Origin of the sequence: Enterobacter cloacae complex sp. P38RS (assembly GCF_014930775.1) — a bacterium.
Classification (GTDB): Bacteria; Pseudomonadota; Gammaproteobacteria; order Enterobacterales; family Enterobacteriaceae; genus Enterobacter; species Enterobacter bugandensis.
In genome coordinates this window covers 114,134-169,283 of the sequence record NZ_JADBRS010000014.1, presented here as the reverse complement: position 1 = coordinate 169,283, position 55,150 = coordinate 114,134, and the positions used below count along the sequence as shown (strand labels likewise).

Sequence of the window (55,150 nt, the reverse complement as noted above, 5' to 3'; positions counted from 1 at the left end):
AAGGCTTTTATTAATCAATTACATCATATAGTCAAATATTCCATTCGATATAAATACCACAATCGAAGCTTTTTTTATTATATTATACAACAATTCTACCCCAATCATGATCCCATTGAAATCCATATGGGGGATTGTTTATTTTGAGCTTAGGGCTTGAGGTTATTTCAATCTAAACCCATGATATCAAATGCTGCTGCTCATCCGATAAATTACTTAGGCTAGCCCTTTTATCCCAATCCACTAGAGTTTTATAAAAACTTCCCTCCCTCACTAGTAGGGAATATTAATGGAGAAAAAGAAAACACTGAAGACCTCAATTCCAAAATGAAAACTTGATCTTTCCATTTAATATTATCGATAGCAAAATAAAAAGGACCTACTGTAGTCAATGACGAAAAGAACCTGTAAAATGCGGAATTTTTAAAAGTATCAACATCCTTTAATGCGATGGGATAGTTGTTAATTGCTACAAATCCAGTATGAACATCAAGTTTTATTTCTAACATATCTAAACCACCTTGTCTGGAAGTGACTACGTTATATTACGAACTATATATATCCCATAATTTAATAACTTTATCTTATATGAGACTGAAATCTGCCCCCACTTAAAGATCCACCTAATGATGTCTGTTTCTGTGGTATCAGAAGTGTCCAGTTTAGTGATTCTTTCTGCCAATCAGACAAGTTTTTACTGAGTTAGTTTCCGTTTGATACTCGCAACTCTGAACGATTATTAACATAAAGTCTTAGATTATTATAAAAAAATAATTACACTTAAATCTGGTATTTTTAGTCTTTGGAATACCACAAATGTTTGATTATTTTTTTATAGGCGGCTGTCTTTGACATGGGAAATGGCCTCCCATAGGGTCAATTTCAATTCTATTTACCCCATGTGATTTTTTACACCGCATAATTAAATAATTGCGAGTTTTTTTCACCAAGACACACACAATTCATAACTTTATATTATTCCATTTGCAATAATCCCTCCAAGATTTTTCATCTCTAAAACCAGAACGATAATTACAATAAATTGCACCTGAACAATTCCAATGGTCATATGCCGCATTTATATGGCCCCATGCTCCATTTACTGGGAGGTCAACGTTCGTTTTATCTTTAAACCAATCCCTTAATTTTTTTGTAACTTTCCCCTCAGTTTTTTTTTGTTCTCCATCGATTAATTTATAAGGTGCGAAGCTCCAACTACCTATAATAGCATTTTCATCATTAGGTTGAATAAAGTTTATTATCAAATAAATATCACCATGCGCGTTTCCTTTTATGTTAAAAATAGCTCTATAGGAGACTGTATCACATCCTTTATCTGGCCAAGCCTCCCAATTTAAATTATCATTATTCATTATTTCTTTTTTGGTTGTAAGTGGTGTCAGTGCGAGTATTTTTTTGAAGCAAAAAGCGCCTGTATCTATATCAAGATTCATGGTTACATTCCGATATCAAAAGGCTTGCCAATAGGCTCAAGCACAGTTTTATAATTAGAAAGGAAAAACTTTGTTCCTCCTCCCTGACCAAAAACAACAGGATCTTGTGATAATGCTTGTCCCGTTCCAGCTACTGCATCACGTTTTACACGGTACGCCTGAATTTTGCTACGGAATCCAAAGATCCTATGTGGCTGTACCTGCAAACTCTCCCATAGTTTTTGTCTACTACCGCCAGCGGCATCAAGAGTTGCCTTATCAAAATAAAAGCCAGATTGTCCAGGAGCACCACCGTAGATGACGTCACCTTCTTTTAACATTGTGTTAGACCATAAATCGCGTCCTTTGTACTCCCCATGACCTTGCCACTGCCTTCCGAAAGCAGCCTGATTATGGTCATTTGCTTTCGTCGGTGCACATCTTGGTCTCAACCCCCACGGATCCACCCACCCCAGCGCATTCGGCGCATACTGGTAAAGGTTTATCCCCCCCGCCAGCCCTATCGGGTCCTGCTGCGTAAACCGTCCGCAGTCCGGGTCGTAATACCGGAACAGATTGTAGTGCAGCCCTGTCTCACGGTCCAGGTATTGCCCCTGCATCCGCAGGTTCTGAGAATATCCTGATACCTGCGTCTCGCTTTCCCGCAGCAGCTTGCCCCAGGCGCTGTTCACGCCTTCCCAGCGCACCTGCCCTTCGATATCCGTCATCCGCTCCGGCGTGCCGTTGGGCTGGCAGTGGAACCAGAAGATCTCCGGGGCATCAACGCCGTCTATGCGCGCCAGCGGATCGTAGCTGTCCTGATCGCTGTAGACGTAGGTCAGCGGCACGTCCCCGTGCACCTCCTGCAACAGCCGGAACCCTTCCCAGACAAATCGGGTGGTGACCGGCTTGCCGGTTGGCTGTCCGCCCAGCATCTGGCGGCGCGTTTTGCTGATGCGTCGCCCGAGCGGATCGTAGCGGAAGCTGACCTGCGTCTGCGGCCTGTTGCGGTCCCGCGGCTGGCTGATCACCTCCGTCAGGCGGTGCTCACCGTCGTAGCGGTAGTGCCAGCGGGTCTGTCCGTTATCTTTCTCCACGGTGCGGCCGTGGATGTCATAGCGCCAGCGAATACCGTTCAGCTGCGTCAGGCGGTTGTGCGTGACCTTCTCAGCAGTTCCTTCGAGCGGGTTACCCGCCGCATCCCAGCGCCACTGCTCCTGGCCGGGTAGCGTACCGTCCTGAACGAGCAGACGCCCGGCGCTGTCGTACTGCCAGCGGTACCAGCTGAACGGGTTATCGTCCCGCTCTTCCCTCACCAGGTTATTGCGATAGTCGTAATCCCAGCGGCGGGACCAGCGGCGCGGCGACGGGCGCTGGGCATTGCCGGTAAAGACGTCCCGGCGATGCAGTCGGCCAAGACGATCGTATTCGCTGCGGGTGGTCAGCAGCCCCTGCGTGCGGCTGGTTTCACGGTGAAGCTCGTCGCGGGTAAAGTCGGAGACCGACAGCTTATCGAGGGCAATGCTGAGCAGATGCCCGCTGCCGTAGTAGAACTGTTTCAGCTCGCGGCCATCGGGCAGCGTGACGGAGGTGCGGTTGCCCAGCGCGTCATACTCCCACGCCAGTTCGCCGTGCTCGCCCGCTTCGCGCGTGACGCGACCAAGCGCGTCGTACTCAAAGGCAAGCTCCTGCTCTGCCTCGGTGGTCCACGCGTCGACTGAAAGCGCAGGATGCAGCCCAATCCGGCTTAACAGCCCGGACGGCGTGTAGTGGTAGCGGGTCTGCCCTTCTGGCGTGGTGCGGGCGACCAGCTGACCGCTCGCGCTCCAGGCGAAGGCGTGGGTGATAGCCTCCGGATGGCCGGCGGCAAACGTGCGCGCTATCGTGCGTCCGCAGGCATCATAGCGATACTGCGAGGCCACGCCATCAAGCCCTACCTCTTCCAGCAGCAGCGAGTCAGCGCCCCAGCGGAACTGGTACGCTTCGCCGTTCTCGTTTTCCAGGGCAATCAGACGCCCGCGGCTGTCCCAGCGGCGACGGACCTCTTCACCCTGCGTATTACGGGTGGCGGTTAAGCGCCCCGCCTCATCGTATCTGAACTCACTCTCTTTCCCGTCGGCGCCCGCGTGCCTCACCGGCAGGCCACGTTCGTTCCATTTAAGCGACTCCGTCCAGCCTTCCGGACGGTCGAGCTGCACCGGGCGCCCTGCGGCGTCGTAGCGGTAGCGCGTCTCTTCACCGTCGGCGCTAATCTCTGCCACCAGCCAGCCCAGCGGGTGATAGCGATAGCGGGTAATACGCCCGGAACAGTCCGTCGAACGGACAATCTGCCCGGCCTCGTTGTACTCCTGATAGCGGCTGTTGCCGGCGGCATCGACCTCTTCAACGACCTGGCCGAACTCGTCCCGGCGCAGCTGCGTCGTCTGCCCCATCGGATCCAGCACACGCTTCAGTCCGTGGTGTTCGTCGTACCAGAACCGGGTCGCGCTGCCGTCTGCTTCAATGATTGACGAGGGGAGTGCGCGGTGCTCAAGCCAGGTGGTGGTGCGGGTATTGCCGTCGGCATCGATTTCCTGCACCCGGTTGCCCATCTCGTCGTAGACGAAGGTGACGGCGTTGCCGAGCGGATCGATGCGACGCGTCAGAAGCTCGTTATCGTCCCACTCGTAGCGCCAGTTTTCACCGCGCTCGTCGACGTAACACACAATCAGATTCTGCGCGTTCCAGTAGTGGCGTCGCGTCTGGCCGTCGTAGTGCTCGACGGTCGTCAACCCCGCGTCTAAATCGTAGCTAAAGCGGCAGCCATCGCCGGTGCTGGTGCGGTTTTCCACCACGCGCCAGTGATCGAATTGTTTCCAGCGGTATTCGCTCTCCAGCCCCCCCGGCAAGCGGTGCCAGACCATCAGGCCGTGGTCGTTGTAACGGTATTCACGCGTCACCACGCCGGAGGCGTCCGTCGCGCTCGCCAGCTGGCCGCGCGCATCGTAGCCCCACTGCATCAGCGGCCAGGTTTGGTTGCCGTCGAAATGGCTAGCTGCGGTAACCCGCTGCGGGAAACGTTCATCCTCATAGCGCAGGGTGACGTCTATCGCCCGCGGCTCGTCGTGAAGACCAACCAGCCTGCCGTGCTCGTCCCACGCCGTCAGCAGCGCGTTGCCGTATTCATCGCTGAGGGAGGCCAGACGCAGGATAGAAGGATTCGCGCGGGTCGGTTTGTACAGACGCCACACCGCGCCGTCATCGTCGGCAATCGCCACGTCGCCGCTCTCATTGCGGCGGATAATGATGCCTTCGCTGATGCTGTAAAACGCGCGGTCGACAGGCGGCAGCTCGAAGCTCAGCTCGCGCCCGGTTTCATCGAACCAGGTCGCATTGTTATCTTCCAGCGTCAGATAGCTGTCAAAAGTTGTAGCCCAGCCCAGACCGAACAGCCCTTCGCGGGTGGTCAGGCTGTTATAGCTGCGCTGCCAGCGCAGCGGGAAGCGCCCCGGCAGCGAGAAGTCGAGCTCGTCGTCGTCATTCAGCACCTTCACGCCGGTGGCGGCGTGAACCGGGTGCGAGGAGCCAAACACGGCATTCACCGCCATATCCGCCAGCATCCCACCACCTGCCGCCGCCAGCGCACAGGGCATGTTTTTCAGGATCTTGCCCGGACGCCCGCGCAGCAGGGAGAGCGCAATCATCCCCAGCGCCAGACCCGGCGTTTTACCGCTTTTGATATCGCGGACCGTGAGCGTGTCCCCGCCGATGATCACATTCGGGGAGACGTCGTCCGAGACGGTGCCTTCGCAGGTGGTGCGATCTTTCGCGCGCACCGCAGGCTGGCCGTTGATGAAGACGCTTTTGGAGCCTTCCGCCAGATACTGCGGCCCGGAGTGTTTTTCACACGCCACCTTGTCTTCTTCCAGCGGCGAAGTTCCCGCAGCGGCAGAGGCCACGCTCGGCTGCCACATTTCGCTGCCAAACTGTCCGGCGGCGGAAAGCAGCATGCCCGCGTAATCGGCAAAGCTGCCCGGCGACTGCGGCTCAGGGGGCGGGGTATCGGCGGGCGTGAGCGTGCCTGCCGCGCGCGCGGCAGGGATTGCGTTAGTCAGAACGTTGTTCGAACCGGTGGTGATTTTGCCCGCAGGCGACGGCGGGAAAAGCGCATTACCTAACCCTTCCGCGGCATTGCTGATATCGTCTGTGATCCCCGCCACGTTCGCCAGCACACCACCGATAATTCCGCTTAACAGACAGCTGGACCCAATCGCCGCCACGCCCGCTGCGGCGGCTCCGGCACCGAGCAGTGGTGCCGCAGCCGTAGCCGCCAGCCCTACCGCCGCACCGATCACCGCATAGGCGGCACCTTCCGCCACAATGCTGGTGATGTCAGCAAAAATGCTGGAGTGAATAATCTCGTCGCCCTTACGGGCCGCGTTGTTATCGCTCATGCCTTACACATTCCGGTTGTCGTTTAGCGCCAGACTCTGCTTAAGCGCGCTCCAGCGCACCTCGTCCTCTTCAGTGAATGCTCTGAGCGCTGAGAGGGTAAAAATCATCAATACCGGTTTGCCCGGCGTCTGCACGGCCAGCTGTTTTTGCCACAGGCGCTGCCCGTTGCGGTCAAAGGTGGTCTCAACTTCCAGTCCGTTAATGTTTCCGTCTGGCCCGGCTTTTACGCTCCGGAACTCGCTCTGGGCAATCTCACCCATCTGAGGACGCAGCACGTCCCACTGGCGGTGAAACTCTTGTTCGTAGTCGCTGCCATCGGGAATCACGCCGCGGCTGACCACCACGGACAGCCCGCTTTCGTCATCGCGAATGATGTTCATGCTGTTATCCTGCCAGGCAGCAGGAAAAAGGGAAAATGAACCTTCCTGGAGGGTGTATTTCATAAGTGAACTCGGGATGATTAATATTGAGAGAAACAAAAGAGGCCAATCCATGCTGACCTTTTGGCTGGCTGTTTTATTTAAGCCACTGACCTGACTGTTCGACTAAAACATGACTGCCTTTGCTGACAACCAATTTCACAGGTGCATACGTCACGGTATAAGCGATCTCGCCATTCTTGTACGTTGAGCCGATTATTTTACCTGCGTAATCGTGTAACGTTTTACCCCTTAAGGAGATCGTACTGTTATCGCTTTTGCGCACGCCGAGATAAACCATCTCGTCACATTTGCTCTCAAAATGGCCGCATTTGTTTATCAGCGAAATAGTGAATTTATCGGTGTCCAGTTTTCTGGTTTCCGCGTTTTGAACCGAAGCGGCTTTACGTAATGTATACCGCAGCGGGGCATAGTAATTTCCTTTTTGAGGAGGAGTAACTAAACGCCATTCCATTTCACGCCCCTTTATTTCCAGAACAGCCCGTCCACCTACGCCGCCAAATGATGAGTTGAACTTAACGCTGGCACGATTGCCAGCGATCGTACCGCTAAGATTTTGCTCATCATCTTCCGGGCAATCTATGCGGTTTCCTCTCTGGGAGATATAGCAATAAGAGCCGATGATTCGGTTGTCTGATTCAGCTAACCGCAGGGTTAACGTCGAGTCGTTCTTGTATTCGCCAGCCCACTCCCCGTCAAATACGAGTTTTGATTGGCCGAACGTTGCAAAATGCATCGCATTAAATCTGGCTGCCCACTGCTGAATATCGGCATGAATAACCGGGCTATTATCAGATGACTGGTAATGAATAACGTCCGACGTCGGAACCACCCAGGCTGCAAAGATTTTGCCGTCAGGATTGATGACCAGCGCGGATGCATTCTCCTGATAGAGATCTTTTAACCAGCCTTCAACAAACAACCCACCACCTGTGGTGGTATGCGGTTCACCGAAGACATCAAAGTTATCAATAAAGGTCTGGTAATGATTTCCCAGCGTTTTCCTGAGATTGTCTGTCACTTCGCTGTCGTTAACGATGTGACTGACCGTATCGAGCTTATTATATTGCGATAATTCAAGCGCCGTTGTGGTTTCAACGACGCCTGTCAATAACGCCGTGAACAAAACGACTGCCAGATACTTTTTGGTCATAAATCACTCTGAAGTACCATTTTCGTAATTCATTGTTATTTTTACAACCTTACTGTCTTTAAGCTCAAAAGAGAGCAATTTCTTTCCCAATTCATAGGAAACCCACTGCTCCCCGGAATCATTTTCGACCTGACCACTGCCGTAAGCTTTATTAAGTTCATTTATTGTTGAACCAATATGGATCCCGCGAACTGTTTTGCCATCCGGAGCAGTTAACGTAATCTGCGCCACAATATAATCGTCAACACTTCGCTCGGTTTTATCCCACCAGAGATTGGAACTGAATATTCTTAACCCAGTCTTCTGATGCTGGTAGAATTTATAGTTCGTTCCGTCAAAAGGAACTTCACCGACAAAACTACCTTCCACAGAAACTGCAATTTTACGCGCAACCTCAGGAGTCCATCTCTCACCCAGTGCCACAATCTGGTCGTTTAACTGCAGAGAAAAATCATCTTTAGCCAGAATGAGCGGCATAGTCTGAGCCATTACTTCATAACTGCTCAGAAAGGTAGACATGAGGGTAAAAAAAAGAGAGACAGAAAGGCGTTTTTTCACGTTAATCGTCATTTGTTGGATAAATGTTATGCTACTCACTACTTTAAAAAGCAGTGAGTAATGAAATAAACATTTTTAGTCAGCGCTAATAGCGACCCCACCCAAGCAGTCAGGTTTTTTTACCGTGAAACTGAAGCTTATTTTTTGCCCATTCATATCCTTTAGCGCTGTATAACTGGTCACTTCGTTCTCCGAACGGCCTCGTGGATAATCAGTTAACGTCAGTTGCGGATAATGTTTTTTAACAGTGTCGAGAGTGATGCACTGGCCGGACGGTGAAAAATTCAGTAACGGTGCCATCCCGTCACTTTCTTTACTTAAACGTAAATCAATTGCAGTAATGTTCGTTCCATCCGCCAGTTTGATATCGTCGGCATTGTAGAAATTGATATATTCATTTTGTTTCGTTAGCTTGAATGACAACGGAGCGTTATCCAGACTGTTAACGGACAATGTTTTGAGTGATGCGCTCATTTCTTCAATGAACTGCCAAAGATCCTGTTTCTGCATGTTACCTCCTGCCATTCCCGTCGTTAATAAAGCCGCAAGCACCGCACCCGTTTTTAGACTATGGATAATTTTTATCATACCAACCGCCATAATAATCTTCGTAATATTGCCCTGTGGTAGACGTTTGTTCGCCTTTGCCAAAGATACGGCCTATCTGCGTACGCGCTTCACTTTCCTTTATAGCCCCACGTTCGAGAGAATCATAGATACGATTATATTGTGTCTGATTTGCCGGATTGCCTGCAATACCTATATCCCCACCCTTGTTGGCTATGATTTCGCGTTGGACCCGGATATTGTTCAAGGTTGCAGCGCCTTCATCACTGAGTGTGCTGTTGAGATAGGCGTCGCGCGAAGAAAAATCAATGTTGGGTTCATATAAAGCGTGACCACTTTCATGTGACAGAGACTGAACGACTGCATTCGGGTTACCGAGCTCATTTTTATCAACGGTAATAACGCGCTTTTGACGATTGGCAAACGTCCCCTTGCCTGCTTCACCTTCTTCAAATGTCCAGCCTCGTTTCTTTAACGTCGCTATGTCATTTTTCATCGTCGGTGATTTATCGACAAGACTATCTACATCCTTTCCATATCCGCTTGAAGGAACATTGGATGCTGGAGGCGTAGCGTTTTTAGAGGTTTCGGCTGGTGCGCTGGCAGCCACACCAGCCTTACTCTCCTTTCCCGGCGTAAATTTCGCCTGCACCGCCGCATCAATATCCCCTTTATGCCCAGAACCCGGCGCCGTTGTGCCCGGCTTGGTGCCAGAAGTATTCAGATGCAGCTTACCGCCCGTGGTGATATAACCATCCCCTTCCACGAAGAAGTTAAACTCTTTGCCGATCAGGTTAATCTTGCCGTTAGCGTTCAGCTCAATAGCGCTCTCACCTGAGACCAGCCGCAGCTTCGTCCCGGATGCAATAACATACTGCTCGACCGCCGCATCCAGCTTGCCTTTCCCCGTCAGGATCTCGGTTCCACCTTTCACCGCTTGAGTCTGGTTTGCTTCCACACGATGCAGCTCATTTTTCTTCACGTAATGGCTGCGCGCCCCGCCGACGCTGTGCGTTTCATCATTTTTAACGCTGGTATCCATATTGCGCTCGGCCTGGATCCATACCTGTTCTGCGCCCGCTTTATCCTCAAAGCGCAGGGCGTTGGCGTTGTCCACGGAGCCCCCTTTCGTGCGGCTCATAAAGCCCATCTGCGTCGCTGCGGCCGGTAGCGCCCACGGCGGCATGCTCGCGTCGTTATACACGCGGCCGGTAATAATCGGACGGTCCGGGTCGCCGTTGATAAAGTCCACCACCACCTCGTCGCCGACGCGCGGGATCTGCACCCCGCCGTAGCCCTGGCCCGCCCACGCGCTCGACACGCGAACCCAGCAGGAGCTGGTGTCATCGCCCTTCGCCAGCCGGTCCCAGTGGAACTTCACCTTCACCCGGCCATATTTATCCGTCCAGATACTCTCCCCCTTCGGCCCCACCACCTTCGCCGTCTGCGGGCCGTAGGTGCGCGGCCAAGCCGTGCTCTGCGCCGGGCGGTAAACAACCGCCGACGGAATGACCGTGAAATCGGTACGGTGTATGGTCTCCCCCTCGCCGCTCGCGTAGCGGTTCTCCTCGAAGTGGTAGCCCGCTGCCGTCACCAGATACTCCCCGTTGTCGCTGAAGAACGGCGCGTTGGTTAACGTGAAGGTGTGCCCTGGCGCTATCCCCGCCGCCGTGGCGGTGGCCTGAATCTGCTGATGCTCCACCTGCCAGCGCTCCTGACGGATACGGGCATAGAACTCCCCGTGACCTTTGTCCACAAAGCGACCCGGCCAGTCGTACACGTCAATGCTGCCCGGCTTCGGCGACGCCGGGTTCTGCTGGGCCTGGAAAAGCCACGCGTTCGGCTTGCGGAAGTCATAGTCGTCGAGGCTGTAAATCCCCGGCGTCACGCTGTCCTCCAGCGCCCACTGGCTGATGCCCTCTTCATCCGTACTGCCGCCGGACGGCGTCTGGTGGTAAGGAATGACCTCATAGCCGCTGAACGGCTGATGCTGCGTGGCGGCGTCAGTCAGCACCAGGGTGTGCTTGTCCGCATCGTGGCTGAAGTGATACGCAATCCCCTCCAGCTCCATCAGGCGGCTGATGAAGTCCAGGCTCGACTCCTGATACTGCACGCAGTAGTCCCAGACCCGGTAGCTGCCGGTGAGTTTATCCTCAACGTTGACCTGATGCTCACCCAGCAGGGTTTTCACAATCTGCGGCACAGTCTGGCCCTGGAAAATACGCAGGTTACGGTCGCGCTTCATTGGCCACAGGTCCGGCTCCACCGTCAGCTGATACACCGCATAGCGGGTGCCCGTCAGCTCAACGGCGCTGACCGCCACGCGGGTAATTTTTCCGTTAATATAGCGGGACGTCAGCAGATTCTGCGTCGGGATGGTCACCGTGACCGGCTGGCCCAGCAGCTTACTGCGGTCGATGCGTGCGTTCGTGCCGAGCACGGTCAGCGCCAGCGCGAACGACTCGGACATCGCCTCGCGGCCCGTCAGTTTCCAGAAAAGCAGCCCCTCCACCGGGAGCTGAACGGTAATTCGGTTGAGCATAATCATTATTCCACTATGGACTAATCTCAGTGCCAGAAGTTAACTCATTTCAATACGCAAAGCGTAAACGCTGCTGGTTTGATAATGAGTAGCTGTAAGATTGACTTCTCATGCCACAAAAAAACTACTTTTCCTGAATTTTCATCGAGATAAACAGTTACAAGAAAGTATCTTCAGGGGCTCTATCGAACAATTCACCAGCCATTTTGGCGATACGTTCATGTTGTACGAGTTTATTTTTCCACTCCTGCGGAATAGCGGAATAACCATATAATGCTCCCGCTATTTGTCCCGCCGTTGCCGCAACGCTGTCAGCGTCATCGGCAAGATTGGCAGCCAGCAGAATCGCATCCCGGAAATTATCAGTATTCCATACGGACCACATCGCGGCCTCAAGCGTATCGATTACATAACCACTTGAACGAATCTGATCGCGAGTTTTTTTCTTATATTCACCCGCGTTGATAATCATTACACGTGGCTGAAGCGGCATGACATGCGGAGAAAAAATAAAATCTTTATTGCTACCATTAATCATATGCACAAGCAAATAACTTAAATACTGAGTGCTATTTATTGCTTCCGCGGCACCGTGTGTTGCGATACTTTGTTTTTTTGCTTCATAAAACGATTTGTTTAATGATTTTCTAAAAAAAATTGAGACAGGTGCTTGTCTGATAATGGATGCATTACCTGCAGTTTCTGGCGCAGTATTACCGCTCCACCCGGGACCAACAGTTAAATATTGATCTAAAGCAAATCGAGTTGTATTACCTATATCAAAACAGATGCCATTTGAACTGTTATAACCATGCTGATACCAGTCCAGAAGCTTATTCCTGAAGCATATAGTATCAGCATCACCTTTCTCAAGAAGCGTTTCCGCAAGACATAATGCCATGGATGTATCATCCGTCCATTCACCTGCGCGGAGTCGAAATGGCCCACCACCTATCATATCTTTGACATGTGCTTTGTCACGAGGTAAAAATTCAAGCGTTGTACCTACGGCATCTCCAACAGCAAGACCAATAAGCGCACCGACAGCACGATCCCGTGATTCCGCGAGTGAGATGTTACATTGTGGTGTTAAGTCCCATTGTTTTTGTACATCGCAATCAAAAGATGATTCTAATAGTTTATCATTATATTTATACTGCATCTTCTGCTGGACTGAAAGACTGCTAACAGGTAAGTACTTACGATATATATCTACATATTTTAACAATACATTCAAATTAGCATGTAAGTCTATCACCATTCACCCATAATAAAAAATTTTTAATATCAACCCCTAGAATTCATCAGGATATTTCATTTTAAGATTATGTTGTTTCATTCTGTAATTGGCATCAACCTCATGCGGCAGTCTAACCTTTAAGCCTCGGCGGATTTGATCCACAATAAACCAGGCATCCGACAACCTTTCAAAAAACAACTCATCAGAGTTATCGAACTCCTTCACTGCATACATACCGAACGTCATTTCCCATAATTTCGCTTTATCCTTTTCCTTGCCTTCAATTAAATCCCAAAGAAATAATAATTGTTGTACAATAGAGTCGTACATTTGTAAAAGCGGAGAGTGAGGATCCTGATTTTTGACCTCAGCATATCTCTTTTTTGCTAAAATTAATGCTTTTTCAACATAACCAAAGATTGTCATTTTATCCTTTGCATGGGATTTAGTTAAATTAAAGCATCACACCAGATTGAAGTCATTAGATTCCACCGTTTATCATTGGCAATTCTAACTATAAGAAATTATCCTCAGGTGCTCTATCGAATAATTTACCCGCCATTGTAGCTATCCGTTCGTGTTGTACGAGTTTGTTTTTCCAAGCCTGCGGAATACCGGAATAACCATATAATGCTCCCGCTAATTGTCCTGCCGTCGCCGCAACGCTGTCAGCGTCATCGGCAAGATTGGCGGCCAGCAGAATTGCATCCCGGAAGTTGTCAGTATTCCATACGGACCACATCGCGGCCTCAAGCGTATCGATAACATAACCACTTGAACGAATCTGATCGCGAGTTTTTTGCTTATACTCACCCGCATTTATGATCATTACGCGCGCGCACAGTGGGAAAACATGAGGGGAAAAAGCTTCTTCTTTTTGATAACCGTTAATTAAATAGTGCAATACCAATCCGAGAAATTGGCATGCGTTAATTGACTCTACCGCGCCATGCGTTGCTCGACTCTGAGCCTGGGATTCGAAGTAAATCGCACGCAGCGATTTTCGACGAAAGATAGACACCGGTGCTTGACGAATAACCCCAGCATTACCAGCAGTGTGTTTCTCTGTATTACCATACCAGGAAGGTCCGACACGCATATACTGTTCAAGTGCGAATCGCGTCGTATTCCCGATATCGAAGCACCGACCATTACTACTATTCTCTCCGTCAAGATACCATTTCAGGAGATATTTTCTAAGCACATCGGTGTGCATTCTGTTTTCTGAAAGATAAGTCTCTGCCAGACATAATGCCATGGACGTATCATCTGTCCATTCACCAGGTTTTAATTGAAAAGGTCCCCCACCAATCATATCCGCTACATGTTCGCTGTCTCTGCGTTTAAATTCAAGAGTAGTGCCAACTGCATCTCCAACAGCCAAACCCACTAACGCCCCAAGTGCTTTATCGCGTGAAACATCTTCATTTGTGATTAAAGGTAATATTTCATCCCATACATGAGAGGAATTTGAATCATCAATGCTGCTTCTTATTACCTTACGAACATTAACTGGCATGTAGTTACGATAACGATCGGCATAATGATTAATTACTGAGTCTTCGCTGTAAAGATCTATCATCCCGCACCCTTTAATCAAACGTTGTTTACCACTTGCGATATCGTTTTTGCCTTTTCAAATACTCAACGTCTTGCTCATGAGGGAGAATAAACTTCAATCCTTTTCCCATTTGCGAAGCTATATAATTAACATTGGACAAATGCTGAGCAAGTTCTGCATCGGTTGTATCAAACTCTTTTGACGCAAGCACTCCAAGATTTAATTTGTGCAATTTACTTTTATCTTTCTCAGACCCCGTTAGAATAGACTTAATATAGTCCAACTGATTCTTCGCCATAACATATAAAGAAAATGTAGGGTTTTCATATAATCGATGATTAATTGCATCAATAGCATCATTGATATAATCCAGCGCGGTGTAATTTTCTTTACTCATGAGTCACCTCAAATACTGCCCTGGCGATGGCCTGAACCTGCGGATGCTCCACTTCTACCTGTTATACAGCATAGTGCGTGCCCGTTCTCTCAACGGCACCGTTCGCCACATGGATAATCTTGCCGTTAACATAGCGGGATGTCAGTTTTCAGAACAGAATATCCACTCCCGCGAGCTGAACGATAGTTCAGCTGAGCATGATTTTTTATTCCACGATGATCTGTTCTCAGTGCCTGAAGTTAACTAATCCTCAGAACGAGGGCGGTTATGATATTATTTCTGTGAAACAAAAAATAAAACCACATTTCTATGGTTTTATTTAGATGGCCATGAATTAACTTTGTCAGCTCATCGTTTTTCTATGCGAAACGTAGAAAGAATGATTTCCATGCATCGTTTATTGGCTTCGTAATAATAATCCTGATGATTACGATGAGGCCCAACCACCTCAACGTAACACCACAAATCATTCATTTTAAAGATACGCATATCGTAATAAGCCCTGATATTCTCAGCAGCACTGACTACCTCTCCCGTACAGCTATAAAGATCGCCTGTAAACGAGGGATTGATATCATTTGGGATGCTGGCAATGTCCGATGTCGTAAGAGAGACCGCACTATCGTGGCGGTTAAAGCGCGCAGTTGCTTCATCGAAAATAGCCTGCGCAGCGGGATAATCAGCCTGACGGAAAAGACAGAAATTAATCACTCCATGGTTGACGTTACCTATTGTGTGTTCAATTACCAGACGATTATCATCCAGCGTATTCACCAGCCATGAATCCGGAATTTTAAATCCACTGTCATTTTTGTTGCTAAGGCTGACTGTTTTCAACAGTTCTGAAAGCATCAAATTGCTGCGATGCAGTAAATCCCAGTTGATAGCAATCAGGAAAATAGTATCGGCAATAGTGTTGTAATCTTTCGACGCACAAGCCGTTTTCAAAAGGAAGTAATTTCCCCCACCATTTACAGGATTATAATCCTTCTGCACCGTATACCGTGAAACGACCTCATCACCCGATGGCATCGTTTTAATGGACAGGATATCCGCAAACTTCCCGCTTCCTGAAGGATGCGTAATTATTCTTTGGCTCAGTACTTTCTCACCCATTAAATCGAGCTTATTTATAAGCCAGTCTGACGCATTCATCTCCCACTGACAGTGTTCATATGCAGCCCAGACTTCAATATAGGGGCCGGTGTCATCGGCGATGTATCGTCCGATATTCGTCAGCCCAACCTCCTGAAATGTGATCGGCTTTAACTCTGCTGGCTTAACATTCTGGGGTAACAATAGCCAGTAATGAAGCATCTCTTTTTCTGCAGAGGTATAGAGACATTTCCAGAAATTTTCCCGAATCTCTTTTTCCTGATCCTTCATCTCAAGAGGAAAAAAATATTGTTTTTCAGCAACCATAATGCAACCTCACTCGTCGCGCTTACTTAAGCCATAAACCCGAAAACATAAGGAAGCTTCCGAGGGTAATTAAGCTTTTAGCAAAGATAAGTAAGCCAGGCGCCACGGCACGTGTCATAGACGATAATTTTTCATAATTTTCCGCGTTGTATCTTTTGTGCCCCCCCATAATCCCGGAAAATAACGTGCAGAGCAGCACTACTGTTATCTTTAATCCCCAAACACACAAGAAAGACATGGATAAGATGATCGAATAATGCTTGGCCGTTGCGACGGAAAATAATGACATTGACTGAGCAAGCCATTTCAACGTAAAGCCAATGACGACCGTAGCCACTAACACTAGAACGAACATTAACCCCGCAAGGAGCCACTGCTTTTTGTTAAATAAATCTTTTCCATTCCAGATAAGCGCTAGCGTCCAAATCATAAAGACTATAAAGAAAAACCAATGCATCACAACGTTCCCCATTTACACATTTTAATCTCCTATCAGGACTGTAACACAGCCAGTCTTAATCACACCATCGCCACTGCCCGCCGCTGGGGACGGCTTACTTTCATCATCGTCATAAATCCAGTCAAGGATCGGTTTGAGAGCAAATTTGATACTGGCATCCCCTCCCAGACCGAGCGCCGCTGCAAGCTCACCGGACACCTTAAGGTTAAATGAATAATCAGTGCTATCAATCCAGGTTCCCACGCCTGCAGAAGCGCCAGCGCTCCCTGCACTCCCTGAAAGTTTGCCATCGGCAACGACTACGCCATAAAAATCGGCTTTAGCCATCGCCTCTCCTTTGACCGCCGCGGCTTCTGCGCCAAGTTCAACATTAAAACCATAACGCCCTTTATTTCCGTCATATAGTTCACTGACGGCCTTCGCTTCAGCGGTTGCCAGGTATACATCCCCACCGACGCCGCCGTATTGTTGCCCTTCTTTTCCAATGCTTCCCGAGGCGCCATATTGTATTGCGGTGGCGTTTGCATTGAGATTAATCGCCCCGTAATCAGCTCGATCGGTCACTAACGTGCCGCTGGCAGTCGCCACCCCTACTTTAGTACGTACCTCGCCTTTATATTTATCCTGACTTTTTGTATTCCCGACCGTGATATCGGCAAGTGCGAATCCGGCTGAAGCCGTATCGGGTTTTCCAAAGCCGGATTTATCTTCAAGGCTTGCATAGGCGCCAAGCACACGGGCGTCGTAAACATCACCATGTATAGCACCATCTTTACCCGCATCCTTCGCCGCCGTTCCGCCCCAGTATTGCGGAGGTGCGGGTTGAGTGGATGCGACCGCAGGGGTCGCTGAGGTATTGCAACCCGTCTTGTCACCTTCCCTGGCGAGAGGCAAACCATTCACAAATACCGTTGTTGAACCACTGAGAATACTTCCCTGACCATGTTGGGAGCATGAAAGCGGGTCGCCTTTTCGTGCTGCCGGAAATCCGCCAATAATTACGTTGGGACTTCCGCTTTGAATTGGGCCAGTATGTGCGCTGGAATCAATGCGCGCTCTGGCGGCTGGTTTTCCCATAATAGCGTTCTCTGTACGCAGATTAACTGTTAACTTTTACAATCGCGCCCTTAATATCGGTAAGGTTAGTTCCCGTTATACTCACCGTATCATTTGCTTTGAGCTCGGTATTGATCCCATCACCTAGTCTTGTAAGCTCATCACCTTTGAAGATGGCTTGTTCCACAGCCTCTGCTTTGAGGTTGCCTTGGCCTACGTGAATCTCAATGGTATCCGGGGCGATCAGAATATAGTTGTCTTTAACTTTGAGTTTAATCGTGGTCACAGATTCCAGCAGCGCGTTACCTTCTTTATCCATGGTCAAGACGGTTTGATCTTTCCCAACGTTTATAACGTGCTTGTTACCAATATTATGCGTTTCATTATTACCTACATCTGATTTCAGGTTCCGCTTAATCGTAATATTCTCATCCTGTCCGATGGTTTTTCTACGATCGACACCGACATCATGAGTTTCAGAATTTTCAATATCCGTATCCATATTTTTTTCTGCATGGATCCAGATCTGCTCGTGCCCGGCTTTATCTTCAAAACGGAGAATATTGGCATTGTCTTTATGGCCATCTTTGCTGCGGCTATAAAAGCCCATCTGCGTCGCCGCAGCCGGAAGCGCCCACGGCGGCATGCTTGCGTCGTTATACACGCGGCCGGTAATAATCGGACGGTCCGGGTCGCCGTTGATAAAGTCCACCACCACCTCGTCGCCGACGCGCGGGATCTGCACCCCGCCGTAGCCCTGGCCTGCCCACGCGCTCGACACGCGAACCCAGCAGGAGCTGGTGTCATCGCCCTTCGCCAGCCGGTCCCAGTGGAACTTCACCTTCACCCGGCCATATTTATCCGTCCAGATACTCTCCCCCTTCGGCCCCACCACCTTCGCCGTCTGCGGGCCGTAGGTGCGTGGCCACGCCGTGCTCTGCGCCGGGCGGTAAACCACCGCCGACGGAATGACCGTGAAATCGGTACGGTGTATGGTCTCCCCCTCGCCGCTGGCGTAGCGGTTCTCCTCGAAGTGGTAGCCCGCCGCCGTCACCAGATACTCCCCGTTGTCGCTGAAGAACGGCGCGTTGGTTAACGTGAAGGTGTGTCCGGGCGCAATCCCCGCCGCCGTGGCGGTGGCCTGAATCTGCTGATGCTCCACCTGCCAGCGCTCCTGACGGATACGGGCATAAAACTCCCCGTGACCTTTGTCCACAAAGCGACCCGGCCAGTCGTACACGTCAATGCTGCCCGGCTTCGGCGACGCCGGGTTCTGCTGGGCCTGGAACAGCCACGCGTTCGGCTTGCGGAAGTCATAGTCGTCGAGGCTGTAAATCCCCGGCGTCACGCTGTCCTCCAGCGCCCACTGGCTGATGCCCTCTTCGTCCGTGCTGCCGCCTGACGGCGTCTGGTGGTACGGGATGACCTCGTAGCCGCTGAACGGCTGATGCTGCGTCGCGGCGTCGGTCAGCACCAGGGTGTGCTTGTCCGCATCGTGGCTGAAGTGATAGGCGATCCCCTCCAGCTCCATCAGGCGGCTGATGAAGTCCAGGCTCGACTCCTGATACTGTACGCAGTAGTCCCAGACCCGGTAGCTGCCGGTGAGCTTATCCTCAACGTTGACCTGATGCTCGCCCAGTAAGGTTTTCACAATCTGCGGCACCGTCTGCCCCTGGAAGATACGCAGGTTACGGTCGCGCTTCATCGGCCACAGGTCCGGCTCCACCGTCAGCTGGTACACCGCATAGCGGGTGCCCGTCAGCTCAACGGCGCTGACCGCCACGCGGGTAATCTTGCCGTTAATATAGCGGGACGTCAGCAGGCTCTGCGTCGGGATGGTCACCGTGACCGGCTGGCCCAGCAGCTTACTGCGGTCAATGCGCGCGTCCGTGCCGAGTACGGTCAGCGTCAGCGCGAACGACTCGGACATCGCCTCGCGGCCCGTCAGTTTCCAGAACAGAAGCCCCTCCACCGGGAGCTGAACGGTAATTCGGTTGAGCATAATCTTTATTCCATTTAGCTTATGCGATGCAAAAAAGCGGGTCGCATCTCTGATAAAGCATCATTCAAGAAAGGGGCTTTTCCCGCTCGTTCATCCAAAAAACAAGAGAGTAGATTTTCAGTGACTCTGATGTGACAAATAACCCTACATTCAACCAGACGTTTGAAATTCCAAACACGCTTACTAAAAGAGGGAAAAATGAGACTGAACATCTGAATGAAATCAAACGAAATAATTCCTGAGCAAGAGCAAATTTGACTGCGCCGTTCTTTCGTTTGAAGAATAACCAGGCCGAAGCAAACAAAGAGAGTAGTAAAAGTAAGTCAAGCACAAAAAAAAGCATGACCAAAATGCTGAAACCATCACCTGCAAAATAATTCAACGAAGCACTAAATGCTTTTGCGTCAGAAAGAAATGGGATTCTGTTGTGGCGTACTGAATTCGCGCAATAAATTAAAATTGCGAGAAGATCCATACTTCCCCAGAAATACCCTGATTTACTCTTTAAATGAGCGACATTTTGTATATGCACGTAATTAACACTGACAAAAATGGAATTCCGCATCTTCGCTTCAGCTAACTCTCCGGGGTCGGAGACAAAAGGGCCTGTCGTTTTTCACTGACGGTGGTCAATTAAGACCACCGCTACTAAGCCAACTGAGCTTTCAATCCTAAAGCGATTTTGTACATAAAGAGGAGAGACGCTCTTCGAACACCTTTGGAATAAGTCTCTGGCCTTGAAGATCGTGCATTACTAAGGATTCACCAGCCAGGTGCCCGGCTTGCTGATATCCAGCGTCTGGCTGCGCGTTCTCCCGTTGCCCTGCAGTTCAATCTTCGCCTCTCCGGCTGGCAGCTTGAGCGAGGCATAGCCGTTGGTCGCCGGACGCAGCGCTTTTGGTTCGCCGTTCACTTTCAGCATTTCACCGTCCTGGATACGGATATAGACCAGCGCAATCGGGCTCGCGGCAGGCGGTGGCGTCTGCTGTGCCGTCGCCGGCTCGCTCACCGTCGCCGTTTCTGGCTTCACCTCTGGCGCGTTCGCGGCAGTTTCTGTCGGACGCGTCTCTGACGGAGCCTGGGCAGACTGCTCAGGCGCATCATTCCCACCGCTGAACAGCATCGCCCCGGCGACAACGCCCACCAGCACGCCCGCGGCAACCATGCCCGGGATCTTATAGCGACGCCAGTCGAGCACCGAAGCTGGCTTCTCTTCCTCTACCGGAACCAGCATGGTGCCGGTCTTTTTGGCGGTGAGCACGTCGTTGATCCCGGCGACCGGCATCTCAATCAGCGCCGCGAATTCGTCGATAGACTGCGGACGGTCCTCCATGTGCAGCGCCAGCGCGCGGTCGATGGCCTGCAGCAGCGGAATGGAGTAGCCCTGCGGCATGATTTCCACCAGCGGCTTACAGGTATCCTGGATGGAGCGCACCACGCTGACCGGCGGCGGAGAACCCACAATCAGGGTACGCAGCACCGCGCCGAGGGCGTAAATATCCGTCCACGGCCCCTGCTCGCTCTCGTTGTCGTCGGTGTACTGCTCAATCGGCGCAAAGCCGGGGCGCAGCATGGTTTCCGTTTCGTCGGAAAGGTTACCGATGGTGCGGCGCGCGGAGCCGAAATCGAGCAGCACCGGCAGGCCGTTATCCTGGATCTGAATGTTATCCAGAGAGATATCACGGTGCAGATAGCCTTCGTCGTGGATGGTCTTGATCGCGCCGAACAGCATCGGCAGCGTGCGGCGGATCCAGGCCTCGTTGATCAGCTCCGGTTTTTCTTCGCGCAGGCGTGAAAGCGTGGTGCCGCTGTAAAACAGCGTCCCCATGTAGGCCGTGTCGTTTTGCACCCAGAAACGCAGGACGTGCAGCAGGTTCGGGTGGTTAAACCGCGCCAGCAGACGCGCTTCCTGAATAAAGCTGTTCAGGCCCGCGGAAAATGCTTTGCCAAAGCGCTCGCTGCGCAGCACCAGGGTCATGTCGTCGCCGCGCACGGCGAGCGAGGAAGGCATAAATTCTTTGATAGCGATAGTGCGTTCGAGCTGGTGATCCCACGCGCGATAGACAATGCCAAAACCGCCGCCGCCGATCACCTCTTTGATTTCAAACTCGTTGAAGCGGTACCCGACCGGGAGCGCGTTTGGGACAGTCCGATTGTTATCATTATCCGTCATCTTTTACAGTTCTCTTGATGATTATTACGCGGCAAACTGACAGTGAAACTCGCCCTGCTCGCAGGTGACATGCAGGCGTCGGAACTGCTCGTCGCTGCGGCTGGCGGTAAGTAAGATCTGGCTCATCTGAGGCAGCAGGGTGTTAGTCAGAATAGCATCCACCATGCGGCCACCGGACTCCACCTCGGTGCAGCGCTGAACAATCTGTTCCACCACGCTGTCGTCAAACTCAGAAATAATGCTGTGATTCTCTTCCAGACGACGCTGAATGCGCTTGAGCTGCAGGCGCACAATCTGCCCGAGCATCTCGTCGCTGAGCGGGTAGTACGGCACCACCAGCAGGCGGCCCAGCAGCGCCGGCGGGAATACTTCCAGCAGCGGCTGGCGCAGCGCGCCGCTTAACGCGTCAGGCTCCGGCATCAGCTCCGGATCGGCGCACATGGCGCTTATCAGCTCGGTACCCACGTTGGACGTCAGAATGATAATGGTGTTACGGAAATCAATGTGGCGCCCCTCGCCGTCCTCCATCCAGCCTTTGTCGAAGACCTGGAAGAAGATCTCATGGACGTCCGGGTGCGCTTTTTCAATTTCGTCCAGCAGCACCACGCTGTAAGGGCGACGGCGCACGGCCTCGGTTAACACGCCGCCTTCACCATACCCTACGTATCCCGGAGGCGCACCTTTTAAGGTGGAAACGGTGTGCGCTTCCTGGAACTCGCTCATGTTGATAGTGATGACGTTCTGCTCGCCGCCGTACAGAGATTCCGCCAGCGCCAGCGCGGTTTCAGTTTTCCCGACGCCGGACGGGCCGCACAGCATAAAGACGCCCACCGGTTTGTTCGGATCGTCGAGCTTCGCCCGCGAGGTTTTCACGCGTCGGGCAATGAGATCCAGCCCGTGACGCTGGCCGATAACGCGCTGGTTCAGCGTATCGGCAAGGTTCAGCACCGCGTCGATCTCGTTTTTCACCATCCGGCCCAGCGGGATCCCGGTCCAGTCAGAGACGACTGCGGCGACCACGTTTTCATCTACCGCGGCAAACAGCAGCGGCTCGTCACCCTGTAAGGCGTTCAGCGCCTGCTGCTGCTCCGCCAGCTGGCCGCGCAGCTCGGCGGTCTCTTCCTCGCCCGCCGCAAACAGCGCGGCGCGCAGGCGGATGATCTCCTGCACCAGACCGCGCTCGTCTTCCCAGCGCCGGGCCAGAGCTTCGCGTTTTGTTTCATACGCGTCGCGCTCTGTGATTAACGACGCTACGCGGTCGGCCTCACCGGCGCCGACGCGCGCTTCGCGTTCAGCAATTTCAATTTCCACGTCCAGCGCGGCAAGATGGCGCAGGCAGTCTTCCAGCTGCGCCGGCGGCGCGCTCTGGCTGACCGCGACGCGGGCGCAGGCGGTATCGAGCAGGGCTACGGCTTTGTCCGGCAGCTGACGCGCCGGAATGTAGCGATGGGACAGCTTCACCGCCGCGCTGACCGCTTCGTCGAGCAGCAGGACCTGGTGGTGCGTCTCCAGCGGCGACACGGTGCTGCGCAGCATCAGAATCGCTTTCGCTTCGTCCGGCTCGTGAACCTGTACGGTCTGGAAACGGCGGGTCAGCGCCGGGTCTTTCTCAATGTACTTTTTGTATTCCGCCCAGGTGGTGGCACCGATGGTGCGTAGCTGACCGCGCGCCAGGGCCGGCTTCAGCAGGTTCGCCGCATCGCCTGTTCCCTGCTGGCCGCCTGCACCAATCAGAGTGTGGATCTCATCGATAAACAGAATAATCGGCGTGGCGCTGGACTGGACTTCGTTAATGAGCGCCTGCAAACGGGCTTCAAACTCGCCTTTCATGCCCGCGCCTGCCTGCAGCATGCCGATATCCAGCAGCCACAGCTGAATGTTCTGCAGTGGCTCCGGCACGTCGCCGTCGGCGATACGCAGCGCCAGCCCTTCAACGACTGCGGTTTTGCCGACCCCGGCCTCCCCGGTCAGCAGCGGGTTGTTCTGGCGGCGGCGCATCAGGATATCCACCATCTGGCGGATCTCCTCGTCGCGCCCGACAACCGGGTCAATCTTCCCGTCGCGGGCGCGAGCGGTCAGGTCCTGGCCGTACTGGGCCAGCGTACCCTGAGCCGCCGGGACCGCACCCGCGGGTGCGTCGACGGCGGCAGCGGCCTGCTGCGTCTCTTTGCTGTTGGCGCAAATAGCGTCGAACTGCTCGATCAGAACTTCGACGTTGAGGCGGGTGAACTGCAACGAGATGCTTTTCAGCACGTTGGCCAGATTCCAGGTCTTGAGGATGCCGATCAGCAAATGGCCGCCGCGAATGCGGCTGACGCCAAACTTCAGCGAGCCGAAGACCCAGGCGCGCTCCACGGCGCTGTCGATATGTTCGGAGAGATCGGAAACGGAACTTGCGCCGCGCGGCAGAGCGTCCAGCGCCGCCACGATATCGCGCGTTAACTGCTGTTCGTCGAGGGCAAAGTGGCGGATGACCTGCTGCAGATCGCCATCCTGCTGCTGCATCAGCTGATGCAGCCAGTGCACCAGCTCAACGTAGGGGTTGCCGCGCAGCTTACAGAAGGCAGTCGCGCTTTCCAGAGAGGTAAATAACAGCGTATCCAGTTTGCCGAAAAGCACGGCACGGCTAATTTCTGACATGTTCGGTTCCGTTGATAACAATGCGTTAGAAAAATTTATCGCTCTGCGCGATACACCAGATCGCCACGCGGGACAGGCTGCGGCTGATGCCCCAGCCAGGTGTTAAAGCCTAATCGCCCATCGCTGCCGAGCGTGGTGCCCTGCACCGCGTCTTCACGCAGGATCACCCGTGTTTCCCATTCAAACTCAATTCCCGCGTACTGGCGCACCCAGTCGCGCAGCTCGGTGACCCACGCTTCGCCCGGCAGAAAGCGGTTGTACTCCTCCGCGCTCAGCGGGCCAATCTCGATACGAAACTTATGCTGCACGTCGCGGACGGCGACGCCGAGAAAAGCGGATTCCCCCATGCGCGGCATGCGGCGTCCTGCTCCCAGCTGCGCCTGCTCGCGGGTGGAGAGCGGCATCCACTGCGGCACGTTGCTCACCAGCTTAACCGGCGCTTTAAAATAGCTGCGCAGGATCTTCTCCAGCCCTTCCGGATCCCGCCCGTGGCGGGTCAGGTGCCCGGCGTGGGTAAAGCGGGCATGGGCGCTCAGGCTGCCCTTGTTCATCTGACCCGGCTGCCCCATGCCGATCAGCGACGCCAGGTAGCCCTCAAAGCGCTTATTGTCGGCGCGATCGAGGGAAACGGCAGGCTGCGCATCCGCCCAGGCGCGGTAAAACAGCAGCGCCAGACGATGATGGAACAGATCGGCAAACGCGCTGAGGCTGGTGTCCTGGTGATGATGAATCCGCTCGCGGGCATACTCGGTCATGTGGACCGGCAGCGGGCCGTTCGGGCCAAACAGGCCAAAACTGAGGATCGACACCTCATGCAGCCCGCTTTCCTCACGCTGTCGTACCTGGGCCAGCGTCGACGGCGCAAAGCTCATTGAGGGCTGCTGGCCAATGCGCAGCGGCTCAAATTTCGGCAGCGGCGCGCGTCCCAGCGGGTAGCGCTCGCCGCCCTGTGCATCAATGCGCCTTAACAGCTGAAACAGATCGTAGCGCCAGGGCGTCTCGCGGACCCCGTGCCAGAACGTATCCGGCAGCTTCGTCAGGCGATGCACGCGCAGCGGTGCGGTGGCAGCGTCACTCATACCAGCGCCCTTTTACCCATGCGCGGCGCCCAGTAGCCTATCTCGCCGCGCTGCTGACTCTTCAGGGTGAACTCGGTGAAGCTGTTGATGGAGACCAGGCGGGCAAAAAGGCGCTCCATCACGCTGCCGAAAAGCCACGGGCTGGCGCCGGAAAACGCCCGCTCGTCCACCGTCAGGGTGATGCCAATTCCGCGGGCGAAAACGACCGGACCGGGTTCAGGCACGCGGCGGTGTACCGGCTCCAGCACGCAGTGGCGAACCCCCTCCACCTGACGCGCAACCGGCGTTTCGGCCAGGTTGGCGTACAGACCTAACAGCTGGCGCAGCGCCGCTGCCCCCTCTTCATTTTCGCTGTCCATCAGGCTGAGGTAGTTCATCTGCAGCTGGCTGATGAGCCGCCAGGTGCTGAACCCTTCCGCCAGCGCCGGACGCGGCGGCGTCGGGCCTTTGCGCAGGGTTAACCCCTTCACCGGCATGGAGTCGGCCATAATGAACTGCCCGAGCTCCTGCTGGAGCATCAGCGGCAGGTCGCGGCTGGTACAGAGCACCTCGGCAGAGATGTAGCGCAGGTTTTCCTGCCACGGGGCATGCTGCTCATCCACCAGCGAGACAAAGACTTCCGAGCCGATATAGCCGGTACGGGTGCCGTAGCGCAGGGCGTGCTCGGAGAGCACGCGCTGTTCCCGGCGCAGGGAAAAATAGGCCCCGTAGTTGCCCGCGTCGCCGCTCCAGGTACTCCAGAACGGACGAAACGTCTGGTCGTCGCGCTGGCCGTCGGCGCTGCCAAAAATTTTATTTACCGCATAAATTTCGTAGTCCAGCGGGCGGATGTTATCGACTACCAGATGGTATTCATGCTGGCCTTCATTCAGCTTCTGCCGGGCCGCCACTTTCGGGAACAGGTTGATGACCGGCGTGCAGTGCAGCGCCAGATGGCTGGCGTCGACCACGCGCTCCAGCTGTTCATCCGACTTATCCAGCAGAATGAAGATATCGAAGGCTTTTTCGTTTTCACAGCGCTGGATAAGTGTGCTCAGACCGCTCAGGCTGATAAAGCGGAAGCGGGCCGGAAACGCAAAATACTCCTGCAGCAGACGGTAGCCGTCAAAGTTGCGCAGATCGTCCGGGAGGAGCGCCTGGTCCGGCGCAAAGCCCTCCTGACGCAGCGCATCCGTTGCCAGCAGCTGTCGCTGCGGCTGCGGGCTGACCGTCTGGCAGACGATCCCGGCGTGGTGCTCCATCACCAGCTCCAGCAGCTTCAGCGCCTCAATGTCCGGGCCGCTGAGGAAAAACTCCAGCCGGTCAAAATTCAGGTGCCCGAGATTTTGCGGGCCGTCGCAGGCAATGCGGATCCGCAAGGCGCTGTTGATCCCCCGCTGGCTTAAGCCGAGCTGCGCCAGCGGCAGGTCAGCGGGCACGCCGCCGAGCTCCACTTTGTCGATTTTCAGCGGCAGCAGATTGACCTCGTGCGCGGTGGTATAGCTGCAGGTTACGCCGGTTTTTTTCAGCGCCAGGCTGTCCATCATGGTGCCGCGCGGCACGATAAAGCCGTTGCTCAGATCGCCGCGGCTGCTGTCGGGCTCAATTTCCGCAATCGCCATTGAAGGGGTGGGCGCGAGGTAGTTCGGCGCGATCATCTCCAGCAGACGCTGGGAGAAACGCGGAAACTCCGCGTCCATTTTCATTTGCACGCGGGAGGTCAGAAACGCGAAACCTTCCATCAGGCGTTCGGTGTACGGGTCCGCCACTTCGATGCCGCGCATGCCCAGCCGCCCGGCGACCTTCGGATAGCGTTCGGCAAACTCGGCCCCCATTTCGCGCAGGTAGGCCAGCTCACGGTTGTAATATTCGAGCAGTTTACTTTCCATGATTACCCCGCATCTTTCAGTTCAAAATGGCCGTTTTCCAGATCGACATCGGTGCGAAACAGAAACTCCAGCGGGTACGGCACACACCATAAGCGCCCTTTAATCTCAATGGAGAGCACGTTGTGCAGATCCAGCGAGGAGGTATCCGACACGCAGCGGACCTGCAGCCCCTGCGGCAAAATGCGCGGTTCAAAATTGATGATGGCCTCAGTGAGCTTGCGCTGAATGTCGTGCCATTCGATGTCCGACATCCTCTTCCCGGCGAGCGGCGCGACGCCGAAGTTAACCACCGAGCGGCTCACGTGCGGTAGCGCGCTTAAATCGCCGGAGGCATCGTGGTTGATGGTGTTAAACAGCCACTGCAAATCCCGCAGCACGTTACGACGCAGCGCGGCGTGGGTGATCAGGTTGCTGTTGGCCGGCTCGCGTTTTTTTTCCGGATCGTTATCGGTGAGGCGATCGAGCAGCGAAGGCTGCATTTTGTCGCGCGCCCCCACCTTCTCCTGCCTGCTGCGGGCTTGCCAGCCGCTGCGCAGCAGATCGCCTTCGCCAGCGGGATTACTCATCGTCTCCATCCATCGCAAACGACACGAGGCTTAACGACAGCAACGGGCTTTCGCTTTGCTCGCTGAGCCAGGCTTTCTGGCCCATCCCTTCGTACAGGGTGCCGTCCTCGTCGAGCGGCTGCCACTCGGTAGTGCGGCCCAGTTTGATCGCATCCGACGCATCGGCAGCAAACGGGTAACGCGCCGGGATCTGACATACCTGCTCCGTACCGTCAGTCAGGCGCACCAGCGCGTGACGCCAGACCAGATCGGTCACGCTGGCAGGCGCCTGGAAACGGATCTCGGCGATAGCGTTAAACGGCAGCCAGAAATAGCGGCCGTTCACGATGGTTTCGCACACCGGGCCGAGACGGGCATCGCCGTCCATCAGCCAGTCAAACGCCTGAGCTTCATCGTTTTCGAGGCTGATGTGACCGGGAGTGGCCTGCGCTTGGTCAAGCGCTTCCAGGCGCAGCGACCGGGCACGCTCGCCCTCCTCGCGGAGCGCCGCGGCCAGGGTGGTCAGCCACGGCCACTGCGTTTCAGGCATGGCCGGACGCGCCTGCCCCGCCATCACCTGTGCGCGCTGCAGCTCGCCCTGAATGGACTGCTCCAGCAGCGTGACGGTGGGTTTCGCCTGCGGCTTCAGCGCCAGCCAGCTTTTCAGCTGGGTCAGCGCGCGCGTCCCGTTGCCGCTGAGGATTAAAAACTGCACGAACGCGGCGCGGAGGTCTGCATCTGCCGGACGGGCTTTGATCTCCGCTTCAAGACGCGCCAGCGCGTCGTTGAGCGTTTCACCCGCCAGGTGTTGATAGAGCGTATTCATAGCCATTCCTTAATTCGCCGCGCGCCAGGCGCCCACTGCCGGATCGCGCAGCTGAGGACGCAGGGTATCAATCAGAACGATATTCAGCGGGGTGCCTGGGGCAACCCAGGCGCTCCAGGTTTTCTTCACCGCCGCAATACGCGCCTGCAGTTTTGCATCGTCGCTGGCAGTCTCGCGGGAAATTTCTACCGCTACCGTGCCGTTGCTCTTCCAGCTGTTCAGGGTGCTGTCGTAAGGCAGGATCATCCAGCTCTGATCGCTGTCTGACGTGCTGAATACCATGCGCTCTTTATTGACGGAGGTGATCAGCGCGTTTTCCGGATCGGCGCTCTGATTCAGCCCCATCACCGGGAAGCCGTGAATGTAGGTCACCGCCATCTCTTTCTGCCCGCCGTTGCGGGACTGCGACACGACGGTGTGACCGCTCAGCCAGCTGCCGTTACCGCAGCGGGTGGTGTCAGAATCCGGAATAAAGAGCGCCGGAGCGGACGCGCCGCCCTCCCAGAAGGTGCGCAGGTGGCAGCCATCCTGCAGGGTAAACTCCTGCCACGGCGTGCGGTCGGCGGCAACGGTGCGGGAAGCCACGTTCTGATCGGGTGGCAGTAACGCGCCGCTGGCTGGGGTTGCGGTGACGGTCTCGGCAGGCACGGCCTGCTGCTGTTTCACCACCAGCGCCCAGTCCTGCGCTTTAGCTGCCGTGCCCTGCGCCAGCGTCGTCCCCTCGGGATCGTTGAGCGTCCAGCTGAGTTTATTCACTTTGCTGCACTGGTGTTCCAGCAGCGAGCCAAGGCGCGGCACAAAGTTTTCCAGCACGGAGACGTCTTTCTTGCCGTTCGCCACAATGCGCAGCGCCACCTCAGGCTTACACCAGCTCTGCGGGGTGTTGTCTTTGATGTTGTCGATCCAGATATCCAGCTTCTGCGCAGGAGACTGCACGATGCGGAAATTTTCAGCCTGCGCGGTGGAGGTCGCCGCCAGAAGTGCCAAACCCGATAGCCAAAGTTTCATATCGTTCCTTGTGTGTCTAATCAGTTCCGCAGGGAAGAAATTGTGCTGCATCAGAGAGGGTGTGCAGCAAAGTGGTGTCCTGAGGGTTGCCCATCCATACCGCCAGGGCGGTATAGTTATCCTGCGCATTCCCCTCCTGCTCGCCATTCTTTTGAATGATTTGGTTCATTAAGGTCAGCCACTCCTGCGGCGTATTGACCATGTGCAGCGACTGCTTCATTTGCTCTTCGCTGACGCCGTGCCAGAACCCGTCGGTGCAGAGTAAAAAGGCATCGCCGTCTTCTACCTGCACCACGTCGCTGTAGCTCGCTTCCGGTCCGCCGTTTTCAATTCCCAGCGCCAGATAAAGCAGGTTGCTGTTGAGATCGTCCGTCTGATGCCCGGCATCCTTCATCTGCTGCACCAGACTGTGGTCCGTGGTGACGTGCCACAGCCACCCCCGGCGAAACAGGTACAGGCGGCTGTCGCCGGCATGCGCCCAGTACGCCAGCCCGTAATCCCGGTCAATGAAAAGGCTGACCAGCGTCGTGCCCATCCGGCGATAGTCCTGAACGGCCTGCTGTTCGCTCAGAATGGTGCGATTCGCCGTCTGCACGTAGTCGCGGATATGCTGCGCGTTGAGGTGCTTGTCGCCATCGAAGCGGGAGATAATGCTGTTACGGGCCAGTTCCGCGGCGACTTCACCACCGGGCAGACCCGCGATGCCGTCGCAGACGACAAAGCAGGCCGAGCGTTCCCCTATGGTTTCTCCCGTCTGATCCTGGTTGCTGGCGCGCGTCCCCTGGCGGGAGAGAGAAGCGGTTGCGATATTCATTTGTCTTCCGATCCGCTCTGTGAGTCTTTGTACTGATTCACCTCCATGTCATACGCATGAAGGAAGGCTTCGCCGAACAGGGTGTGGAAGTCATCCTCAATCTCGCCCGCCGTCTCGCCATAGCTACGAACAAAATAGTCCCACAGGGCGGCTTTGCGGCTGCCCGGCAGCGCCAGACGCGAGGTCATGCCGTTCTGCTTCGCCTGCTCCTCCAGCTGTTCCGGGTTAAAGGACTGCAGCATCGCGGCGATGATGGCGCGGATACCGGAGATCATTCCCAGCTGGTGCGCCTGCAGGTCGATCAGCGCGTCGCGCACCGATTTGGTCGGCGGCATAAAGCCCGGCATCGGGGTGCCGAACATCTGAATTAAGACGGTTTTCCCGGTCGGCAACAGCTTGAACGGGTTGTTGGCATCGTCCAGCACCATGGTCATATCGGCTTTTACGCCGCGTTTCAGGATGGAGCGCGACGAGAGCAGCGCCACGGTGCCCTGCGAGAACATGCCGAGAATCTGCCCCAACTGACGCATATTTTCCCGGTCAAACTGCGGAACAGGCTGCATTTCGCTCAGGCCCATACCTTCAAGCAGCGCCTGCAGCAGCTCGCCCTGCAGCACTTCACCCTTCTCGCCATTATTCGGGCTGGCGGTTGGGGATGCCGCGTTATTGACCGGGTCGATGCGCAGGCGCCCCTTCGGTGCCTGAGCGCTGCTGCGCGCAACGGCCTGCGGCGTAGGCATGGTGAAGCCTGCGTAATCCGGCCGCGCCGGCTCTTCTTCACGTGGCGTTTCCTGCGGCTCTGGGGCGAACAGCGGAGAATCGGCAAGCACGTCCTCTTCCTGCTCCGGTTCAGGCGTTGGTGCTGGCTTTTCGTCTGCAATATCATCCGGGTGGGTTAACGGTGCTCCGCCCATCAGCCCGAGCGGGTCATCATTGCGCGCGGCTGGCGCGCTGGCCTTTCCACCGAACAGCGCCAGCGGGTCAAGCTCGTCCGCCGCGTCTTCTTTAGGGGCGGGTTGCCCCTCAACCGGCGGCACCAGCGTGGAAGGCGTCACGTCGTCAAAAATGCTCTCTTTTTTGAACAGCGCTTCGTCGCTGAACAGCGTGTCCGGGTCGACGTTCTTGCGCTCAAGCGTTGGATCGCTGTCGTTGAACATCGCCAACGGATCTTCGGCATTACGCTCCGGCGCGGCGGGCTGGGAGAAGGGATCCTGTGAGGCCGCAGACTGCGGTTTTGCGCGGTTGCTGGAGATGCTGTCGGAGATGGAGAACTCCTGCATCAGGCTGTCCCAGATTTCGGAAGGCACGGCGGTCGGTTCCGCCTTCCCGCGTGGCGCGGGGTTAGCAGGCTTCGCTTGCGCTGCGGGCGCAGCGGGTGCGGCTATCGGACGCGCCTGCTGCTGCATGCTGGCCGCCATACGGCTCACCGGCTGTGTGTCGTGGATCAGTTCGGTCACTTCGATACGGTAGTCATCAATACCGAGAATGTCGCCATCCTGCAGTTCAACCTGACGTCCGCGCTCCAGCGGAATATCGTTTAATACCACGCGGGTGACGCTGCCACGGTTGGTGACGCGGCATTCGCCCTGAGCGTCAACGTGGACAATGGCCTGCAGACGCGAGATGGTGCGGTCATTGTCCGGTAATACCAGATTGTTATCCGTACCGCGCCCAATGGTGCCGCCCGGGGCGTAAAAATCACAGCTGCTTTGCGGCGGCTGATGACCGGGTTTCGTAGAAATAATCGTGAATCGCATGGCGTATTCCTGCTGGTATGATTAGCGCTCAAACGCTGCCGCTCTCGGGAATGAGAACGGCGGGGTTTGGGGGTTAAGAACTGATTAGAGCTATTTGACTAAATTCAGGAAAATAATGCCGATAAGCAGCCATAGTGTAAAAAAAAAGGCCTGAATTTTATAGCATCGATGCAGTTTTAATATCCAGCCAATTCTCTCTTCCGGTAAAGCCTGAACGAATTTATAGGCATCATCCTGAACATCTCTGTCTTTGGTAAACTTCATCTTCACGCCTTTGCGAAGACGAACAAACCAGATTATTTTTTGATAATTCGCCAGCGAACCAAAAAATGATGCGGAATTTGTCACCAGATCGAGATCGTAGCCTTTTTGCCTATATTCTGAAAGAAGTAGATTATATTCAGTTTCGTGTCTTTTAAAATAACGAGAACTAACGAGATCCATGATTACGACAATTATGAATAAAACTACGATCAGAAATAAAAGAATATTTTCTACATTCACCATAGTTTATCCATTACATATTCCGTTGCTCCACCGGCTACTTCGCCACCAACGTATCCACCCGCAGCGGCGCCTACCACGGAACATGCGAGCAACCCTACACCACCTGTTGCCACTCCCAATGCAACACATACGCCAGCGCCAGCCATGGCTCCATATTTTCCGCCATAAATTCCGCCCGCAAGACTTGCACCGAATTGACTGTACTTCTTAACGGCGACTTTGGAGCAATTCTGCTCTCTACCTACTGTACAGGCATCATAAACTTCATTGGTTGTGTTTGCACCAGCGAAGCCGATAGCAAGCCATCCTCCCATTTTCAGGTAACGGGCAGCTTTTGATGCATTGTCTACATATGTTGAATACCCTCGTATCGAGGCAACACCTGCGGTACTCCATTCGTGGACAATTGACCTGCTTGATAAACCTAAAGCGTGCTTGATTTCTTCATAAGGTTTCAGTTTTAGCGTTAGTCTGGAAAGCTTATTTAATAAAACGTCCAGCTCAGAAAAAAGTTTTTGTCTCTCAACAAAAAACTGCTGCCCGATCAATGTCCCTTGCGTTCTGTATTGATTTTGATAAGCCAACTCAATAGCTTTTAATTTCTTTTCTATTTCGCTAAAGTACCTTTCACCCGCATCAGCAACCACCCCGAGGGATTTATCCATAAAATTTGTTAATGCGGCGATGGTATTAAAATGTTTGTTAAAGAAATTGGCCTCATCTGTATTTAGCTCTGACAAGGCTCCATTAACCTTTTGCTTTGCATTTTGTAATTGTTTTAGCTGAACAGTATTCTCAGCACCGGGGGTATTAAGAATTAATATTTGCCCTGGCTTCAACCATGCTGTATCCCTGTTGATTTGCATAAAGTAACGCGCCGCTTCACTATCAGGTTTACTGAACAGAAGTCTGGCCTGGAAATCTAATGTCCCCGCCTGCTGCACAACGCAATAACCCGGGGGAATCATTGATTTTACGCTCATAATTCATTCTCTAAAAAATAAATTAAGCTTTCCGAATAATGACCGGGGATATCTCCCCGGCCACATGCGCAATTACGCTTCTTTGTTTTCTTTGATATTCCAGCCAGCGCTGCTTTCAGCACCTTTACCACCCGACGTGGTCTGCTCCCAGTACTGCTGTTTCACTTTCGCAGCCTGGAATGCATAGGTCACGCCAACGGTATCGCCGTTGTCTGCACCGGTGTACTGAACGGAAGTCACCAGCACATCTTCCAGCGTAATGCGGGAGTATTCCACCTGCTGACCGCCCGCTTTACAGACGGACAGCTCAACCTTAGTCAGGTGTTTACCGCTGGCGCAGTGTTTCAGGATAGCGGTGGTGGATTTGTCGATCAGCGCGTTAACGTGCAGGTCGTTAAAGTTAACTTTACCGGCACCGCCGCCACCGCCAACGCTCATATTACCTGGCTGGGAAGCGCCCCAGGAGAAGGAGGTAATATCAGTCCAGCCGGTGTGGTTAGAATCTTTAGATTCGCCCGTAACACCCTCGACCTTCAGAAACATATCAATAGCCATAATATCTACTCTTCGTGGATGAACAATATTGCTTTCGAAAAAGCACTTATATGGCAAACAGGAAAGCATGGGGCTGAATAAAACCGTCCATATTTTACCTCTGCCTCATATCAAACGACCCATGTCATTTGACAGTCTTACATTCCCCCTGAATGAAAGGAAAGAATGTGAAGTCTTTTACTCTTGTGGATTATCCTGTAACCAGGTGCGGTCAGGATTTCCGATGATTAACTGAGGTGCAAGTTCGTTAAGTTCGTCGCTGTGATAAAGTCGTAAACAGTTTAAGGTTACGCCTTTGACATCGGGTTTTCGCTCTGAATGAAATCCGTTAATTTGATTTATATATTTCCCAATAAGGACATTCACTTTATCCGTGCCATTTTCGGCATCAAAAGGAATCCATTCAATGAATGCACTCGCACTGCGAGCCGCATCAGCAGAAAACTTACTGCCTTTATCTGCCACCTGCGCAAGGCAGCGCGCCAGAACTAAATCTTTTAAAACCTGCCGGTATGTTTGCTTATGATAAAAATCAGGATAGCTATTTCCGGCATTTACATAAGAAGTCATAAACACGAGGAGATAACCCAAATATTTCATCTGATATCCTTTTCTATATACTCAGTAACACACTGACCAGCATGAGGAACTAACATTTCTCTTTCCGCTTCTCTGCAACAACGTATATACCTATCGCTAATGCATTAAGTCCAGTACATAAGGATCCATGCATTACGATTTGCCGGACATCGTCCGGCCAGTTAAATATAAAGAAATAGTAGCCAGATACTGTCACAAATAGCACGAATGAAATAATGAGCAATGTATAACTGATTAAATAGCTGATGAATTTTCTTGTTATCGTTTTTAAAGGTAAATTCATTAGCTATCTCGAATTAACAGTAAAGCTGCCGGCCCCTGCGGGCCGGCAATCGTCATCACGCGTCTTTCGTCTTCAGCGACGGCAGTTTAGAAACCAGACGCAGAGAAACGGTCAGACCTTCCAGCTGGTAGTGTGGACGCAGGAAGAACTTCGCGGCGTAGTAGCCCGGGTTGTCTTCAATCTCCTGCACCTGAACTTCCGCAGCCGCCAGCGGTTTGCGGGACTTGGTCTCCTGGGAGGAGTTAGCCGGGTCACCGTCGACGTAGTTCATCACCCAGTCGTTCAGCCAGCGCTCCATCTCTTCGCGCTCGCGGAAGGAGCCGATTTTGTCGCGCACGATGCACTTCAGGTAGTGGGCAAAGCGGCAGCAGGCGAACAGGTACGGCAGGCGTGATGCCAGGCGCGCGTTGGCGGTCGCATCCGGATCGTGGTACTCCGCCGGTTTTTGCAGGGACTGCGCGCCGATGAAGGCGGCAAAGTCGGAGTTTTTGCGGTGTACCAGCGGCATAAAGCCGTTTTTTGCCAGCTCGGCTTCGCGACGATCGCTGATGGCGATCTCGGTCGGGCACTTCATGTCCACGCCGCCGTCATCGCTCGGGAAGGTATGGCACGGCAGGTTTTCCACCGCCCCGCCGGACTCCACGCCGCGAATCGAGGTGCACCAGCCGTACTCTTTGAAGGAACGGTTGATGTTGGCGGCCATCGCATAGGCCGCGTTCGCCCACGAGTAGCTGTTGTGGTTTGCGCCGTCGGTCTGCTCTTCAAAGTCAAAGCTGTCCACCGGGTTAGTGCGAATGCCGTACGGCAGGCGCGACAGGAAGCGCGGCATCACCAGCCCCAGATAGCGGGCGTCTTCGGATTCACGCAGTGAACGCCAGGCGGCGTATTCGGTGTTCTGGAAGATCTTGGTCAGATCGCGCGGGTTAGCCAGCTCCTGCCAGGACTCCATCTGCATCACGCCCGGCGCGGTACCGGTAATGAACGGACAGTGCGCCGCAGAGCCAATGCGCGCCATTTCCCCCAGCAACTCAACGTCCTGCGGGCTGTGGTCGAAGTAATAGTCGCCGACGATGCAGCCAAACGGCTCGCCGCCGAACTGACCGTACTCCTGCTCGTAGATTTTCTTGAAGATCGGGCTCTGGTCCCAGCCCACGCCCTTGTAACGTTTCAGGGTGCGGCCCAGCTCCTGCTTGGAGATACTCATAAAGCGGATCTTCAGCATCTCGTCAGTTTCGGTATTGTTGACCAGGTAGCTCAGGCCGCGCCAGGCGCTCTCCAGCTTCTGAAACTCTTCGTGGTGAATGATCTGGTTCACCTGCTGCGAGAGCTGCTCGTCGATACCGGCAATCAGGTTCTGAATGGTGCGGTAGGTGTCGTTCGAGAAGGTGACGGTATTTTCCAGCGCCTGCTGCGCCAGAGTCTTGACCGCACTCTCCACGGCAGAACGCGCCTGATCGGTTTTCGGGCGGAACTCTTTGTTCAGCAGCGCGCTGAACTCATCCTGGCTGAACGCCTGACCCGCCTGCTGATCGTGTTGTTGAGTCTGGTTGCTCATCGATTATTCCTCGCTACCTTTCGCACTTTCGTCATTTTTTGGCAACTGGCTCAGGGATTTGAGCAGCGTCGGATCCTGGAGAATTTTTGCAATCAGCTCTTCCGCACCGTTTTTGCCGTCCATGTAGGTCAGCAGGTTAGAGAGCTGCGTGCGCGCCTCCAGCAGCTTGTTCAGCGGCTCAACCTTGCGGGCCACCGCGTCCGGCAGGAAATCGTCCATGCTGTCGAAGGTCAGATCGACGTTGAGCTTACCTTCGCCGGTCAGGGTGTTATCTACCTGGAACGCCACGCGCGGCTTCAGCGCCTTCATGCGTTCATCGAAGTTATCGATGTCGATTTCCAGGAATTTACGCTCGTCGACGGCTGGCAGGTTTTCCACCGGCTTGCCAACCAGATCGGCCATAACGCCCATCACAAACGGCAGCTGAATTTTGCGTTCTGCACCGTAGATCTCTACGTCGTATTCGATCTGCACGCGGGGAGCACGGTTGCGTGCGATGAATTTCTGTCCACTGTTACTCATTGCCATGATGTTCTCCATCAAAGATGCGCGGTGAAGGTGAAACGGCAGACTCCATGCCTGTCGTCATAATGCCAGGACGCGTCATTCGCGGCGTCCAAAGATGTTTTCCAGTTGGTTAACGCCGTCTGGCGCCAGGTCGCGAATAATGTCCATAAAGTTAAGTTCTGACAGCCGCTGCACCCGTTCAATCATCAGCGGCGCGGGGTGGCTCGGTTCGTACTGCGCAAAGTACTGCTTCGCTTTTTCCAGCATTAGCTGCGCGTCGGCGCGGCTGGTAACCTGCACGCTGCGCCAGTCTGTGACCGGCTGAATGGGCTGCGCTGCCGCAGGCTGCGGCTCAGCGTGCTGTTCAGCCTGCGCTTCACGGTTCGGCAGCAACTTACTGATGTCGGTCACCTGACAGGCGCTGGCGACCAGCCCCACGGTTTTCAGCAGCTGTTCCATTTCCGGTACGCCGCTTTCACCGAGATGCCCGATAAGCAGCTCGCGGATGGCCAGCAGCCGTTCGTTAATCACAATGACCGCTGCGGTCCCCGGCTGGTCGCCGCGCGCCAGTTCGTCAATCAGCCTCGGGCGACCGCCGGGATAGTCCGGACACTCGGTTTTACTGCCGTCCAGCAGTGCCTGGGCGTCACGCAGCGAAATTTCATCGCCGTTTGAACGCAGCAGCGAGGCGTTACGTACCGCGACGGTGAGCTCGGATTTATCGCTCAGCCCTGCCAGAGCGTTAATGCGATAGAATGGGTCGGTTTCGCCATACTCTTCCAGCAGCGGATAGAGCGGCTCCCAGTAGCGCGCGATGGCTTCCTGCACCAGCAACAGCCCGTCGGCGTAGCCCGCAAGACCGCGACGGCGGGTCCAGGCGTGGGTTAACGCCAGCATCACGCGAAGATCTTTGGTGCGGCTCAGCAGGCTGGTAGCGAATTTTTCTACCGTGTTCCAGTCCGCAGGCTCTGCCGGGATGATGGTGTCGCCAAACTGCTGTTCCGCTTTGCCCTGACTGGCCTGGTTCATCGCCTGGAAGTCAGCGTCATATTCCAGATTGTCGCCACAGGGCTTGTCGGGACTTATTGGCGCGAGAAATTCTTCGATATTCATGAGATCCCTGCTTATTCAAACATAGGCGGATAGAGACCGTGACGCCCCGGGCGGGCGCCCCCTGCCGGGTCGAACAGCAGGGTAAAAAGCTGGCCGGTGAAGTTGCCGCTGTGAACGTGGGTGTATAGCGGGTAACCGTCGCAGCGGTTGGTCCACCAGTAGCTGGTCTGACGCAGCGGGTCAAAGCACTCTGCCGCCTGCGGCCAGCCCAGCGTGCTTTGGCCGTCCTCGTCGTAGCCAATGACGTCGAGGATGTCAGAGCGCTTCTGCGGCTCGACGGGCTGCGGCGCCGGAATGGACATCAGCATCTCATCCAGCTGCGAGGCGGAAAAGCTGTTACGCACCGCGTGCAGCCCCAGACGACCAATTTGCTGATACCAGCTCTCCGCCTGGCTGAGCAGGCTGGTCGACCACTCTGACGGGGCGAAGCTCAGCTGAATGCAGACCGGGTACTGTCGGCCAACGCTGTCGCGGCCGGGCAGCAGGCAGCCCATCTGGATCATCTGGCTGCCCAGCATCGGCGGGACGACGAAATTCCAGACCGGAGCTTTGGTGAACTGGCGCTCGCCGCTGCGCTGCTCTTCCTGCTGCCAGGCCAGCAGGCCAACCTGAAACCAGTGCGACCACTGGCGCTGTAAGGTGTCAGGAAAGCGACGCTGCAGGAAATCTCCGGCGCTGGGTAATTTGCCATACCAGCTGTAGCGGTTCATCGCAGGGGTATTCGTCATACGGCTGTCCTTGCGGTTATGGGCATGAAAAACGGGGAAGCTGGAACGGGTTGCGGATGCTGTTCGGCGCAAACTCCAGCGTGACCTGATGTCCGTCGACGTTGAAGGTGGCCTGACGGCTCAGGCTTCCCGCGCCCGGGCTGGTGCTCGCTTTGTCAAAAAAGCGGTTGAGCGCCCAGGAGCCGTTGGTCACAAGCGTCGCGGTGCTGCCGTTAGCCAGACCCAGCTGCATACGGACCTGGTTGGTGCCGCCCGGCCCCGGCCAGTTCATGATCTGCACCGCCTGCGGACCGTGGCTGTAACGCAGCAGCTGACCGTCGACATCCAGCGTCAGGTTCAGAATGGTGTTATCCATTCGCACGGTGCGAACCGTCACCTTGAAAGACGGCGTGGTTGCGCCGTTAGCAAAGAAGGCGTCGCGAATCGACTGGGCCTGCTGGAACGGCCTCAGCAGCCCTTCGCTGCCCGGCAGGGTTTTACCGTCGATACCCGGCATAAAGCGCCAGTTTGCCTGCGTCGTATCCACTTTGCTGGTCAGGTTGTCGCGAAAGAAGGTATCCATCAGCCCGGTGCCCGGCGCGAACATGCGGGCGAGATCGTCCGGAGTGACCTCAGTGCTGGCGCTGCGCACCAGCGGGTAGCGACCGGCGATCGCCTGACGGCAAAAACCGCCGACTTCAACGTTGATCCGCTTACGCACGTTTTCCAGATCGCGGCGCTGGGTATCGCTGCTGGCCCCCACCGCCATGTTGCTGAACATGGTTTGCAATCCGCCCGGCAGTCGACCGGCGCTGGCCTGCAGACGGCTGATCGCCTCGCCGCCCGGTGCCGGCATACCGCTGTTGGCGGCGTCCTGCACGGCGGTCAGGTAACGATAAAGCTCGTCCACCTGCTTAAGAAAATCATCAAAGACGATGGTCTTGCCACCCTTCTCCAGCGGCTGGGCCAGCTCAATCATCGGCGCGTAGTGGTCCGTCACCAGCTGCTCCGGCGCCTGAGTAATCGCGGCGGCCTGCGTCGGGGCATTGTCATTATTGCTGAACAGCGCTTCCAGCGTGCGGGTGGCGCGGTTGCTCTGCGCCTGCGCTTTACCGGCATCTTCCGGTGCAGGGGTATCCCGGGAGAGCGTCAGCACCTGGCTCAGGTTCTGCACCAGACGGCGCAGGGGAGAGTTTGCGCCAGAGAGCAGGCGCGCAGTGTTGATGCGCTGGGAGAGATCGGCGCTGTTGTTAAGCTGGATGTCGGCGAGAAAGCGATCCCAGTTCGCGATAAAGTCGCGCATGTAGAGCTGGCGTACGGCGTTATCGATCTGCTGTTTATCTTCCTGCGCGGTCGCGGCGCCCAGCACCCAGGCGTCGTCTTCATGCAGAGCGGTCGTTACGCTGTCAATCTGGCTGTTAAAGCTTTTCCAGTAACCGTCCGGCGTATAAAGACCCGGCACCCCTTCGCTCACCGGCTTACCGCTTTTACGGGAAAACACCAGCTCGCTCTGTGGCCCGCCCAGGTCGGAAAGGGAGACCGGTTTGAGGTTGTCGTCATGTTCCAGCAGGCGCTTCAGGCGACCGTAGACGCGGGTTGAAAGCGGCTGCTGGCCGATCAGCGCTCTTTCACGCGCCACCAGGGATTCGTCCTGCGCGTACGGCGAGGCCTGAATTTTCGGCTCCAGCAGCTGGGTGAGGTGCCATTCGAGCTGCTGCAGCTGCGCCTTCGTGACGTTTTGCGGCAGGTTGCGCTGCAGGTTGAGCATCACCCAAGAGTGCAGGAATTTGCCGTCGTAGTGCTTCGGCTGATAGAGCATCTGATAGGCTTTCAGCGCCTCGTAGCTGTACTCCACGTCGCTGCCGTTATCGTTGCGCAGCCAGGTGGTGATGTGCATAGCAACGGCGGGCAACAGCAGCTGATCCAGCGCCTTCTGGTACAGGGACTGCGAAGCATCGCTGACGTCATCCCCACGGTAAAGCCCCATGCGGCGGGAGACTGGCGGATCGTTGACATCAAACGCGTCGCTTTTCGGCAGGTCCACCAGGCCATTCAGCAATGGCAGCAGATCGAACAGGTCACGCTGCGGCTGGTTCTGCAACGCTTTGCTCTGCTGGTCCAGCAGCGGCACCTTCGCATCCACCTCTTCCAGATAGGCCTTGTTTTTAGCATAGCTGGTGAGCCACAGCCCGCCGAGGATCGCCAGCAGGGCCAGCAGCGCCACGTAGCCGGACCAGATCACCGCCCGGTTGCGCAGTTCCCACCAGCGGTTTTCCCCGGCGATCCCGGCTTCCTGGAAAATAACGTTTTGCAGCAGGTTCTTGATGAAGAAACTCTGGCCCTTCGCGCCCGGTATTGGGGCTTCTTTACTGACCGAATCCCAGTTATCGCGCTCTGCCCCTTCCGGCAGGGAGAGCGCGCGGTTCAGTTCTCCCATTACGCGGTCAAACGGCATGCCTTCCTGCGTCCCGCTGGCGAAGTAGATCCCGCGCGGGGAGAACTCAGTTTCGAAGTTGGAGCGCGCAAAGACCGTGCTCAGGTAGTCCGCCAGCAGCGGACGCAGCGCGGCGAACTCCTGCGGGAAGAGATACGCTTCGGCGCGGGTTTTCGCGTCATGCTCTTTGAGCATGGTTTCCGGCAGCCCGGCATCAAGACGCTGCTGTAACAGAGAAAATTCCTGCTGGAAGTTGCCCATCAGGTCGTAATCGGCGTGTTTGGTCTGCTCCCACGGCAGCGTGAAGCCCCAGATCTGGTCGCGCTGCGCTTTATCGTAGTCGGCAAACCAGGCGCGGAAGCCTTTGAGAAGGTCGGCCTTGGTCACCATCACGTACACCGGGAAGCGGATACCCAACTGTTCATGCAGCTCGGACAGGCGCTGGCGCAGGTTCACCGCCTGCTGGCGGGACGCCTCGGGAGACTGGGTCAGCAGGTCCGAAATGCTGATCGTGACGATGACGCCGTTGATCGGCTGGCGGCGACGGTACTTGCGCAGTAGCCCCATGAACTGCAGCCACTCACCGGCATCCTGCGCCTGCTCGCTCTCCTGGGTGGTATAGCGACCCGCGGTGTCCAGCAGCACGGCCTCGTTGGTGAACCACCAGTCGCAGTTGCGCGTGCCGCCAATACCGCGCAGCGCGGTCTTACCAAAACGGTCGGCCAGCGGGAACTGCAGCCCGGAGTTCACCAGCGCCGTGGTTTTACCGGAGCCCGGCGCGCCGATAATGACGTACCACGGCAGTTGATAGAGATATTGCGTGCTGAAGCGCTGGGTCCACTGGGCGCCCTGGCCCGCTTTGCTGAAGTGCGCTTTTTTAAGCATCTGCGCGGCTTCATCAAAACGGCTGGCGAGGATCTGCTCCTCACTGTTCAGGCGCTGCTGCGGATCCGCCGCCTCCGGGCTGGTGGTGTTCTCGTTGAGCTTGTCCATCAGCTTGCGGTTCAACCAGGCGTTATAAAGGCGCGGCAGAATATGGCCCTGCGCCCACAGCAGGTAGACCACGGCGATACTGATGATGCGGTTCTGTTCGGATTCGAGCGGTCGGGTGTCCACGATGGACAGCAGAGGGCCAATCATCCAGATCACCGCCGCCAGCGCCGTTACGCCGAGGAAGCTCCACAGAATGCGGTTGGTCAGAATGGAAAGAAGTGTAGTCAGCATCCTTAGTTTCCTTGCGGCAATCCGTTCAGCTCGGCCTGGGTGTTTTCAGGCGACACCAGCAGAGTAATTTCCACACGGCGGTTACGGGCGCGGTTTTCCGGCGTCGTGTTCGGCGCCACCGGGTTAATCTCGCCCCGCCCTTCCGCCTTCACGCGGCCAGGCTGAGAGAGGCTTCCCTGCAGCATTTTCTGTACGGAGCGCGCGCGTTCCAGTGAGAGCTCGTAGTTAGAGGCAAAGCGCGCGCTGCGGATCGGCACGTTATCGCTGTAGCCCACCACCAGAATTTTGCCGCTGACGTTGTTCATCGCCTGCGCAATGCGGTTGATGACCGGTTGATAGCGGTCGCGCACGACGGTCGAGGCGGAGGCAAACAGCCCGTCGCCCTTCAGGATCACGACGCTGCGATCTGCCTGGTCTTTTACCGCCACCAGGCCCGCCTCAATTTCAGGCTTCAGGAAGCCGCGCAGGTTAAGCACCGCGGGCAGCTGACGCGCCGGCTGCTGGATGGTGGTTTCCGGCAGCTGGGACTGATAAATCTTCGCCAGCACCGGGTTGGTGTTGTCGCCAAGGCGCCAGTTAAGCACGATATAAAACAGGCAGGCGATAAACCCGGCCAGCGCCACGCAGGCCCACAGGGGAACCATCGGCCGCCAGAGCTTGCGCAGCACCGGACGATCTTCCGGATGGGGAGAAAGCGGCGGCGGATAGCTGCCGCGCACGCCGCGGATCATCTGCCACAGCCGCTGCTTGATGGTTTCAAGCTGGGTGCGGCCATTGTCCAGCACCCGATAGCGCCCCTCGAAGCCGAGCAGCAGGCAGTAGTTGATCATCTCCAGCAGCAGGATATGCTCGCGCGGGTTCTGCGACAGGCGCGCCAGCAGCTGGAAGAACTTTTCGCCGCCCCAGGTTTCGTTATGGAACGTCACCAGCAGGCCATTGCTGGACCAGACGCCGCTGCTGCCCCAGGGAGTCAGCGCGGCGGCCTCGTCCAGCGCCGTGCACAGGCAGTAGCGCGCCCCGACGATCACTTCGTAGGGCAGCCCCGCCTGCTGGCAGCGGACTTCAAAACGGCGAATCTCATCGATCAGGCGCTGGCGTAACGCCACCTGATCGTCATGTGATACCGAATGACGGATCTGCGGAATCGCGTTGAGCAGCGGATTGGCGGCCGCCACCAGCTGATTGTTGCTACTGGCTCCGGTAAACGCGGCATCACTGCCGCTATCCTGTCGTTCCTGCATATTAAGCGCTCGCTTTATTATTCTGTCGGGCTACGGATGGCCCAAAACTCCATATCCAGCCCCGGGAACTCCCCTGCAAGGTGCAGGGCGAATGCGCCGGACTTATCCATCTCGTGCCACAGCTCGCTGCCCTTCTCCAGCTCAAAGTAGCTGTAGCCGGCATGCCACGGGATCTGCGGCGGCGCGACCGGCATGGCGCGCAGCATAATGCCCGGCAGCTGCAGCTGAACCAGATCGCGAATTTTCGAGACCGGGGCAATTTTCATCTGCGCCGGGAAGTGGGTTTGCAGGTGTTCGCCCGGCACGTTGGCTTTCACCGCCAGCACGAAGCCAAATTCGCGCACCATGCTGGTTTCAGGAACGGTGGCGATGTTCAGGCCATGCGAGCGCTCGTTAAGCGGCAGCTGAATGGCGTGGTCTTCCATCACCAGCGACAGCCCCTGGCGCAGCATCAGCATCAGCTTGCTGAAGCAGTTCGCCAGATCGTCGTGATCGTAGATCGGCAGCACGCTCTCGGTGGTGCGCTGCGACGTCCAGGTCGTGAGCTCGGTGGCAAACGGCAGCCAGCTGCGCCAGAGCGTTTCCGGGTGCAGCAGCGGCAGCGTTTTTAAATGTGAAACCTCGCCCAGATGACGGTTCACGAGCGAAAGCAGCGTAAATTCAATCAGTTCAGAGGTGTTAAAGCGGCCAGGCTGACGCAGGCGGCCGCCAATCTGCTGGCTGCGCTGCACCAGCAAACCGTGCAGATCGTTGATCATGCTGTAGATCTGCGGGCTGTTATTGGCGTTCAGCATCGGCGGGATGTAGCTGTTATCCAGCCGCACGTGGTTGTCGTTGCGTTTTTCAGTCACAAACGCCACGCCGATGGATGTCCATTCTGCCGTGAGGTCTTTTTCCAGCATCAGCGTCAGGCGCAGGCGGCCAAACTGGACGGTGGCATCACCCACCGACATGGCGTTATCGTCCTCCACCTCCTGCTCAAACGCGACGAAGCGGGCCAGTGAGGCAGGCTCTTCGCTGAAAATCACCTCTTCCCGCTCGCCACGACGAACCGGCAGCGCGAGCACCACCTTTTCGTTGGTGAGATTGTCAGGAATTTTTAGCGGCGCGGGACCATTGCGTCCGTTGCGGACCTGGAAAAAGGTGCCGTCCGGCAGTAACCCGCTGCAGTAGCTCAGGGCAATGCAGCCCTGGCGAAGCATCGCTTCGTCCAGTTCTACGTCGAGAAAGCCCCAGAGATAGGAACGCTGCAGCGCACCCCACTCACGAACATGGTTGAGCAGATAACTTTCAGTCCGCTGAAAATGGTGTGGACGCAGGAACATGCCTTCGGTCCAGACGACCTTTTCTGCTTTGGTCATGATGATGTGTTTCCTGTTGTGAAGCGCGTTACTGGCTGATGACCCGAATGCCGTTTACGTCGAGAAAAACGTTGGCCTGGAGTTCATCCGCGGACCATTTCCAGAACTGGTAGATATGATTTTCGCCTGGCACAGGCAGCGGGAGTGAAACGCGCCATTTTTTACCGTCCAGCTTCTGATATTCCGCCATCACGCCGATATAACGCGCCTCAGGATCGCTCTGACCGCTGAGGGTTTTGGACAGCTGTCCCGGCATCAGGAAGAAAACGTCGCTGTTCAGCAGATTCGCGCCAAGCGTTGCTGACGCGTTGTTCTGCAGGGAATAGAAGTCGCTGGACATAAAATCCGCATCGGATTTCAACAACAGCACCCGGACTTTAAGTGGCGCAGAATCATTGATTTGTGGATGAGCCTGAAACTGCAGATTGTAGCGGGAAGGGTCGCTGTGTGAAGACGACGTACAACCACTGACAAGGGCGAAAATCGCCGCGTAAAAGACTAACCACAGCCTATGAAACTTTTTATTATTCATAAAAATACGCCCACGAAAGCCGTTTAGTTCAGGATCCAGGTACCGTTAGCGCTGTCTTTGCAGGCTTTGCTGTTGCCATCCACATCGACGCAGGTCGCTTTTTTACGCACCTTAGGACGAATGGCCTGTTTGCGGACGGTGGCTTCGTACTGGTCGGCTTTGATAACGGCACGCATCGGGACGTAGCCAATCAGCTGGTCGTTCCCCTCATCGGCGAGCGCCATCCAGTAGTGTTCAACCTGCCCCAGCACTACATAGGTTTTTCCGGTTTCCAGCGTACGGATAACCGTTCCGCCAAAATCAGGACGGCTCATCAGGGAGGCCGGGTACATGGCACGATAAGGCTCGTTGAGCTGGGCGAATTCCGTTGGCGGCACCACGGCGTGACGGTGGGTCAGGGTGACACCGTTGACCTGGCTGGTCACGATCGTGTCGTCGGTGATTGCCGGTTTCTGTGGCGCTTTACAGCCCGCCACCGCCATTACAAACAGAAGTGAAAACAGTACGCGCATTTTCATATGCTTTTCCGTAGCGATATTTTGATGATGGAGATAAGGGGATGAAATTTGACTTAGGTGCTATTGTTAAAATAGTCAGGATAATTTCGGGGCGTTACTAATTTAAAGGCATAGCTACCGCACGAGCCCTTCAGAATAAGGCCCAGCGTCTTCCTGACATATTTTGACAAACGGTAAACAAGTTTACATGAGCTTTGCTTCAATTCAATATTTACCGCAGCGTAAGTGGTGGTAATTGAAGCAGCCAAAACATTATAGGAATAATCTGATAAAAAAACCCGACATGGCCTGGATCTACTTATTTCAACACCAGCTAATGATATAACACACTGTAATTAAAGCACAAAATTCAAAAGAGAACGGATTTCATTAACGCAATAATGCTATTATCGCCACTACCATAATTAGTAGAAATGTCGTTTTGGTGATATCAGAAGAAGATATCGACGATGAATTATTTGTTGCACTAACAGGGTATGTTTAATATTGCCGCATCACCTGACGACACCATCACTATTTAACTTATTGACTGCGCCTTTAATTTCACGACTCAAAATAACTTATATTTCATGTTGTGATAATAACCCTGTAAGTGATTATACATTTCCATTAATCATTAAGCCTGAGTAAACCTTCTCGTCACTATTTCGAATACCGACGTGGCTACAACGCGTGTCATCCGCCATGTTTCCACTTTTGAGCGGCCGTCTCTTTCATTCGAAATTTTACCTGCGCTACATGCTTTCCCTCTCGACGCTATCTATCCTGCCTACCGGATGATAGATACAATTTATTATCAAAATGATAAAATTTCGTTATAATTTCTTTAAATAGTTGCATGCCAACATTTTTAACTCATTGTTATAAAGATAATTACAGGCAAGAGCCGTAACTCGACCGCGTGGATTTCCATCTCCGCCAGTCATTGCATTTGCTTATTACCCAGCCGTTGCGTGACCAAACACGTCAGGAGTCAGTATGAACACGAAAAGACGCTCAGTTCCCGGTATCAGACACTACGATGGTCCTGCCGGCGGCTGGGGCGCGTTGAAGGCGACGGCCATTGCAGTACGTACCCAAATGGATACCCTGGACGCTCCCGCGACGCTGCTGCGTACCAACCAGCCGGACGGTTTTGACTGCCCCGGCTGCGCGTGGCCCGATAAAGAGCACAAGTCGACATTCCAGTTCTGCGAGAACGGCGCGAAAGCGGTAACCTGGGAAGCGACCAGTAAGCGCGTGACGCCCGATTTTCTGGCGGAAAATAGCGTCTCCTCGCTACTGGCTAAATCAGACTTTGAGCTGGAAGGTTATGGTCGTCTGACGCATCCCCTGCGCTATGATCGGGCCAGCGATACCTTCCGGCCCGTCGACTGGGACGAGGCGTTTCAACGCATCGGGGAAATATTGCGCGGGCTCGAACCGGACCAGGTCGAGTTCTATACTTCCGGGCGCGCCTCTAACGAAGCGGCGTATCTGTTCCAGCTGTTCGCCCGCGAGTACGGCACCAATAATTTCCCGGACTGCTCGAATATGTGTCACGAGGCCACCAGCGTCGGCTTGCCGCGCTCCATCGGAATTGGGAAAGGCACCGTCTCGCTGGACGATTTCGACAAGACTGAGCTGGTGATCTCCATCGGTCACAACCCCGGCACCAACCATCCGCGAATGATGGGTACCCTGCACGAGCTGGCGCGTCGCAATGTGCCGATTATCGTTTTCAATCCGCTGCGCGAGCGCGCCCTCGAACGTTTTGCCGACCCGCAAAGCGTGATTGAAATGGCAACCTATAGCTCTACGGACATCGCCTCAACCTACTTCCAGGTGAAGGCCGGGGGCGATGCCGCCGCGCTGAAAGGCATTGCTAAACACCTTCTGGAGATGGAGGCCGAACGCGGTGACGTGCTTGACCGCGCGTTTATTGCAGAACACACCCGGGGTATTGAAGATTTTGCCGCCGATATCGCGCAGACCCGCTGGGACGACATTGAGCGCGAGTCGGGGCTCAGCCAGACGGCGCTCAAAAAGGTGGCCGAGGCCTATGCCAAATCAAACGCCACCATCATTACTTACGGAATGGGGATTACCCAGCACAATAAAGGCACGGCGAACGTCCGCCTGATTGCTGACCTGCTGCTTCTGCGCGGGAATATCGGCAAGCCAGGCGCGGGGATCTGCCCCCTGCGCGGCCACTCTAACGTTCAGGGGAACCGGACCGTCGGGATTAGCGAGAAGCCTGCCCCGGCCTTCCTGAACCGCCTGAAAGAGGTGTTTGGCTTTGAGCCCCCTTCCCGTCACGGACACGATGCGGTGCAGGCGACGCAGGCCATGATCGACGGTCGCGCAAAAGCGCTCATTTGCCTCGGCGGTAACTTTGCCGTCGCGATGCCCGACCACGAGAACGGTTTCCCGGCGATGGGTAACCTGGATCTGAGCGTGCACGTCGGGACCAAGCTGAACCGTACCCATCTGCTGGTGGGCAAAGAGACCTTTATTTTCCCGTGCCTCGGCCGCACGGAGCTGGATATGCAGGCCACCGGCCGTCAGTCCATCACCGTCGAAGACTCTATGTCGATGGTGCATGCTTCCTCCGGCAAGCTGAAACCCGCCTCGCCGTTGCTCCGTTCGGAGCCTGCCATAGTCGCTGGCCTCGCAAAGGCTACCCTGCCGGAAACACGCGTGGACTGGCTGACGCTGGTCGAGGATTACGACCGCATCCGCGATTTGATCGAGCAGACCATTCCGGGCTTTGAGAACTACAATGCGCGGATCCGTGTTCCCGGCGGCTTCCGCATGCCGCTGCCTCCGACACAGCGTATCTGGCCGACCGCAACGGGCAAAGCGATGTTCTCGGTTTTCGACGGCGTACAGGAAAACGCTAGCGGTGAAGGCGAGCATGTGCTGCGCCTGATCACGCTGCGCAGCCACGATCAGTACAACACCACCATTTACGCCCTGGACGATCGCTACCGTGGCGTATTTGGCCGCCGCGACGTGCTGTTTATGAACGAAGAAGATATGGCGCAGTCAGGGCTGGAACACGGCGATCGCGTGGATATCGAAACCGCCCTCCCCGGCAGCGCGCAGCGTCTGGAAGATATTACGGTGGTGGCGTACAACATCGCCCCGGGCTCCGTCGGCGCGTATTACCCGGAGGCCAACGTGCTGGTGCCGCTCGATTATCTTGATAAGGACAGCGGTACGCCGTCGTATAAATCGGTTCCGGTTCGCATTACCCTGCGCTCGAAAGAGATCCGCATGCTGTAAGGCTTTACGCGCAGAGAAGAGTGATGGACATAAAACAGTTAAAATATTTACTCGCGCTCGACGAGACCCGCCACTTTGGTAAAGCGGCATTGCGGTGCAACATCACCCAGCCGACCCTCTCCATGCGCATCCGCAGCCTGGAAGAGGAGCTGGGGCTGGTGCTGATCGTGCGCGGGCAGCGCTTTGAAGGGTTTACGCCGGAGGGAGAGCGCATCCTCGCATGGGCGCGCGCGCTTCTTGCCGCGCACGACGGATTGCAGGCGGAAGCCGCGCTGTGCAAAGGCCAGGTGGTGGGTGAATTACGTCTGGGGATGGTGCCGCTGGCGAGCGTGGATCCGATGATCTTTATCCGCCTGCTTACGCAAAAGTACCCGGAGCTGACCTACAGCCTCTATTCTATGTCTTCGGCGCAGATTGCCGACGGCGTCAGCCGCAATCAGCTTGAGCTGGGGATTTGCTACCTGAACAGCATCGACACCAGCCTGTTTGACATTATTCAGCTTCCTAAAACGAAGATGGGGCTGCTCCACGACACCCGTCATTTCCAGCTTACCCCGGAGACGCTGACCTGGCACGACCTGACGGATTTTCCGCTGGGGTTCCTGACCAAAGGGATGCACTACCGGGCGCATATGGAGGCCAGCTTTAAAGCTGCTGGCATCGAACCGACGGCCGTTTTTGAGAGCGACTCCACGTTCCAGATCATTCAGGCAGTTCAGAGCGGCGTATGCTGCGCCGTGATGCCGCTGAATAACGGGCTGGAAGCCCTGAACGGCACTTTCAGGATTGTCCCCATCGCCGACGCGAACATTGAGGCTCCCATCGGCCTGATTATGCGCAGGCAGAAACCCGTCTCTTCGCTGGCGCTGCGCTGTTTTACCGACGCGCAGGCGATTTATCATGCGGGCAAGGAGGCGTAAGCCTGGCGCGTCACCACGCTGAAACCGCCGATCAGCACCGCGGCGCAGACCTCCCGGTATTCCGGCGCACTCACCAGCTCGCGCAGCGCATCGCGAATGGCGCTGAGCGTTTCGGGGGACGTGCGTCGCGACGTGATTAATGGCAGCCCTGGCGTCAGCGGCGTTCGATCGAACGCCGCCAGCCCCGCAAGCCGTTCCGGCTCATGACGCTCCAGCAGCGCCCAGGTCACGCAGTCGATGGCGGCGATATCGCTCTTCCCGCGCTGCACGTCAATCAGCGACTGACGGTGGCTGCCGCTGAAGGACGTTTGTGAGAAAAATGGCCCGTCAACAATCAGGGGTGCCACCTTTTTCCGCAGCGCGTTATAGCCGGACTGCGAGTCTTCCGAATTACAAACCGCCCGACGTCCGCGAAAATCCGCCAGCGTGAGATGCCTTTCCTCCGCGCGCGCTACCAGAAAACTGCGGTACTGGCTCCCTTCGCAGCCCGCGGCGGTGTAGTGAAAACAGCCCACCACCTGTACCTCCGGTAGCTGCGTCACCAGCGGGTAGCCGCATGTCTGGCTGAGGATAAGCTCAGGCTGTTGCCAGTGGGCCAGCAGGTCAGACTCCGGCCAGCCGGGAGCACCACCGACGGGCACGCCACGCGCGGCCAGCAGATGCTGCACCGCCAGCCAGAGCGCGCGGGTATCGCCGCGATCCACGGCGTACATGGGAAACGCCAGCAGGTTACTCATACCTCTCCTCCTGTTGTTTTCCGGGATGGACGGTGACCTCCACTGGCCGGGTCCAGAACTGGCGTAGCCATTCACCGTAGCCCCGGACCACAAAGCCGTGGTTACGCAGCCGGTACGCCTCCCGGTTTTGCCGGTAGATCGTCGGCAACCCGTACCAGGGAACGCCCGGTAAATCGTGGTGAATAGAATGGTAGTTGAGATTCAAAAACAGCACCCGCCAGACTAGCCCGGCCTCGTTAATGACCGAGCGCGCGAGCGGATCGTCCGCCGCCCGATGTTCGTAGAACGAGCGGACCTTGGTCAGCGCCAGCGCCGGATAGCTCACCGCCAGCACAAACCAGACGGGTGAAAAGCCGTGATGCACCATCCACGCGAAAAGTGCCCCCAGCAGCAGAGCATGAACCAGCCACATCGCCATCGCCCGCAGGTGAAAATCACGAAACGCCGCCCCGGCGCTGCCCAGCGTCTGGACGATATCCAGCAGCGGCGCCAGCAGAAGCCGCCCGGCAAAGGTATTCCGGGCCCGGATCAGGCACTTCTGCCACGGGGAAAAGCGCGCCCAGCTCGCCTCGGTAAAATAATACGACTCCGGGTCATCCGCCGGAAAGGTCAGGCTATCGTGACGGTGATGGGCCAGATGGGAATCCCGGTACAGGCCGTACGGATACCAGACCGCCAGCGGGAGCGTGCCGAACAGCTGGTTAAGCCAGGCAAAACGGGTGGGATGCCCGTGGATCAGCTCGTGCTGCAGTGACATGTACCAGGCGGTAAACCAGATAAGCAGCAGCGTGGCGGGAAGCAGGCCGAGCGTTTGCCAGAATGTTAGGGTGGAAAACCAGCCGGTATAGATAATGACGATCAGCAGCCACGTAGGGAGTTCACTTCGCCACAGAACCCCAGATGCAAGTCGGTGGATATGATTGCGCTGCTGCGGATGTAAATAGAGGGAGCTTCGTTTACTCATTCCTTCAGACGCCGTTTCGCCAGAGACAATGCTCTGACGATCGGGGATAACGCCTGAAATGACAAAGAACTTAAATCGCTTTGCTTTGCCGGAAACGCAGGGTCACGCCCGGCTTGACTTATTCTGTGGTAAATGTACTTTTCAGGACATGAAGAAAATATTAATTATCGTACCTGACGGCGGCATGCTGTTTGAGGCCGCCGGTATCGCCGACATTCTGATGCAGGCCAACCGGCTGCATCCGGAAGGGCTTACCCAGCCCCGCTACCGTATCATCATTGCCACCACGCAGCCCCACCAGGTGATCCACGGCCAGTCTGGCCTGAACCTGCTGGCGGACTATCGCCTGCCGGAGCTGGATCCGCGCGAACCGCTGGACACCATTATCATCACCGGACGCGGGATCAACGAGCAGGAGAGCACGGCGGTGGTGGACTGGCTGCACCTCGCTGCCCCGCACGCCCGGCGAGTCGCCTCCATTTGCGGGGGCGCGATGCTGCTTGCCCAGACCGGCTTGCTGGACGGCCGCCGCGCAACCACCCACTGGCGGCTGCTGGAGACGATGCAAGCCCAGTACCCGGCTATCCACGTCGAAGGCGGCCCGCTGTATATTCAGGATGGCCCCATCTGGACCTCCGGCGGCGTGAGTTCCGGGTTCGATCTGACCCTGGCGCTGGTGGAAGACGACTACGGATTTACCCTCGCCCGCGACGTGGCGCAGGATATGGTGATGTATCTGCGTCGCCCCGGCGGACAGCTGCAGTTCAGCCGCTATAGCCTGCAGCAGTCTGGCGCATCGGGGCCTATCAGCGAACTGCAAACCTGGATCCTGCAGAACCTCACCGCCGACCTGTGCGTGGAAAATTTGGCCGAAATGGTGGCGATGAGCCCGCGCAATTTCACCCGGGTTTTTACCCGCGACGCGGGCGTCTCGCCTGCCCGTTACGTGACGGAAGCGCGCCTGGCCGCCGCCCGACAGCTGCTTGAGCAGACCCATGATCCCCTTGAGCGGGTTGCCGAACAAAGCGGGTTTGGCACCAGCATTAACCTGCGCCGCGTGTTTGAGAAACAGCTCCACCTCACGCCAGGCGAGTACCGCCAGCGCTTCCACTGCCGCAAGATGGCGTAATCTGATCCTTTTTTGTCGTTTACGCCAACCGGCCCCGCGCCTACAGTGACTCCAGACAACAGAGATAAGGAGTGCACCATGGTTAAGGTCGGTATTAACGGTTTCGGCCGTATCGGACGTAATTTCCTACGCGCGGCGCTGGGTAACCCGGATCTTCAGATTGTGGCCATTAACGATCTGACGGACAGTAAAACCCTCGCCCACCTGCTGAAACATGATTCCCTTCTGGGCAAACTGCCCGCGCCCGTTGAAGCGGCTGACGGCGCGCTGCAGGTGGACGGTCAGCGGATTGTGGTGTTTAGCGAACGCGATCCGGCAAATATTCCGTGGCGCGATGCTGGTGTTGACGTGGTAATTGAGGCCACCGGCTTCTTTACCGATCGGGAAAAAGCGGCGGTGCACGTCACGCAGGGTGGCGCAAAGCGCGTCATCATCTCCGCGCCCGGCAAAAATGACGATCTGACGGTTGTGATGGGAGTGAACCACGATCGCTACGACCCGGCTCAGCACGTGGTCGTCAGTAACGGGAGCTGTACCACTAACGGTCTGGCGCCGGCGGCTCAGGTGCTGCATCAGCAGTTCGGGATCGAGCATGGTCTGATGAACACGACGCACGCCTACACCAACAGCCAGGCGCTGCACGACCAGCCGGAAAAAGATCTGCGCGGCGCACGCGCGGCGGCGCTGTCGATTGTGCCTTACTCCAGCGGCGCGGCGAAAGCGCTGGGCAAAGTGATCCCCTCCCTGGACGGCAAGCTGACCGGGTACTCCCTGCGCGTGCCGGTGCCGGTGGTGTCGATTGTGGATTTAACGGTAACGCTCAGCCGTAGCGTAACCGCCGAAGAGGTGAATGAGGCGTTCCGCAACGCGGCCGCCAGCGGGCCTCTGAAAGGGATCCTGGGCTATAGCGATGAACCGCTGGTCTCCAGCGACTACCAGGGCGACCCGCGCTCCTCCATTATCGACGGGCTTTCCACGCTGGTGATTGGCGGGAACATGGTGAAGATCCTGGCGTGGTATGACAACGAGTGGGGCTTCTCTAACCGCCTGGTGGATCTGGCGGTGCTAATGGATAAGAAAGGGCTGTAAGCCTGGAGCCGGGTGGCGCGAACGCTCACCCGGCAAAAAATCATTCCGCTTTCACTTTCACGCCCATCAACACAATCACCATCGCCGTCACCAGCAGGAACCCGCTTCCGGCGAATACGCCGCTGGCACCGTTAAGGTCAAATACCGCCCCGCCCCCGGCCGCACCGGCGCTTATCGCCAGCTGGATTGAGGCCACCAGCAGCCCCCCTGCACTTTCGGCTTCATCCGGAACGGTGGTGGCAAGCCAGGTTGACCAGCCCACCGGAACCAGACCAAACGCAAAGCCCCACAGCGCCACCAGGAAACCGTCCAGCATTGCCAGATGGCCAAACGCCACCATCGTCAGCGCCAGTATGCCCATGGCGAACGGCACCAGCGCCAGCGTCAGGCGCAGATTACGTGCCAGCAGATGTCCGGCAACGGAAGTACCGACAAAGTTCGCCAGCCCAAAGCCCAGCAGGATCAGTGAAATGGTCTCAACGTTCGCCTGCCCCACCGTTTCCAGGAACGGGCGCAGGTAGGTAAAGAAGGCGAAATGGCCGCTGAAGATCAGAATAGTGGCCAGCATGCCGCCGATCATGCCCGGTCGACGCAGCACGCGGAACAGCGTGCTGAGGCTACCGCTGCTCTCGGGCTTCATGGACGGCAGCACCCAGATCTGCCACAGCAGCGCCAGTACGCTCGGCAGTATGCAGAGCACAAAGACGTTGCGCCAGCCGATCAGGCTACCCAGATAACTCCCTAGCGGGGCAGCAACCACGGTGGCAATCGACACGCTGGAGAAAATCACCGCCAGCGCCTTCGGTACTTTATCCGTCGGAACCAGGCGCATCGTGGTGGCCGTCGACATCGCCCAGAAGCCACCGATGGCGACCCCTAACAGCAGGCGCCCCATCAGCAGGACGTGCAGCGTAGGCGCAAAGGCTACCAGCAGGCTGGAGATGATTTG

General features: G+C 55.6%; 46 protein-coding genes (1 of these 46 only partly in view). 4 read left to right on the top strand and 42 right to left on the bottom strand.

From position 1 onward, the window contains the following. Positions 1 to 251: 251 nt before the first annotated feature. The 39 genes from IM303_RS22275 to IM303_RS16400 form a co-directional block, all read right to left on the bottom strand. Entirely contained in the window at positions 252 to 509 is a 258-nt protein-coding gene (locus tag IM303_RS22275) for a hypothetical protein (RefSeq protein ID WP_226840468.1), read from the bottom strand. 453 nt (positions 510 to 962) lie between these two features. Next, entirely contained in the window at positions 963 to 1,454 is a 492-nt protein-coding gene (locus tag IM303_RS16585; protein ID WP_193360097.1) for a hypothetical protein, read from the bottom strand. Positions 1,455 to 1,456: 2 nt separating this feature from the next. After that, complete coding sequence (locus IM303_RS16580) at positions 1,457 to 5,866, bottom strand: RHS repeat-associated core domain-containing protein (RefSeq protein ID WP_193360096.1); 4,410 nt, start codon at positions 5,864 to 5,866, stop codon at positions 1,457 to 1,459. Between the two features lie 3 nt (positions 5,867 to 5,869). Next, positions 5,870 to 6,310, bottom strand: a complete 441-nt coding sequence (locus tag IM303_RS16575) for a DcrB-related protein (RefSeq protein ID WP_059358115.1) — start codon at positions 6,308 to 6,310, stop codon at positions 5,870 to 5,872. Positions 6,311 to 6,383: 73 nt separating this feature from the next. Further along, positions 6,384 to 7,460 (bottom strand): hypothetical protein, encoded by a 1,077-nt coding sequence (locus tag IM303_RS16570; protein WP_193360095.1) that lies wholly within the window; start codon positions 7,458 to 7,460, stop codon positions 6,384 to 6,386. 3 nt (positions 7,461 to 7,463) lie between these two features. Then, a complete protein-coding gene (locus tag IM303_RS16565; protein ID WP_074147927.1) occupies positions 7,464 to 8,018 on the bottom strand; it encodes a hypothetical protein in 555 nt (184 codons plus the stop codon). A 75-nt stretch (positions 8,019 to 8,093) separates the two neighbouring features. Beyond that, complete coding sequence (locus IM303_RS16560) at positions 8,094 to 8,606, bottom strand: hypothetical protein (protein WP_047366809.1); 513 nt, start codon at positions 8,604 to 8,606, stop codon at positions 8,094 to 8,096. Continuing rightward, positions 8,587 to 11,127, bottom strand: coding sequence for a type VI secretion system Vgr family protein (locus IM303_RS16555; protein WP_193051690.1), 2,541 nt, complete (start codon positions 11,125 to 11,127; stop codon positions 8,587 to 8,589). The genes IM303_RS16560 and IM303_RS16555 overlap by 20 nt, the downstream gene beginning before the upstream one ends. Positions 11,128 to 11,284: 157 nt before the next feature. Continuing rightward, on the bottom strand, positions 11,285 to 12,385 hold the full coding sequence (gene tri1, locus IM303_RS16550; RefSeq protein ID WP_048998863.1) for an ADP-ribosylarginine hydrolase Tri1: 1,101 nt from the start codon (positions 12,383 to 12,385) through the stop codon (positions 11,285 to 11,287). A gap of 36 nt (positions 12,386 to 12,421) precedes the next feature. Beyond that, positions 12,422 to 12,793 (bottom strand): immunity protein Tsi6 family protein, encoded by a 372-nt coding sequence (locus IM303_RS16545; RefSeq protein ID WP_048958537.1) that lies wholly within the window; start codon positions 12,791 to 12,793, stop codon positions 12,422 to 12,424. A gap of 88 nt (positions 12,794 to 12,881) precedes the next feature. Next, complete coding sequence (tri1, locus tag IM303_RS16540; RefSeq protein WP_063942330.1) at positions 12,882 to 13,949, bottom strand: ADP-ribosylarginine hydrolase Tri1; 1,068 nt, start codon at positions 13,947 to 13,949, stop codon at positions 12,882 to 12,884. Positions 13,950 to 13,974: 25 nt separating this feature from the next. Beyond that, the gene (locus tag IM303_RS16535; RefSeq protein WP_192971786.1) at positions 13,975 to 14,325 is read right to left on the bottom strand and encodes an immunity protein Tsi6 family protein; all 351 of its coding nucleotides are present in this window, start codon (positions 14,323 to 14,325) and stop codon (positions 13,975 to 13,977) included. Between the two features lie 348 nt (positions 14,326 to 14,673). Next, entirely contained in the window at positions 14,674 to 15,747 is a 1,074-nt protein-coding gene (locus IM303_RS16530; protein WP_047366826.1) for a hypothetical protein, read from the bottom strand. 22 nt (positions 15,748 to 15,769) lie between these two features. Continuing rightward, the gene (locus IM303_RS16525) at positions 15,770 to 16,204 is read right to left on the bottom strand and encodes a hypothetical protein (protein ID WP_028013479.1); all 435 of its coding nucleotides are present in this window, start codon (positions 16,202 to 16,204) and stop codon (positions 15,770 to 15,772) included. A gap of 24 nt (positions 16,205 to 16,228) precedes the next feature. Beyond that, entirely contained in the window at positions 16,229 to 17,284 is a 1,056-nt protein-coding gene (locus IM303_RS16520; protein WP_193360094.1) for a PAAR domain-containing protein, read from the bottom strand. Positions 17,285 to 17,306: 22 nt separating this feature from the next. Then, positions 17,307 to 19,265, bottom strand: a complete 1,959-nt coding sequence (locus IM303_RS16515) for a type VI secretion system Vgr family protein (RefSeq protein ID WP_193360093.1) — start codon at positions 19,263 to 19,265, stop codon at positions 17,307 to 17,309. A 64-nt stretch (positions 19,266 to 19,329) separates the two neighbouring features. Then, positions 19,330 to 19,740 carry a hypothetical protein gene (locus tag IM303_RS16510; RefSeq protein WP_223824753.1) on the bottom strand — a complete coding sequence of 137 codons (411 nt, stop codon included), beginning with the start codon at positions 19,738 to 19,740 and terminating at the stop codon, positions 19,330 to 19,332. Between the two features lie 279 nt (positions 19,741 to 20,019). Then, complete coding sequence (locus IM303_RS16505; protein WP_193360091.1) at positions 20,020 to 21,438, bottom strand: serine/threonine-protein kinase; 1,419 nt, start codon at positions 21,436 to 21,438, stop codon at positions 20,020 to 20,022. A gap of 24 nt (positions 21,439 to 21,462) precedes the next feature. Beyond that, positions 21,463 to 24,078, bottom strand: coding sequence for a type VI secretion system ATPase TssH (tssH, locus tag IM303_RS16500; protein ID WP_192971783.1), 2,616 nt, complete (start codon positions 24,076 to 24,078; stop codon positions 21,463 to 21,465). Between the two features lie 35 nt (positions 24,079 to 24,113). Beyond that, a complete protein-coding gene (gene tssG / locus IM303_RS16495; RefSeq protein WP_045630816.1) occupies positions 24,114 to 25,157 on the bottom strand; it encodes a type VI secretion system baseplate subunit TssG in 1,044 nt (347 codons plus the stop codon). After that, on the bottom strand, positions 25,154 to 27,025 hold the full coding sequence (tssF, locus tag IM303_RS16490) for a type VI secretion system baseplate subunit TssF (RefSeq protein ID WP_045260272.1): 1,872 nt from the start codon (positions 27,023 to 27,025) through the stop codon (positions 25,154 to 25,156). The genes tssG and tssF overlap by 4 nt, the downstream gene beginning before the upstream one ends. Before the next feature lie 2 nt (positions 27,026 to 27,027). Next, on the bottom strand, positions 27,028 to 27,591 hold the full coding sequence (gene tssE / locus IM303_RS16485; protein ID WP_028013485.1) for a type VI secretion system baseplate subunit TssE: 564 nt from the start codon (positions 27,589 to 27,591) through the stop codon (positions 27,028 to 27,030). Further along, positions 27,584 to 28,396, bottom strand: coding sequence for a type VI secretion system accessory protein TagJ (locus IM303_RS16480; protein ID WP_192971782.1), 813 nt, complete (start codon positions 28,394 to 28,396; stop codon positions 27,584 to 27,586). Before IM303_RS16480 ends, tssE begins: the two co-directional genes overlap by 8 nt. A 9-nt stretch (positions 28,397 to 28,405) precedes the next feature. Beyond that, positions 28,406 to 29,404, bottom strand: coding sequence for a hypothetical protein (locus IM303_RS16475; protein ID WP_193360090.1), 999 nt, complete (start codon positions 29,402 to 29,404; stop codon positions 28,406 to 28,408). Between the two features lie 16 nt (positions 29,405 to 29,420). Beyond that, positions 29,421 to 30,218 carry a PP2C family serine/threonine-protein phosphatase gene (locus IM303_RS16470; protein ID WP_023336024.1) on the bottom strand — a complete coding sequence of 266 codons (798 nt, stop codon included), beginning with the start codon at positions 30,216 to 30,218 and terminating at the stop codon, positions 29,421 to 29,423. Further along, positions 30,215 to 31,975, bottom strand: a complete 1,761-nt coding sequence (gene tagH / locus IM303_RS16465) for a type VI secretion system-associated FHA domain protein TagH (protein WP_193360089.1) — start codon at positions 31,973 to 31,975, stop codon at positions 30,215 to 30,217. The genes IM303_RS16470 and tagH overlap by 4 nt, the downstream gene beginning before the upstream one ends. Positions 31,976 to 32,065: 90 nt before the next feature. After that, positions 32,066 to 32,482, bottom strand: a complete 417-nt coding sequence (locus IM303_RS16460; protein ID WP_193360088.1) for a hypothetical protein — start codon at positions 32,480 to 32,482, stop codon at positions 32,066 to 32,068. Further along, complete coding sequence (locus IM303_RS16455; RefSeq protein ID WP_047367785.1) at positions 32,476 to 33,465, bottom strand: hypothetical protein; 990 nt, start codon at positions 33,463 to 33,465, stop codon at positions 32,476 to 32,478. The genes IM303_RS16460 and IM303_RS16455 overlap by 7 nt, the downstream gene beginning before the upstream one ends. A gap of 72 nt (positions 33,466 to 33,537) precedes the next feature. Then, positions 33,538 to 34,020, bottom strand: a complete 483-nt coding sequence (locus IM303_RS16450; RefSeq protein ID WP_008502640.1) for a type VI secretion system tube protein Hcp — start codon at positions 34,018 to 34,020, stop codon at positions 33,538 to 33,540. Positions 34,021 to 34,197: 177 nt separating this feature from the next. Beyond that, complete coding sequence (locus tag IM303_RS16445; protein ID WP_048998701.1) at positions 34,198 to 34,620, bottom strand: T6SS amidase immunity protein Tai4 family protein; 423 nt, start codon at positions 34,618 to 34,620, stop codon at positions 34,198 to 34,200. 338 nt (positions 34,621 to 34,958) lie between these two features. Continuing rightward, positions 34,959 to 36,458, bottom strand: a complete 1,500-nt coding sequence (tssC, locus tag IM303_RS16440; protein WP_006810956.1) for a type VI secretion system contractile sheath large subunit — start codon at positions 36,456 to 36,458, stop codon at positions 34,959 to 34,961. A gap of 3 nt (positions 36,459 to 36,461) precedes the next feature. Continuing rightward, the gene (tssB, locus tag IM303_RS16435; RefSeq protein ID WP_008502644.1) at positions 36,462 to 36,986 is read right to left on the bottom strand and encodes a type VI secretion system contractile sheath small subunit; all 525 of its coding nucleotides are present in this window, start codon (positions 36,984 to 36,986) and stop codon (positions 36,462 to 36,464) included. Positions 36,987 to 37,061: 75 nt separating this feature from the next. Then, positions 37,062 to 38,078 carry a type VI secretion system protein TssA gene (tssA, locus tag IM303_RS16430; protein ID WP_048998699.1) on the bottom strand — a complete coding sequence of 339 codons (1,017 nt, stop codon included), beginning with the start codon at positions 38,076 to 38,078 and terminating at the stop codon, positions 37,062 to 37,064. 11 nt (positions 38,079 to 38,089) lie between these two features. Continuing rightward, positions 38,090 to 38,806 (bottom strand): type VI secretion system-associated protein TagF, encoded by a 717-nt coding sequence (tagF, locus tag IM303_RS16425; RefSeq protein WP_028013492.1) that lies wholly within the window; start codon positions 38,804 to 38,806, stop codon positions 38,090 to 38,092. A gap of 16 nt (positions 38,807 to 38,822) precedes the next feature. Further along, the gene (tssM, locus tag IM303_RS16420) at positions 38,823 to 42,443 is read right to left on the bottom strand and encodes a type VI secretion system membrane subunit TssM (protein ID WP_048998698.1); all 3,621 of its coding nucleotides are present in this window, start codon (positions 42,441 to 42,443) and stop codon (positions 38,823 to 38,825) included. A gap of 2 nt (positions 42,444 to 42,445) precedes the next feature. Further along, on the bottom strand, positions 42,446 to 43,684 hold the full coding sequence (locus tag IM303_RS16415) for a DotU family type VI secretion system protein (protein WP_048998696.1): 1,239 nt from the start codon (positions 43,682 to 43,684) through the stop codon (positions 42,446 to 42,448). A 17-nt stretch (positions 43,685 to 43,701) separates the two neighbouring features. Beyond that, the gene (gene tssK / locus IM303_RS16410; protein ID WP_041909533.1) at positions 43,702 to 45,045 is read right to left on the bottom strand and encodes a type VI secretion system baseplate subunit TssK; all 1,344 of its coding nucleotides are present in this window, start codon (positions 45,043 to 45,045) and stop codon (positions 43,702 to 43,704) included. Between the two features lie 28 nt (positions 45,046 to 45,073). Next, positions 45,074 to 45,577 (bottom strand): type VI secretion system lipoprotein TssJ, encoded by a 504-nt coding sequence (gene tssJ, locus IM303_RS16405; RefSeq protein ID WP_028013495.1) that lies wholly within the window; start codon positions 45,575 to 45,577, stop codon positions 45,074 to 45,076. Between the two features lie 23 nt (positions 45,578 to 45,600). Then, complete coding sequence (locus IM303_RS16400; protein WP_048998694.1) at positions 45,601 to 46,095, bottom strand: hypothetical protein; 495 nt, start codon at positions 46,093 to 46,095, stop codon at positions 45,601 to 45,603. Positions 46,096 to 47,073: 978 nt separating this feature from the next. On the opposite strand from IM303_RS16400, the gene IM303_RS16395 reads away from it, so the two are divergent. Next, positions 47,074 to 49,362: an FdhF/YdeP family oxidoreductase gene (locus IM303_RS16395; protein ID WP_048998693.1), complete on the top strand. Its 2,289-nt coding sequence runs from the start codon at positions 47,074 to 47,076 to the stop codon at positions 49,360 to 49,362. Positions 49,363 to 49,385: 23 nt separating this feature from the next. Then, positions 49,386 to 50,282: a LysR family transcriptional regulator gene (locus tag IM303_RS16390; protein ID WP_048998692.1), complete on the top strand. Its 897-nt coding sequence runs from the start codon at positions 49,386 to 49,388 to the stop codon at positions 50,280 to 50,282. Here the strand turns inward: IM303_RS16390 and IM303_RS16385 are convergent. Together IM303_RS16385 and IM303_RS16380 are read right to left on the bottom strand one after the other, a co-directional pair. After that, positions 50,261 to 51,019 (bottom strand): phosphate/phosphite/phosphonate ABC transporter substrate-binding protein, encoded by a 759-nt coding sequence (locus IM303_RS16385; RefSeq protein WP_049138804.1) that lies wholly within the window; start codon positions 51,017 to 51,019, stop codon positions 50,261 to 50,263. The two genes, IM303_RS16390 and IM303_RS16385, sit on opposite strands and share 22 nt — an antisense overlap. Continuing rightward, a complete protein-coding gene (locus IM303_RS16380) occupies positions 51,012 to 51,983 on the bottom strand; it encodes a fatty acid desaturase (RefSeq protein ID WP_048998688.1) in 972 nt (323 codons plus the stop codon). Before IM303_RS16380 ends, IM303_RS16385 begins: the two co-directional genes overlap by 8 nt. Positions 51,984 to 52,131: 148 nt before the next feature. On the opposite strand from IM303_RS16380, the gene IM303_RS16375 reads away from it, so the two are divergent. After that, a complete protein-coding gene (locus IM303_RS16375; RefSeq protein ID WP_048998687.1) occupies positions 52,132 to 53,112 on the top strand; it encodes a GlxA family transcriptional regulator in 981 nt (326 codons plus the stop codon). Positions 53,113 to 53,190: 78 nt separating this feature from the next. Further along, complete coding sequence (gap, locus tag IM303_RS16370; protein ID WP_048998685.1) at positions 53,191 to 54,201, top strand: type I glyceraldehyde-3-phosphate dehydrogenase; 1,011 nt, start codon at positions 53,191 to 53,193, stop codon at positions 54,199 to 54,201. Positions 54,202 to 54,241: 40 nt separating this feature from the next. Here gap and IM303_RS16365 read toward each other — a convergent pair whose 3' ends face one another. Then, a protein-coding gene (locus IM303_RS16365) for an MFS transporter (protein ID WP_045260284.1) crosses the window boundary here: on the bottom strand, positions 54,242 to 55,150 show its 3' portion. Its footprint extends 279 nt past the window's final position; the window shows 909 of its 1,188 coding nt (coding positions 280–1,188); its start codon lies off the right edge, out of view; the stop codon is at positions 54,242 to 54,244.

Excerpts from the sequence above, each read along its gene's own strand:
- IM303_RS16375 (WP_048998687.1), top strand. The coding sequence starts at position 52,132 with ATGAAGAAAATATTAATTATCGTACCTGACGGCGGCATGCTGTTTGAG.
- gap (WP_048998685.1), top strand. The coding sequence starts at position 53,191 with ATGGTTAAGGTCGGTATTAACGGTTTCGGCCGTATCGGACGTAATTTC.
- IM303_RS16460 (WP_193360088.1), bottom strand. The coding sequence starts at position 32,482 with ATGGTGAATGTAGAAAATATTCTTTTATTTCTGATCGTAGTTTTATTC.
- IM303_RS16585 (WP_193360097.1), bottom strand. The coding sequence starts at position 1,454 with ATGAATCTTGATATAGATACAGGCGCTTTTTGCTTCAAAAAAATACTC.
- IM303_RS16575 (WP_059358115.1), bottom strand. The coding sequence starts at position 6,310 with ATGAAATACACCCTCCAGGAAGGTTCATTTTCCCTTTTTCCTGCTGCC.
- tagF (WP_028013492.1), bottom strand. The coding sequence starts at position 38,806 with ATGACGAATACCCCTGCGATGAACCGCTACAGCTGGTATGGCAAATTA.
- IM303_RS16570 (WP_193360095.1), bottom strand. The coding sequence starts at position 7,460 with ATGACCAAAAAGTATCTGGCAGTCGTTTTGTTCACGGCGTTATTGACA.
- IM303_RS16455 (WP_047367785.1), bottom strand. The coding sequence starts at position 33,465 with ATGAGCGTAAAATCAATGATTCCCCCGGGTTATTGCGTTGTGCAGCAG.
- tssF (WP_045260272.1), bottom strand. The coding sequence starts at position 27,025 with ATGGAAAGTAAACTGCTCGAATATTACAACCGTGAGCTGGCCTACCTG.
- tssG (WP_045630816.1), bottom strand. The coding sequence starts at position 25,157 with ATGAGTGACGCTGCCACCGCACCGCTGCGCGTGCATCGCCTGACGAAG.
- IM303_RS16470 (WP_023336024.1), bottom strand. The coding sequence starts at position 30,218 with ATGAATATCGCAACCGCTTCTCTCTCCCGCCAGGGGACGCGCGCCAGC.
- IM303_RS16505 (WP_193360091.1), bottom strand. The coding sequence starts at position 21,438 with ATGACGGATAATGATAACAATCGGACTGTCCCAAACGCGCTCCCGGTC.
- tri1 (WP_063942330.1), bottom strand. The coding sequence starts at position 13,949 with ATGATAGATCTTTACAGCGAAGACTCAGTAATTAATCATTATGCCGAT.
- IM303_RS16555 (WP_193051690.1), bottom strand. The coding sequence starts at position 11,127 with ATGCTCAACCGAATTACCGTTCAGCTCCCGGTGGAGGGGCTGCTTTTC.
- tssA (WP_048998699.1), bottom strand. The coding sequence starts at position 38,078 with ATGAATATCGAAGAATTTCTCGCGCCAATAAGTCCCGACAAGCCCTGT.
- IM303_RS16525 (WP_028013479.1), bottom strand. The coding sequence starts at position 16,204 with ATGCATTGGTTTTTCTTTATAGTCTTTATGATTTGGACGCTAGCGCTT.
- IM303_RS16395 (WP_048998693.1), top strand. The coding sequence starts at position 47,074 with ATGAACACGAAAAGACGCTCAGTTCCCGGTATCAGACACTACGATGGT.
- IM303_RS16545 (WP_048958537.1), bottom strand. The coding sequence starts at position 12,793 with ATGACAATCTTTGGTTATGTTGAAAAAGCATTAATTTTAGCAAAAAAG.
- IM303_RS16530 (WP_047366826.1), bottom strand. The coding sequence starts at position 15,747 with ATGGTTGCTGAAAAACAATATTTTTTTCCTCTTGAGATGAAGGATCAG.
- IM303_RS16390 (WP_048998692.1), top strand. The coding sequence starts at position 49,386 with ATGGACATAAAACAGTTAAAATATTTACTCGCGCTCGACGAGACCCGC.
- IM303_RS16380 (WP_048998688.1), bottom strand. The coding sequence starts at position 51,983 with ATGAGTAAACGAAGCTCCCTCTATTTACATCCGCAGCAGCGCAATCAT.
- IM303_RS16535 (WP_192971786.1), bottom strand. The coding sequence starts at position 14,325 with ATGAGTAAAGAAAATTACACCGCGCTGGATTATATCAATGATGCTATT.
- tssK (WP_041909533.1), bottom strand. The coding sequence starts at position 45,045 with ATGACCAAAGCAGAAAAGGTCGTCTGGACCGAAGGCATGTTCCTGCGT.
- IM303_RS22275 (WP_226840468.1), bottom strand. The coding sequence starts at position 509 with ATGTTAGAAATAAAACTTGATGTTCATACTGGATTTGTAGCAATTAAC.
- tssC (WP_006810956.1), bottom strand. The coding sequence starts at position 36,458 with ATGAGCAACCAGACTCAACAACACGATCAGCAGGCGGGTCAGGCGTTC.
- IM303_RS16515 (WP_193360093.1), bottom strand. The coding sequence starts at position 19,265 with ATGCTCAACCGAATTACCGTTCAGCTCCCGGTGGAGGGGCTTCTGTTC.
- tagH (WP_193360089.1), bottom strand. The coding sequence starts at position 31,975 with ATGCGATTCACGATTATTTCTACGAAACCCGGTCATCAGCCGCCGCAA.
- IM303_RS16510 (WP_223824753.1), bottom strand. The coding sequence starts at position 19,740 with ATGGATCTTCTCGCAATTTTAATTTATTGCGCGAATTCAGTACGCCAC.
- IM303_RS16400 (WP_048998694.1), bottom strand. The coding sequence starts at position 46,095 with ATGAAAATGCGCGTACTGTTTTCACTTCTGTTTGTAATGGCGGTGGCG.
- IM303_RS16445 (WP_048998701.1), bottom strand. The coding sequence starts at position 34,620 with ATGAAATATTTGGGTTATCTCCTCGTGTTTATGACTTCTTATGTAAAT.
- tssJ (WP_028013495.1), bottom strand. The coding sequence starts at position 45,577 with ATGAATAATAAAAAGTTTCATAGGCTGTGGTTAGTCTTTTACGCGGCG.
- IM303_RS16580 (WP_193360096.1), bottom strand. The coding sequence starts at position 5,866 with ATGAGCGATAACAACGCGGCCCGTAAGGGCGACGAGATTATTCACTCC.
- tssM (WP_048998698.1), bottom strand. The coding sequence starts at position 42,443 with ATGCTGACTACACTTCTTTCCATTCTGACCAACCGCATTCTGTGGAGC.
- IM303_RS16560 (WP_047366809.1), bottom strand. The coding sequence starts at position 8,606 with ATGATAAAAATTATCCATAGTCTAAAAACGGGTGCGGTGCTTGCGGCT.
- IM303_RS16385 (WP_049138804.1), bottom strand. The coding sequence starts at position 51,019 with ATGAGTAACCTGCTGGCGTTTCCCATGTACGCCGTGGATCGCGGCGAT.
- tssH (WP_192971783.1), bottom strand. The coding sequence starts at position 24,078 with ATGTCAGAAATTAGCCGTGCCGTGCTTTTCGGCAAACTGGATACGCTG.
- IM303_RS16520 (WP_193360094.1), bottom strand. The coding sequence starts at position 17,284 with ATGGGAAAACCAGCCGCCAGAGCGCGCATTGATTCCAGCGCACATACT.
- IM303_RS16415 (WP_048998696.1), bottom strand. The coding sequence starts at position 43,684 with ATGCAGGAACGACAGGATAGCGGCAGTGATGCCGCGTTTACCGGAGCC.
- IM303_RS16475 (WP_193360090.1), bottom strand. The coding sequence starts at position 29,404 with ATGAAACTTTGGCTATCGGGTTTGGCACTTCTGGCGGCGACCTCCACC.
- IM303_RS16450 (WP_008502640.1), bottom strand. The coding sequence starts at position 34,020 with ATGGCTATTGATATGTTTCTGAAGGTCGAGGGTGTTACGGGCGAATCT.
- tssE (WP_028013485.1), bottom strand. The coding sequence starts at position 27,591 with ATGAGTAATCCCGCTGGCGAAGGCGATCTGCTGCGCAGCGGCTGGCAA.
- IM303_RS16480 (WP_192971782.1), bottom strand. The coding sequence starts at position 28,396 with ATGAATACGCTCTATCAACACCTGGCGGGTGAAACGCTCAACGACGCG.
- tssB (WP_008502644.1), bottom strand. The coding sequence starts at position 36,986 with ATGGCAATGAGTAACAGTGGACAGAAATTCATCGCACGCAACCGTGCT.